Annotated in this window: 47 protein-coding genes and 1 pseudogene (1 of these 48 only partly in view); 18 read left to right on the top strand and 30 right to left on the bottom strand. The window is 65.1% G+C overall.

Annotated features, from left to right (window positions below; translation table 11 throughout):
• Window positions 1–98 precede the first annotated feature (98 nt).
• Both CFB82_RS36080 and CFB82_RS36075 read left to right on the top strand, forming a co-directional pair.
• The gene (locus CFB82_RS36080) at window positions 99–1,316 is read left to right on the top strand and encodes an acyl-CoA dehydrogenase family protein (protein WP_089487150.1); all 1,218 of its coding nucleotides are present in this window, start codon (window positions 99–101) and stop codon (window positions 1,314–1,316) included.
• Between the two features lie 40 nt (window positions 1,317–1,356).
• Entirely contained in the window at window positions 1,357–2,718 is a 1,362-nt protein-coding gene (locus CFB82_RS36075) for an LLM class flavin-dependent oxidoreductase (RefSeq protein WP_089487149.1), read from the top strand.
• A 2-nt stretch (window positions 2,719–2,720) separates the two neighbouring features.
• On the opposite strand, the gene CFB82_RS36070 is transcribed toward CFB82_RS36075, so the two are convergent.
• The 4 genes from CFB82_RS36070 to CFB82_RS36055 all read right to left on the bottom strand — a co-directional run bounded on the left by CFB82_RS36070 (window position 2,721) and on the right by CFB82_RS36055 (window position 7,127).
• Window positions 2,721–3,908 (bottom strand): LLM class flavin-dependent oxidoreductase, encoded by a 1,188-nt coding sequence (locus tag CFB82_RS36070; RefSeq protein WP_089487148.1) that lies wholly within the window; start codon window positions 3,906–3,908, stop codon window positions 2,721–2,723.
• Between the two features lie 109 nt (window positions 3,909–4,017).
• Window positions 4,018–4,542 carry a c-type cytochrome gene (locus CFB82_RS36065; RefSeq protein ID WP_089487147.1) on the bottom strand — a complete coding sequence of 175 codons (525 nt, stop codon included), beginning with the start codon at window positions 4,540–4,542 and terminating at the stop codon, window positions 4,018–4,020.
• A complete protein-coding gene (soxC, locus tag CFB82_RS36060; RefSeq protein ID WP_089487146.1) occupies window positions 4,535–5,809 on the bottom strand; it encodes a sulfite dehydrogenase in 1,275 nt (424 codons plus the stop codon). The genes CFB82_RS36065 and soxC overlap by 8 nt, the downstream gene beginning before the upstream one ends.
• A 133-nt stretch (window positions 5,810–5,942) precedes the next feature.
• Entirely contained in the window at window positions 5,943–7,127 is a 1,185-nt protein-coding gene (locus CFB82_RS36055; RefSeq protein WP_089487145.1) for a porin, read from the bottom strand.
• Here CFB82_RS36055 and CFB82_RS36050 point away from each other — a divergent pair.
• From CFB82_RS36050 to CFB82_RS36035, 4 genes are all read left to right on the top strand, one after another.
• A complete protein-coding gene (locus CFB82_RS36050) occupies window positions 7,126–7,491 on the top strand; it encodes a hypothetical protein (protein WP_174944087.1) in 366 nt (121 codons plus the stop codon). The two genes, CFB82_RS36055 and CFB82_RS36050, sit on opposite strands and share 2 nt — an antisense overlap.
• 120 nt (window positions 7,492–7,611) lie before the next feature.
• Window positions 7,612–7,956, top strand: a complete 345-nt coding sequence (locus CFB82_RS36045) for a DUF3088 domain-containing protein (protein WP_089487143.1) — start codon at window positions 7,612–7,614, stop codon at window positions 7,954–7,956.
• 46 nt (window positions 7,957–8,002) lie between these two features.
• Window positions 8,003–9,001: an ABC transporter substrate-binding protein gene (locus CFB82_RS36040; protein WP_089487142.1), complete on the top strand. Its 999-nt coding sequence runs from the start codon at window positions 8,003–8,005 to the stop codon at window positions 8,999–9,001.
• A gap of 231 nt (window positions 9,002–9,232) precedes the next feature.
• Window positions 9,233–10,354: a DUF2827 domain-containing protein gene (locus CFB82_RS36035; protein WP_089487141.1), complete on the top strand. Its 1,122-nt coding sequence runs from the start codon at window positions 9,233–9,235 to the stop codon at window positions 10,352–10,354.
• Window positions 10,355–10,670: 316 nt separating this feature from the next.
• Here CFB82_RS36035 and CFB82_RS36030 read toward each other — a convergent pair.
• The 10 genes and pseudogenes from CFB82_RS36030 to CFB82_RS35985 form a co-directional block, all read right to left on the bottom strand.
• A pseudogene (locus CFB82_RS36030) lies at window positions 10,671–10,890 on the bottom strand (IS3 family transposase); the annotation flags it as partial.
• A 5-nt stretch (window positions 10,891–10,895) separates the two neighbouring features.
• A complete protein-coding gene (locus CFB82_RS36025; RefSeq protein WP_089487140.1) occupies window positions 10,896–12,305 on the bottom strand; it encodes a class II 3-deoxy-7-phosphoheptulonate synthase in 1,410 nt (469 codons plus the stop codon).
• An 81-nt stretch (window positions 12,306–12,386) separates the two neighbouring features.
• A complete protein-coding gene (locus CFB82_RS36020) occupies window positions 12,387–13,430 on the bottom strand; it encodes an MDR family NADP-dependent oxidoreductase (RefSeq protein ID WP_089487139.1) in 1,044 nt (347 codons plus the stop codon).
• Window positions 13,427–14,320 (bottom strand): SAM-dependent methyltransferase, encoded by an 894-nt coding sequence (locus tag CFB82_RS36015; protein ID WP_256990633.1) that lies wholly within the window; start codon window positions 14,318–14,320, stop codon window positions 13,427–13,429. The genes CFB82_RS36020 and CFB82_RS36015 overlap by 4 nt, the downstream gene beginning before the upstream one ends.
• Window positions 14,293–15,003 (bottom strand): phenazine biosynthesis FMN-dependent oxidase PhzG, encoded by a 711-nt coding sequence (gene phzG, locus CFB82_RS36010; protein WP_235986628.1) that lies wholly within the window; start codon window positions 15,001–15,003, stop codon window positions 14,293–14,295. The genes CFB82_RS36015 and phzG overlap by 28 nt, the downstream gene beginning before the upstream one ends.
• A complete protein-coding gene (locus CFB82_RS36005) occupies window positions 14,969–16,177 on the bottom strand; it encodes a PhzF family phenazine biosynthesis protein (RefSeq protein WP_089487136.1) in 1,209 nt (402 codons plus the stop codon). The genes phzG and CFB82_RS36005 overlap by 35 nt, the downstream gene beginning before the upstream one ends.
• 44 nt (window positions 16,178–16,221) lie before the next feature.
• Window positions 16,222–18,087 (bottom strand): anthranilate synthase family protein, encoded by a 1,866-nt coding sequence (locus CFB82_RS36000; protein WP_306426995.1) that lies wholly within the window; start codon window positions 18,085–18,087, stop codon window positions 16,222–16,224.
• Window positions 18,088–18,149: 62 nt separating this feature from the next.
• Window positions 18,150–18,677, bottom strand: coding sequence for an isochorismatase family protein (locus CFB82_RS35995; RefSeq protein ID WP_306426994.1), 528 nt, complete (start codon window positions 18,675–18,677; stop codon window positions 18,150–18,152).
• A 119-nt stretch (window positions 18,678–18,796) separates the two neighbouring features.
• A complete protein-coding gene (locus CFB82_RS35990; RefSeq protein WP_089487133.1) occupies window positions 18,797–19,294 on the bottom strand; it encodes a phenazine biosynthesis protein in 498 nt (165 codons plus the stop codon).
• A gap of 57 nt (window positions 19,295–19,351) precedes the next feature.
• Window positions 19,352–20,596, bottom strand: a complete 1,245-nt coding sequence (locus CFB82_RS35985; RefSeq protein WP_231937809.1) for an acyl-CoA dehydrogenase family protein — start codon at window positions 20,594–20,596, stop codon at window positions 19,352–19,354.
• Between the two features lie 1,515 nt (window positions 20,597–22,111).
• Here CFB82_RS35985 and CFB82_RS35980 point away from each other — a divergent pair.
• Both CFB82_RS35980 and CFB82_RS35975 read left to right on the top strand, forming a co-directional pair.
• The gene (locus CFB82_RS35980; RefSeq protein ID WP_089487132.1) at window positions 22,112–22,426 is read left to right on the top strand and encodes a helicase; all 315 of its coding nucleotides are present in this window, start codon (window positions 22,112–22,114) and stop codon (window positions 22,424–22,426) included.
• A gap of 466 nt (window positions 22,427–22,892) precedes the next feature.
• Window positions 22,893–24,263, top strand: a complete 1,371-nt coding sequence (locus CFB82_RS35975) for an MFS transporter (RefSeq protein ID WP_089487131.1) — start codon at window positions 22,893–22,895, stop codon at window positions 24,261–24,263.
• Window positions 24,264–24,580: 317 nt separating this feature from the next.
• Here CFB82_RS35975 and CFB82_RS35970 read toward each other — a convergent pair whose 3' ends face one another.
• The 4 genes from CFB82_RS35970 to CFB82_RS35960 all read right to left on the bottom strand — a co-directional run bounded on the left by CFB82_RS35970 (window position 24,581) and on the right by CFB82_RS35960 (window position 27,144).
• Window positions 24,581–24,769 carry a hypothetical protein gene (locus CFB82_RS35970; protein ID WP_089487130.1) on the bottom strand — a complete coding sequence of 63 codons (189 nt, stop codon included), beginning with the start codon at window positions 24,767–24,769 and terminating at the stop codon, window positions 24,581–24,583.
• Between the two features lie 54 nt (window positions 24,770–24,823).
• The gene (locus CFB82_RS42665) at window positions 24,824–25,027 is read right to left on the bottom strand and encodes a hypothetical protein (RefSeq protein ID WP_143751022.1); all 204 of its coding nucleotides are present in this window, start codon (window positions 25,025–25,027) and stop codon (window positions 24,824–24,826) included.
• Window positions 25,028–25,185: 158 nt separating this feature from the next.
• The gene (locus tag CFB82_RS35965) at window positions 25,186–26,478 is read right to left on the bottom strand and encodes an NRAMP family divalent metal transporter (RefSeq protein WP_089487153.1); all 1,293 of its coding nucleotides are present in this window, start codon (window positions 26,476–26,478) and stop codon (window positions 25,186–25,188) included.
• A 282-nt stretch (window positions 26,479–26,760) separates the two neighbouring features.
• Entirely contained in the window at window positions 26,761–27,144 is a 384-nt protein-coding gene (locus CFB82_RS35960) for a hypothetical protein (RefSeq protein WP_069249559.1), read from the bottom strand.
• A 255-nt stretch (window positions 27,145–27,399) separates the two neighbouring features.
• Here CFB82_RS35960 and CFB82_RS35955 point away from each other — a divergent pair, with 255 nt between their 5' ends.
• From CFB82_RS35955 to CFB82_RS35945, 3 genes are all read left to right on the top strand, one after another.
• A complete protein-coding gene (locus CFB82_RS35955; protein WP_089487129.1) occupies window positions 27,400–27,840 on the top strand; it encodes an Hsp20/alpha crystallin family protein in 441 nt (146 codons plus the stop codon).
• Window positions 27,841–27,855: 15 nt separating this feature from the next.
• Window positions 27,856–28,263 carry an Hsp20/alpha crystallin family protein gene (locus CFB82_RS35950; RefSeq protein WP_089487128.1) on the top strand — a complete coding sequence of 136 codons (408 nt, stop codon included), beginning with the start codon at window positions 27,856–27,858 and terminating at the stop codon, window positions 28,261–28,263.
• 208 nt (window positions 28,264–28,471) lie between these two features.
• Window positions 28,472–29,035: an Hsp20/alpha crystallin family protein gene (locus CFB82_RS35945; RefSeq protein WP_089487127.1), complete on the top strand. Its 564-nt coding sequence runs from the start codon at window positions 28,472–28,474 to the stop codon at window positions 29,033–29,035.
• A 214-nt stretch (window positions 29,036–29,249) separates the two neighbouring features.
• On the opposite strand, the gene CFB82_RS35940 is transcribed toward CFB82_RS35945, so the two are convergent.
• The 8 genes from CFB82_RS35940 to CFB82_RS35905 all read right to left on the bottom strand — a co-directional run bounded on the left by CFB82_RS35940 (window position 29,250) and on the right by CFB82_RS35905 (window position 40,865).
• The gene (locus tag CFB82_RS35940; protein WP_089487126.1) at window positions 29,250–29,591 is read right to left on the bottom strand and encodes a hypothetical protein; all 342 of its coding nucleotides are present in this window, start codon (window positions 29,589–29,591) and stop codon (window positions 29,250–29,252) included.
• Window positions 29,592–29,728: 137 nt separating this feature from the next.
• Window positions 29,729–29,983 carry a hypothetical protein gene (locus CFB82_RS35935; protein WP_069250263.1) on the bottom strand — a complete coding sequence of 85 codons (255 nt, stop codon included), beginning with the start codon at window positions 29,981–29,983 and terminating at the stop codon, window positions 29,729–29,731.
• A 110-nt stretch (window positions 29,984–30,093) separates the two neighbouring features.
• Window positions 30,094–31,716 (bottom strand): chaperonin GroEL, encoded by a 1,623-nt coding sequence (groL, locus tag CFB82_RS35930; protein WP_089487125.1) that lies wholly within the window; start codon window positions 31,714–31,716, stop codon window positions 30,094–30,096.
• Between the two features lie 76 nt (window positions 31,717–31,792).
• Window positions 31,793–32,110 carry a co-chaperone GroES gene (locus CFB82_RS35925; protein ID WP_089487124.1) on the bottom strand — a complete coding sequence of 106 codons (318 nt, stop codon included), beginning with the start codon at window positions 32,108–32,110 and terminating at the stop codon, window positions 31,793–31,795.
• A gap of 208 nt (window positions 32,111–32,318) precedes the next feature.
• A complete protein-coding gene (locus CFB82_RS35920; protein ID WP_089487123.1) occupies window positions 32,319–34,649 on the bottom strand; it encodes a putative bifunctional diguanylate cyclase/phosphodiesterase in 2,331 nt (776 codons plus the stop codon).
• A 54-nt stretch (window positions 34,650–34,703) separates the two neighbouring features.
• Window positions 34,704–36,803, bottom strand: a complete 2,100-nt coding sequence (locus CFB82_RS35915; RefSeq protein ID WP_235986627.1) for a putative bifunctional diguanylate cyclase/phosphodiesterase — start codon at window positions 36,801–36,803, stop codon at window positions 34,704–34,706.
• 511 nt (window positions 36,804–37,314) lie between these two features.
• Window positions 37,315–39,012 carry a M4 family metallopeptidase gene (locus tag CFB82_RS35910; RefSeq protein ID WP_089487121.1) on the bottom strand — a complete coding sequence of 566 codons (1,698 nt, stop codon included), beginning with the start codon at window positions 39,010–39,012 and terminating at the stop codon, window positions 37,315–37,317.
• A 638-nt stretch (window positions 39,013–39,650) separates the two neighbouring features.
• Window positions 39,651–40,865, bottom strand: coding sequence for an MFS transporter (locus tag CFB82_RS35905; protein WP_256990632.1), 1,215 nt, complete (start codon window positions 40,863–40,865; stop codon window positions 39,651–39,653).
• Between the two features lie 358 nt (window positions 40,866–41,223).
• Here CFB82_RS35905 and CFB82_RS35900 point away from each other — a divergent pair, with 358 nt between their 5' ends.
• Window positions 41,224–41,754, top strand: coding sequence for a toxin (locus CFB82_RS35900; RefSeq protein ID WP_089487119.1), 531 nt, complete (start codon window positions 41,224–41,226; stop codon window positions 41,752–41,754).
• Between the two features lie 23 nt (window positions 41,755–41,777).
• Here CFB82_RS35900 and CFB82_RS35895 read toward each other — a convergent pair whose 3' ends face one another.
• Together CFB82_RS35895 and CFB82_RS35890 are read right to left on the bottom strand one after the other, a co-directional pair.
• Complete coding sequence (locus CFB82_RS35895; protein ID WP_174946801.1) at window positions 41,778–42,185, bottom strand: VOC family protein; 408 nt, start codon at window positions 42,183–42,185, stop codon at window positions 41,778–41,780.
• 423 nt (window positions 42,186–42,608) lie between these two features.
• The gene (locus CFB82_RS35890) at window positions 42,609–46,964 is read right to left on the bottom strand and encodes a YadA family autotransporter adhesin (RefSeq protein ID WP_089487117.1); all 4,356 of its coding nucleotides are present in this window, start codon (window positions 46,962–46,964) and stop codon (window positions 42,609–42,611) included.
• A 1,136-nt stretch (window positions 46,965–48,100) separates the two neighbouring features.
• Here CFB82_RS35890 and CFB82_RS35885 point away from each other — a divergent pair.
• Entirely contained in the window at window positions 48,101–48,907 is an 807-nt protein-coding gene (locus CFB82_RS35885; RefSeq protein WP_089487116.1) for a response regulator transcription factor, read from the top strand.
• A 21-nt stretch (window positions 48,908–48,928) separates the two neighbouring features.
• Here CFB82_RS35885 and CFB82_RS35880 read toward each other — a convergent pair whose 3' ends face one another.
• Window positions 48,929–51,121: a TonB-dependent siderophore receptor gene (locus CFB82_RS35880; protein ID WP_089487115.1), complete on the bottom strand. Its 2,193-nt coding sequence runs from the start codon at window positions 51,119–51,121 to the stop codon at window positions 48,929–48,931.
• Window positions 51,122–51,565: 444 nt separating this feature from the next.
• Here CFB82_RS35880 and CFB82_RS35875 point away from each other — a divergent pair, with 444 nt between their 5' ends.
• Window positions 51,566–52,522 (top strand): mannuronate-specific alginate lyase, encoded by a 957-nt coding sequence (locus CFB82_RS35875; protein WP_089487114.1) that lies wholly within the window; start codon window positions 51,566–51,568, stop codon window positions 52,520–52,522.
• A 31-nt stretch (window positions 52,523–52,553) separates the two neighbouring features.
• Here CFB82_RS35875 and CFB82_RS35870 read toward each other — a convergent pair whose 3' ends face one another.
• Complete coding sequence (locus CFB82_RS35870; RefSeq protein ID WP_089487113.1) at window positions 52,554–53,579, bottom strand: AraC family transcriptional regulator; 1,026 nt, start codon at window positions 53,577–53,579, stop codon at window positions 52,554–52,556.
• 353 nt (window positions 53,580–53,932) lie between these two features.
• On the opposite strand from CFB82_RS35870, the gene CFB82_RS35865 reads away from it, so the two are divergent.
• The 4 genes from CFB82_RS35865 to CFB82_RS35850 form a co-directional block, all read left to right on the top strand.
• Window positions 53,933–55,180, top strand: coding sequence for a dienelactone hydrolase family protein (locus tag CFB82_RS35865; RefSeq protein ID WP_089487112.1), 1,248 nt, complete (start codon window positions 53,933–53,935; stop codon window positions 55,178–55,180).
• Window positions 55,181–55,220: 40 nt separating this feature from the next.
• On the top strand, window positions 55,221–56,009 hold the full coding sequence (locus CFB82_RS35860; RefSeq protein ID WP_089487111.1) for an SDR family oxidoreductase: 789 nt from the start codon (window positions 55,221–55,223) through the stop codon (window positions 56,007–56,009).
• Window positions 56,010–56,079: 70 nt separating this feature from the next.
• Window positions 56,080–57,318, top strand: coding sequence for a styrene monooxygenase/indole monooxygenase family protein (locus CFB82_RS35855; RefSeq protein ID WP_089487110.1), 1,239 nt, complete (start codon window positions 56,080–56,082; stop codon window positions 57,316–57,318).
• 5 nt (window positions 57,319–57,323) lie between these two features.
• Window positions 57,324–57,671: the 5' portion of a flavin reductase family protein gene (locus tag CFB82_RS35850; protein ID WP_089487109.1), read on the top strand. The gene runs 180 nt beyond the window's last position; 348 of the gene's 528 nt are visible here — the first part of the coding sequence; the start codon lies at window positions 57,324–57,326; its stop codon lies off the right edge, out of view.

Raw genomic sequence — 57,671 nt, 5'->3', positions numbered from 1 at the left:
TTGCGTCCCTATACTTTGCGATGCTGCGCAGGTAGCGGTTCGCGAAGGCCGCGATCGCGCTGCGCAGCGCCCGATCTTCCCGAACAAGGACTTGCCGAATGACTGCCCGTGATGCCGTCGATCCGCGCGACACGTTGCGCGACGCGCTTGCCGCGCTACCCGATCTCGCGAATGCGATTGGGCAGGATGCCGCGCAACGCGAGGCGCGTCGCGAACTGCCGTTCGATGGGTTTGCGATCTTCCGCCGCTCGGCGCTGGGCGTGCTGCGGATTCCGGTTGAACGCGGCGGCCTCGGCGGCACGCTGGTCGATCTGTTCGACACGATCACGACGCTGGCCGCCGCCGATTCGAATCTCGCGCACGCGCTGCGGATCCACTACGACCAGATCGAGACGCTGCGGCTATCGCCGCGCACGCCGTTCAACGACGTGCAGCTCGAGCGGGCGCTGGCCGGCGCGATCTTCGGCGGCGCGTCAACCGAGCGCGGCACGTCGCGGCCCGGCGAGAACACCACCGTGCTGCGCCGGGACGGCGATCACTATCGCGTGACGGGCCGCAAATACTATTCGACCGGCACCGCGTTTGCCGATTTCGCGCGCATCAACGTGGAGAACGAGCAGGGCGACGCGGTCGCCGTGATCATTCCCGTCGCGCGGGACGGCGTGCAGGTGCTCGACGACTGGGACGGCATGGGCCAACGCATGACCGCGAGCGGCAGCCTGCTGCTGAACGACGTGCAGGTGTTCGCGGATGAAGTCGCCGCGCGCGACGGCTCGACGCTCGTCGGCCGCCATTGCGGCGCGCTGCGGCAGCTGCATCTCGTCGCGACGGGTGCGGGCATCGTGCGCAACGTGGTTGCGGATGCGCGCCGTTACGTGCTCGCGCACGGCCGCCCGGTGCTGCACAGCCCGGCGCCGACCGCGCGCGACGATCATTTCATCCAGCAGGTCGTCGGCGAGCTGTCCGCGCACAGCCACGCGATCGACGGGCTCGTGCGCGAAAACGCGCGGACGCTCGACCGTTCCGCCGACGCGATCGAAGCCGGCGACGCCGATGCGCATGCCCTTGTGCTCGACAGCGCGCTCGCAACGGCACGCACGCAGCTCATCGTCAGCAAGCTTGCGCTGCATGCGGCGGAGCGGCTGTTCGAAGTCGGCGGCGCGTCGGCGACGGCGCGCGAACACAACCTCGACCGGCACTGGCGCAACCTGCGCACGATCTTCAGCCACAACCCGCTGCTGCACAAGGCGCGCGTGATCGGCGACTACGAGCTGAACGGCGTGACGACACACCTGACCGAAGGCCGCGTGTTCTGACCTGGCCGCGCGCGGCCCTCTTTTCTGGAAACCCGTCCCGATGACGACCCGCACCGGATACCTGCATCTCGGCGCATTCCTGTACCCGACCGGCCATCACATCGCCGCGTGGCGCCATCCCGGTTCGCAGGCCGACGCAGGCGTCGATTTTCGCCACTACGTACGGCTTGCCCAGGCGGCCGAGGCCGCGAAATTCGATCTCGTGTTTCTTGCCGACGGCGTGGGCACGCGCGGAGACGACGTCGAGTTCCTGAGTCGCACCGCGCACAGCTACATCGCACAATTCGAGCCGCTGACGCTGCTGTCGGCGCTCGCGGCCGTCACCGGGCGGATCGGCCTCGTCGGCACCGCGTCGACGAGTTTCAACGAGCCGTTCCACATCGCGCGCAAGTTCGCATCGCTCGACCACATCAGCGGCGGTCGAGCGGGCTGGAACCTCGTCACGTCGTCGAGTGAGCACGAGGCACGCAATTTCAATCGCGACGCGCATTTCGACCACGCCGAACGCTATGCGCGTGCGGAGGAGTTCGCGGATGTCGTGCGTGGCCTCTGGGATAGCTGGGGCGACGATGCGTTCGTGCGCGATCGCGCATCGGGCCGCTTCTTCGATCCGAACAAGCGCCACGTGCTCGACCATCGCGGCCGCTTCTTCCAGGTGCGCGGGCCCTTGAATGTCGCGCGGCCGCCGCAGGGACACCCGGTCGTCGTGCAGGCCGGTTCGTCGCCGGCGGGTACTCGGCTGGCCGCGCGCACGGCCGAGGTGATCTTCACCGCGCAGCAGACGCTCGACGACGCGGTCGCGTTTTATGCGGACGTGAAGGGCCAGCTCGCGGCGTTCGGCCGCGATCCCGATACGCTGAAGATCATGCCTGGCGTGTTTCCGGTGGTGGGCCGTACCGAAAGCGAAGCGAGGGAGAAATTCGACGCGTTGCAGTCGTTGATCGACCCGACGGTCGGGCTCGCGCTCGTATCGGGCCTCACCGGTGGCTTCGACCTGTCCGCGTATCCGCTCGACGGTCCGATTCCGCCGCTGCCGGAGACGAACGCCAGCAAGAGCCGGCAGGCACTGACGATCGAGCTCGCGCGCCGCGAAAACCTGACGATCCGCGAACTCTATTTGCGTGTCGCAGGCGCGGGCGGCCACTGGCAGCTCGTCGGCACGCCGGAACAGATCGTCGACCAGCTCGAAGAGCGCTTCGTGCGTTACGGCGCGGACGGCTACAACGTGATGGCGCCGACGTTGCCCGGTGGCCTCGACGATTTCATCGCGCTGGTGCTGCCCGAGTTGCGCCGCCGCGGGCTGTTTCGCAACGACTATGCGGGCCATACGCTGCGCGAGCATCTGGGGCTGCGGCGGCCCGTACGCGACGACACCACCGCCCGTACCGAAACGGCCGCTTGACGTCAGCGCCGCAAACCTGCGGCGCGCAGTAGCGGCAGCACGCGCTCACCAAAGAAGTCGAGATCGGGATTGAAGTCGTAGAAGCTCAGCTGGATGCCGTCGATGCCTGCGCGATGCAGCCGCACGATCGTATCGGCGACTTCCTCGGGCGAGCCCGTGATCGAGATATTGCCGCCGATCGCGCGCGCGGCCGCCTGGGAGCGCTGGTCGAAGCCGCCGCGCCACGCATGCGCATCGCTGTCGAAGCGATGAAAGCTGCCTTCATCCGCGTGCGCGACGATTGCATCGCGGTACGCGCGCGCTTCGGCTGCCGTTTCGCGGCAGATCACGAGCGGGTTGAGCAGCGTGCGGATTGTCCGGCCGCGCGCAGCAGCAGCGACCTTCACGCGTGCGGTATGCGCGGGCAGGGCGTCGAGCGCGCGTTCGGCATCCGGGCCAGCCGGGCTCGTGACGAATACGATGTCCGAATAGCGTGCCGCGAAATCGATGCCCGCATCGGAGCCCGTCGCGTTGATCAGCAGCGGGCGACCGTAGCGCGGCTTCGGCGTCACGAATGCGCCGCCCAGCCGCCAGCTCGACAGCGCCGGCGTGTAGCTGAAATTGTCCGGTTGCGCCCACAACTGCTGGACCGCCTCAAGAAATTCGGCGGCCATTTCGTAGCGCCGGTCGTGTTCGATCCGGTTCCAGCCGAACATCTCGTGCTCGATTGCGCGGTGGCCGGTCACGACGTTGATGCCCCAGCGCCCGCGCGAGATGTGATCGAGCGTCGCGGTGAACTTCGCGAAATGCAGCGGATGCCATGGCCCGTAGAGCACGTGGCTCGTCGCGACGAGGATGATCCGTTCGGTACGCGCGGTCAGCGCGGCCAGCGTCATGAACGAGTCGAGCGCCTGGCCGTCGAACACCCCGCCGTAACCGCCTTTCGGCAGCCACTGCGACAGCGCGAACACGAGATCGAAGCCGAGGGCCTCCGCGCGCGCGACCAGGTCGGCGTTGTAGTCGAAGGTCCAGTCGGTCGTGCGCGGCAGCGTCGACGCGCTCCAGCCGCCGGCCTGGATCGGCAGGAACAGCCCGAGCATCAGCGGCTGCGCGAGGACGCGCGACACCGGGCTGTCGGGGAAATCCGCCGGTGAGCGAACGTCGACGAACGGCGACGGCGCGACCGCAGCGGCGAGGGAAGTGTCGCTCATGAAGACTTCCTTGCGGGTTGGACAGGGTCCGGACGACAACGCGACGCACGTGCAGTGGCGAATCGCCCGGGTGTCATGCACGATGTGCCTGCGCGTGGTTCGAGCCGCGTCATAGCGTGCCGGGCCTAGGATCGGACACGAACCCGTCGCGGTTCGGCATCCGCACGCGTGGCAGCGTGCGCGCGTCGAACCGTGCATCGCCGGGCACGATGCCATTCAGATGGAGGACATACGCGGTGACCGCATAGACTTCGTCCGCGCTCAGCGATTGCGGCGCGTTGTACGGCATCGCGCGGCGGATGTAGTCGAACAGCGTCGTCGCGTACGGCCAGTAGCTGCCGACCGTCTTTTTCGGCTTGGCGCTCGTGAGCGAGCCGATGCCGCCGACGAGCGGATCGCCGACGCCGCCTTCGCCGCCGGCGCCGTGGCACATCGCGCATTTGTCCGCGAACACGTGAGCGCCGCGCGCGACCGTGCCCGAGCCGGGCGGCAGGCCGCTGCCGTCGGGCGCGACGTCGATGTCCCACGCCGCGAGCGCCGCACGGTCGACCGGCTGGCCTAGACCGTAGCCTGCGCCGAATGCGCTCGGGACGCCCAGGGACGCGACGAGCAGGCAGGCAAGCGGTTTACGCATTGCGCACCTCGCCGTCCGCGCCGACGCGCCAGTTCTGGATGCCGTTGTAGTGGTACTGCGAGTTGACGCCGCGGGCGACGACGAGCGCCTCGCGGGTTGGCTGCACATAGCCGGTGTCGTCGGTGGCGCGGCTTTGCAGGTCCGCCGGCTCGCCGCTCCAGATCCAGTCGGCTTCGAAGCGCGTCAGCGCGCGATCGCGCACGTCGCCAGCGAGTCGCGCGGGCCGCCATGTGCGGCCGCCGTCGGTCGAGACGTCGACCGCGCGAATCCGGCCGCGTCCCGACCACGCGCAGCCGCCGATCGGGTGATAGCCGTGCGCGGCGAGCCGATGGCCGGCCGACGGCCGTGTGATGACCGACTTCGCATCCATCTCGAACACGAACTGGCGGGCGCAGCCGTCAGGCAGCAGGTTCGTGTATTTCGACGTTTCCTCGCGCGTCATCTCCGGCGCGCGCACCAGCTTCAGCCGCCGCAGCCACTTGATATTCGTGTTGCCTTCGAAACCCGGCACGATCAGCCGTACCGGATAACCGTTCTCGGCGCGCAGCCGTTCGCCATTCTGCGCATAGACGACGAGCGCGCGCTCGAGGATCCGGTCAAGCGGCAGGCTGCGCGTCATTGCCGCACCGTCGGCGCCTTCGGCGAGCAGCCAGCGCGCGTCCGGATCGATGCCGGTTTCGTCGAGCAGCGTCGACAGCCGGACGCCCGTCCATTCGCAGCACGACAGCAGCCCATGCGTGAACTGAACGGGCAGCCCGCTCGGGCCGTTCCATTCGCTGCCGGTGTTGCCCGAACATTCGAGGAAGTGGATCCGCGACTCGGACGGAAAGCGCAGCAGGTCGTCGATCGTGAACACGCGCGGCTCGCGCACGAGGCCGTGCACGACGATGCGATGACGCTGCGCATCGATCTCCGGCACGCCCGCATGATGACGCTCGTAGACGAGGCCGTTCGGCGTGATGTCGCCGAACAGGTCGGCGAGCGGCGTCATCGACGAGCCAGAGCCGGGCAATGCCGGCGTGCGGGCACTGCGGCGGATCACGTCGCGTTCGTGCGGCCCCGGCACGCCGTAGGGTGGCGACAGTAGCGGCGCACCCGGTCCGCGTGTCCATGGCGGCACGTCGAGCGGAGAGAGCGGGGCGAGCGGCTGGCTCGCCAGCGCGCCGCGGGCAGGCAGCATCGCTGCCGCCCATCCGCCGGCGAGCCGGCGCAGTGCTGCGCGCCGGCTGCTGCGCGGTGGATGGGGCGGGAAACGGGAGTCGGTCATGGTCGAATGCGTATCGTGCGCCGGGGCAGCACGCGGGGAATCGCCCATTCTCGACAACCGGGCTCGGCGCGACAAACAACGATTCCCGCTTTGCTTATCACACCACGCCGCACCGCGCCCGATACACGCGCCGTCAGAACTTCACGCGCAGCCCCGTGACGAACGCGACCTGGCGGTTCGTCGACGACGCGCTGCCGATGTTCGAGATCGCCGCGATCTTGCGATAGCCGCCCGACGTTGCCGTGCTCGCGTCGCCGGCCGCGAGCTGGTAGATGCCGGACAGGTAGATATCGGTGCGTTTCGACAGCGCGTAGTCGAACCCGAGCGTGAACTGGTGCCAGCGCGGTTTCAGCGTCTGGCCGCTGGTGCCCGGCAGGCCGCTCGCGCGCCCGTCGGTGAACGTGTAGACGCCGATCAGCGTGGCCGCCGGCGTGAGCTGGTAACGCGCGTTCACGTCGTAGTTGTTGAACTTGCGCGACGAGCCGTCGAGGTAGTCAAGCTGCGTGTGGCTCCACGCGAAGCCCAGCGTCGCACGGCCGAGCGCGTAGTTCGCACCGGCCACGCCGATCTGCTGCTTGAGCACGCCGCCGTTCAGTCCGTAGAAGAATCCGCCGCTGTAATCGTTGCCGGTGGTGGAGGTCGCACCGCCCACCGCGCCGCTCGTATTCGACGTCGAATTCGGATGATTGATGCGGACATAGCCGGCGCCCACCGACAACGGTCCGTTCACGTAGTTCGCCGACGCCCCCCACGCGTTGTTGTTCGAGAATCCGGTGCCCGCGCCGCCGTTGGCCTGGTTGCTGAACGCATAGAGCAGGTCGGCCGTGAAGCCGGCGATCGTGTCGCTGCGGAACTTCACCGCGTTGTTCAGCCGGAAGCTCTGGTTCATGTTGTCGTTGTCGCCCACGTGCGTGGCCGGCGACCAGAAGCCGGACCCCGAGTACTGCGCAACGAGGTCGGTGATCGGCTCGTACTGACGGCCGAAGGTCAGCGTGCCGAGCCCCTTGCTGGCGAGTCCCACGTATGCGGAGCGGCCGAACAGGCGGCCGCCCTGGCCGAGCCCGCCGTCGCTCGGCCGGAATCCGCTTTCGAGCGTGAAGACCGCCTGCACGCCGCCGCCGAGATCTTCCACGCCTTTCAGGCCCCAGCGGCTGCCGCTCAGCTTGCCGCTCGTCTGCTGGATGTTGCTCGCGCCACCCTGATTGTTCGTGTAGGCGAAACCGGCATCGACGACGCCGTACAACGTGACCGAACTCTGCGCATGCGCGCTGACCGAACCGATCGAAACCAAACCCAGGACTACCGATTTTTTGATCATGACTATCCTCTGTTTTTATGGGTACCTCTGCGAGGATCACGATCCTATTGACGACGGCGGTGCCGGCGAACGGTCGATCCGTGGTTTGCAAATCGCCGCGCGGCCGATTTGCAATGTGTGTTGCCGCAAACCCGGCATGTGCGCCGTGATCGCGTCCGGTACCCATGCTGTGACGAACGCATCGCGCGAACGGCGAACGTCGAGCCCCGGATACACGCGGGCGCCGTCATATCGATCGATGAAATCGTTCGATGTGCGCAATACCTGCGGCCCGGCGCGCGATGTTTTTACGCAACGCCCACTGTGCGGCGCTTGCCCGATGCGCTACGTGCGGCCGCATATCGATTCCGCAAAACGTTGGTAGGGCCGTGCGACGCATGACGGTAGAGTCGGGCATCCGGCCTCGGGCCGGCATGCTCCGGGAACGGAAGGGCGCCCAAGCGCATTCATCCCGGCTGGACAACGAACACGGGAGCCGTCTGTCATGAGTCACGATGTGCTGTTTCTGCTGGAACCGGGCTTTGCCGATCCGAAGCATCCGGGCCAGCGCTTCGTCTGCCCGCATGGACTGTCGATCGAGGGGCTGCTGGCGAGCGCGCCCGATCACGCGGGTCGAATCGACGTGAAACGCGTCAGCTTCGAGCGGCCGCGGCACGCGGTGATCGACGCGCTCGACGATGCGCACCAGGGGCTGCCGGTCCTCGTGCTCGGCCGCGACCAGCCAGCGCCGGACGACGCGCGAACGCTCGGCGATGTGCGCTTCGTCACCGACGCGCGCCGCATCCTCGAACTGCTGGCCGAGCGCCACGGATTTCCGGTGCTGCATTGACGCGGCGTTTCTCACTTTCCGTTTGATCGACCGACAGGAGTATCCGATGTCGTCAATTTCGGCGGCACGTCGCCGTTTGCTGCTTGCCGGTGCCGCGGTGGCGGCGGCGCCATGGGCCGCGAAGGCCGCGTCCGCCACGCCCGCGATCAACACCGATCTCGCCGGCACCACGTTGCGCGTCGCAACCTACAAGGGCGGCTGGCGCGCGCTGTTGCAGGCGGCGGGGCTGGCCGACACACCGTACCGGATTGACTGGCGCGAGCTGAACAACGGCGTGCTGCACATCGAGGCGCTCAACGCGGATGCGCTCGACATCGGTTCGGGCAGCGAAATTCCGGCCGTGTTCGCCGCGCGACAGAAGGCCAACGTGCGGCTCATCACCCGCGTGCGCGAAGACCTGAACAACCAGGTCACGCTCGCGCGCAAGGACACGCCGATCCGCGGCATCGCGGACCTGAAGGGCAAGCGTGTCGGGTACGTGCGTGCGACGACGTCTCACTACTTCCTGTATCGCCAGCTCAAGGAGGCCGGCCTGAGCTTCGACGATATCCAGCCGATCAACCTGTCGCCGATCGATGGCTTGTCCGCCTACGATCGCGGCGACATCGACGCATGGGCGATCTACGGCTACAACGGCCAGCTCGCGCGCAATCGCTACGGTGCGCGCGTGCTGAAGACGGGGAAGGGCTATCTGTCGGGCAACTTTCCGGTCTATGCGAACCCGCGCACGCTCGACGATGCGCGCCGTCGCGCGGCGACGGGCGATCTGCTGCTGCGATTCCGGCGCGCGTATGCGTGGGCGAACGGGCATTTCCGCGACTATGCGCTCGTGCAGAACAGCGAGACGCGCGTGCCGGTTGCCGATCTCGTCGCGATGTTCGACCAGCGCAGCGAAGACTACGCGCTGCTGCCGGTGACACCCGACGTGGTGGCGCAGCATCAGCAGGTCGCGGATGTGTTCGCGCGGATCGGCGTGCTGGATGGGCCGGCCAATGTGGCGCCGCTGTGGGATACGTCGTTCAACGCGCTGGTCGCGGCGACGTGAGCGACGGCAATGAGAGGGCGCCCAATCATTCGCACGTTGGCAGGCATTCAAGCTATTTGACAAACGTCCCGGGTAGGAGCCCATTTTTGATGGCGCCAACCGTCGCGGCCCGAGGAAGCAGGGTCAACCATGCCGAGCCGCATGTCACATTTTGACAGTTCTTGACAGCTCGAGACCAGTGCAGCGCTATGATCTAACTCTTTATTGGATGGGCATCCTGGAGAACCCCCCATGAGTTTGGCGCGCTCACTCAGCATCGGTATCACAATTGGCCTTCACCACGCGGCAGAGAGTCTCTGGGTCAACGGCATCAAGCAGAACGCCTTGTATCTGATGAAGCTCTTTCAACATTCGCCTCTTGGCCACCAGGTAACCCTCGTCAACACCACGAACGTCAAGATCACGTCGGAACTTCCGTGGGATACCACGCAGTATCCGATACGCTCGTTCGACGATGCGAAAGACTCGCTCGATGTCCTGATCGAACTCGGGGGACAAATTGACCAGCAGCAAACCGCGTATCTGCAGGCACGCGGTACAAAAGTCGTGAGCTATTGCTGCGGCCCGGAATACGTGCACATGATGCAGGCCATGATTTTCGGCAGACGGCATGCGGAAACCGTATTCATCAACCAACGTTATGATCAAGTGTGGATCATCCCGCAAGTTGTCGATACCAGCGCGAGCTACTTCAGCGTATTACGGCGCCAGCCGGTTCGTGAAGTCCCGTTCGTCTGGGACCCGATGTGCATCGAAGAGCGGTCGGCAGCGCTCCCGCATCGCGGCGAGTATCGTCCAACGGGCCAACCGAAGCGCCTCTCCATCATGGAGCCGAATATCGACGTTACGAAGTTTTGCCTCTATCCACTCTTGATCGCAGAACTGGGCTATCGAAAATTTGGCGAAAGGATATCTTATGTGCACGCGACGAACACGGAGCATCTTGCAAAAAACAGCCCCGAATTTATTGGCATCGCGCACCACCTGGACCTTGTGCGCGATTCAAAGGTAAGCTTCGTCGGTTATTACAGCACCCCTCAGTTTCTTTCAGAATACACCGATATCGTAATATCCCATCAATCAGGGCTCGCGCTGAACTACTTCTATTTCGATGTTTGCTGGAACGGGTATGCGTTGATTCATAATGCATTTCTCTGTCGCGAGCTTGGTTATTTTTATAATGAACAGGATGTGGAGGAGGGTGCTCTGCAACTCGGGCAGGCAATGGATACGCACGATGAAAAATGGGTCGACTACAAGAATCGCCAGCGCGAATTTATCGGTGGATTCTTGTCGACAAATTCGAGGCAGATCGAATCATATGACCGACTGCTGATCGGTCTTTTTGAATAGATTCACGATATTTCATTGTGAGGTCGAATAAGTCGTTGACTGAGGCGAGTGAACGCTTGCCGATACAACTGCATGGACCTTGTACCACGGCGTGTCGCGATGGCTGTCGGACCAACGCTCATCGCGTGCAGCCGACAGCAATACCCATACGAGCCGCCCAAATGCTCCAGTGAGGTGGCCGGTCCTGTATCCATGGCAATCAGCGAATATCATTCATTTGACATAATATGTATGATCACATTTTTCCGTTGTAGTAGCTTTTTAGAAATGTCGTGTTCGGGGGTGCGGCGGAATTCTTGGACTGGTTTATGTCGTCCAGCCCGAGGCTCTCCCGGTATTCAATCGGACTGAGTGCGCCAAGCGAGATCTTGATCCGTTTCTCGTTGTACCAACGAATGTACGAGTCAACGACCTCAATGAACTGGTCGGTGCTGACGGTCTGCCAGTCCCGAGAGTAAAACAGTTCCGTTTTCAGCCGTCCAGAAGCCTTCTCACGCTGCGTTGTCGGGCAAGCAGCCCTTGCCAGCCTCACGCCGCCCCGCTACGCATACGCCAATTCCCACTTGGCGCCGATTTCGGCAACCCGCGTCATACCCAACTTGCGCACGATCAGCATCGCGATCTCCAGCGACTGCTCATAGTTCAACCTCGGATCGACCGTCGACTTGTAAGCGCGGGCCAAATCGGCCTCAGTCAGATTGCGCGCGCCGCCCAGGCATTCGGTCACGTCCTCCCCGGTCAGCTCCAGATGCACGCCGCCCAGATGCGTGCCGCAGGCGGCATGAATGTCGAAGGCCGCCTCGAGCTCGGCATGGATGTTCTCGAAGCGCCGCGTCTTCACGCCGCCCGGGGTCGTTTCGCCGTTGCCGTGCATCGGATCGCAGCACCACAAGACACGCCGGCCCTCGGCCTTGACGGCATGCAGATGCTTCGGCAACTCCGCTTCGATCTTCGCCGCGCCCATGCGCGTGATGAGCGTCAACCGGCCGGCCTCGTTCGTGGCGTTCAGCGCGTTGATCGTGCGCAGCAACTGGTCGGTGCTCACCCCGGGCCCGACTTTCAGGCCGATAGGATTGCGGATACCGGAGCAGTATTCGATATGCGCGCCATCCAGCTGCGCGGTGCGCATGCCGATCCACGGAAAATGCGTCGACAGGTTGAACCAGCCCCAATGCCGCGACACTTGCCGTGCCATCGCCTCTTCGTAGTTCAACAGCAGAACCTCATGCGACGTATAGAAATCGACTCTCGCATCGCTGCCGGCGGGCTCGCCCGCGAGCGCCTCCATGAAGCGCAGCGATTCGCCGATCGAGTGCGTCATCTTGCGATACTCGTCATAAAGCGGCGAATGCGACGCCCAGGCCAGATCCCAATGTTCGGAGTGGCGCAGATCGGCAAAACCGGCATCGCTCAGCGCGCGCACGAAATTCATCGTCAGCGCCGATTTGGAATGCGCCTCGAGCAGGCGCTTCGGGTCGGGCTCGCGCGCGTCTTTCGTAAAAGCGCTGGCGTTGACGATGTCGCCGCGGTAGCAAGGCAGCGTCACACCGTCGCGCGTTTCGGTATTCGCCGAGCGCGGCTTCGCGTACTGGCCGGCAAAGCGGCCGACCCGAACTACCGGCAGCATCAAGCCATACACGAGCACCAGGCTCATCTGCATCAGCACTTTGAGCCGATTGGCGATGATCGGCGCCGTGCAATCGTCGAAGCTTTCCGCGCAGTCGCCGCCCTGCAGCAAGAAGCATCGTCCCGCCGCAGCGTCCGCGAGCTTGCGTTTGAGCGTCAGCACTTCCCATGCGGTGACGAGCGGCGGCAGTGCCTGCAACTGCGTCAGGGCGCGATCGAGCGCCGCCGCATCGCGATAAACCGGTTGCTGCAGCGCCGGCTTCGTCTTCCAGGAAGCGGGCGTCCAATTCGCGGCGACGCGCGCCGAAGAAGGATTGCATTCCACAGTTCCACTCCCATAACGAAATGCTGCCGATCGAGCGGGTGTCGTCGCCTGGCATGCAAGCGACGCCCACGCTCCGCACCGTTACAGCTTGACGAGCACCGTGCCCAGATAACGTCCGCTGGACGTGTCGCACAACGCGCTCGGCGCGTCATCGAGGCCGTCGATCACCGTATGCGGGAACGCGATCTCGCCGGCGCGCAGCCACTGCGCGAAACGCTCGAACCATTCGCCCTTCGCCTCCGGATTGTCGTCGGCGCTATAGCCCCGCATCGTGATCCTCTTGAGGAGAAATTGAACGGTATCGATTTCGGCGGGCGCGGTTCGACCCGTTCCCGTCGCGGCAAGCTGGCCCGACAGCGCGCCGAGGATCAGGAAGCGCGCCCGTTCGCGGGCGGCCGTGACGGCCGCCTGTAATTGCTCGCCGCCGACCGAATCGATCAGGACGTCGATGCCGCCCTGCGCCGCTTCGAGCAACTGCTCTGCGAACGGCGTGCTGTCGCCACGCATGACGGCGGCGTCATATCCAAGCTCGGAGATGAGGCGTCGTGCCTTGTCACGCGAACTCGTGCTGCCGATCACGCGCCCCGCTCCCAGCCGCCGCGCGATCTGTCCGGCCATCGCGCCGATCGCACCGGCCGCGCTCGTGACGAACACCGTGTCGCCCGGACGGATCGGCACGCCGCGCGTCAACGCCGCGTAGGCGGTCCAGCCGTGCCCCAGGTAGCCGAGGTAGCCGGCGGGCTCCGGCAGCGCCTCGCCGACGCGCTGGCAGCCCCATGCGGGCACCACCGCGTAGTCTCGCCAGCCGTGGAAGTGCGTGACGATGTCGCCGGACGACAAACCGCTGCCGGCGGGCGCGCTCACCACCTCGCCGAGCGCTTCGCCCATCAGCGCGTCACCCGCCGACAAGCACGGAAACGGCACACCGGGCACGTCTTCCGCGCCTTCGCTGATCATCGCGCGCAAGGAAGCCGAGACCAGGAAATAGCGATTGCGCACCAGCACGTCGCCCGAGCCGGCCGCCGGCGCGGCGGCGGTGACGATTTCGAAATCGTCCGGTGTCGGCAGGCCTTTCAGCTTCGCCTTCAAGCGCACCTCGCGCCGCATGGGAATCGACCGATTCATGATCCGCTCCCGCCGGGCGCCGAGCGTGTCGATGAGGCGAACCAGCCCGCCGGGATGCGCGCGACGCTGCGGCCGTGGGCGATCGTCGGGTCGTCCGAGGCATGCACGGTCGCTGTCCAGCCGTATCGGCCGAGCCAGTCGCGCACATCGTCGCGGGACGAGAGCCAACGAGCGCCCTGCGATTCGACGCGCGCCCGGGCTTCCTTGCCCTCGTCGCTCATCATACGCGCGGCGAGATGCTCGAGCATGAGCGCGCTGCCCGGCGCCGACAGGTCGGCCACCTGACGGATCAGCGCATCGCAGTCCGTGTCGCGCAGATACATCAACAGCCCTTCGATGAGCCAGATCGTGGGCTTGGCGGGATCGAAGCCGGCCGCGCGCAACGGGCTCGCCCAATCCGAGGTCAGATCGGCGACGAGCGGCCGCCAATCGCACTGCACCGGCAACCCGGACTGCTTCATGAGCTCACGCTTGAAGGCGATGATGTCGTCGAGATCGAGCTCGAACCAGCGCGTGCCGAACGGACACGCCAGGCGCGCCACGCGGCCGTCCATGCCGGCGGCCAGCGTGACGACCTGCCGTATTCCGCGGCTCAGGTTCGCGAGAATGGCATCGTCGAAGTAGCGTGTGCGGACGACGAAATATTGCGGAAAGTTCGCGCGCCGCGCGACTTCGCTGACGTGCTCATGCGTCGGCGTGCCGGCCAGGTGGTCGATCAGCGCTGCGGCGAACGGATCGTGAAACAAGGCATCCGGGCGCTGGCCTTCGGCATGACGTTGCCAGGCGATGAACAGTGCGGTTTGGCCGACGCCAACCGGAATATCGAAAGTAGACACAGGCAAGTTCCTTATCCGCAAGAGAATCAAGGTTGGAGTTGGGTGGTTTTCCAATCGTCGCCATCGCGTTCGTATCTGAGGCGCCGGTGAAGCCGGTCGGAGCTGGCGGCCCAGAATTCCATCTCGTGAGGCTCGAGCCGATAGCCGACGAAGCGCGGCGGCCGCGGCAACGCGACGCCGAGCGCGAGCAACTCGGCGGCGTGCGCGAGCAGCGCTTCGCGGTCGACGAGCTCGTCGCTCTGGTGCGAGGCGCTCGACATCGCGTGCATCGGCACCGAGCGTCCGAACCAGAGCTTGTCGTTCTCGCTTTCCTCGAGCGGAACCGCCTGGCCGGAAATCATGATCTGCTGCCCGGTTTCGCGCCAATACAGCAAGCCCGAGGCCCAGCCCGTCTCCATGAGTTCGCGTCCTTTGCGGCTCGTCGAATGCGTGCAGAAGATCACGCCGCGGTCGTCGATCGAGGAGAACGCGATGATGCGAGAAGAGATGCGTCCGTCGGACGTGGCGGTCGCGAGCGCGAGCGCCTTGGGCTCGCGGACGCCCGCTTCATCGGCCGTCGCGAGCCAGCGCTTGAGCAGCGTGATCGGCTCGGACGGCGGGTCGTCATATTCGGGGAACAGGACATCGACGCGTCCGGTGAGGCTTTCGAATCGACTGGTGTTCATGGCAATGTTTTCGTGATGGCAAAAGACGGGGGCGACGCTAGACGCCCAGGCGGCCGCGCGCGACGACGACACCGTGACCGCTGACCTCGACCGCCTCGATGCCGTGCGCCGAGCCGTTCACCAGCGCATGCATGTGCGAGGGGCGCTTGATCTCGACGCCTTGGAGAAGATGCAGCGGCTCGCCCCACGAAATCAGTCCGTGGCGGGCAAGATGAATGGCGATGGGACCGGCGGCGGAGCCCGTCGCCGCATCCTCCACGACGCCGTAGGCCGGCGAGAACATCCGGCAGCGCCAGTGGTCGCCCGCTGGGGCCAGGCACATGGCCGACATATCCTCGAACTCGGCCAACGCGCGATGGTCCGGATGCACGTCGGAAAGCGCGGAGGCGTCGGGTACCGTGACGAACACGTGGCGCGGGCCGTTTCGATAGGCCTCCACGGGCAACACGGACGCTTCGACGCCGAGCGCGTCGAGCAGACGCTCGGCCCGATCAAAGCGCGTCCACGTCGGGATCGGCTGCTGCATGGTGACGTAAGCCTCGCCGGGCGCATCGGATCGCACATCGAACGGCACGAGCCCCATGCCCGTCTCGAACACGAAGCGATCCTGCGCCTTGACGTGCCTGAGTGCCACGGCCGTGCCCAGCAGCGGATGGCCTGCGAACGGCAGCTCGTTGACCGGCGTAAAGATGCGCACGTGCACGTCGCCGCCCTGCTTCGGCGGCATCACGAACACCACTTCCGACAGGTTCATTTCACGGGCGATCCGCTGCATGCGCTCCGCCGGCAGCGGATCGTCGACCAGGAAGACGGCAACCGGATTGCCTTCGAGCGGTGTGCGCGTGAAGGCGTCAACGACGATGTAGTCGATTGGATGCGACGCATGGATCGGCGCCGCCGCGTGTGCATTCGCGTGCGATGCCGCCGGCTCGAGCGCGCGCATGCGCGCCGCGATCTCACCGCTCGCGGCGCTTGCCTCCACCGAGAAGCGCAAGCGCTCGGCAACCGGCAAGCCGATCAGCGTCTGAGCGTCGTTCGGTGGCAATAGATGCGCGGGCGGACGCTCGCCGTCCCAGAGCATGATCGCGCCCCAGCGATTCTTGTCGTCGTCGGCGATCCAATGTTTCTCGCGCAAGCCCGGCACGTTCGACCAGCGCGCGAGGGTGCTGTCGTCCACACGCGCCTTCAGCGATTCGATGCTCTGTTCGGAACCGTCGAGGTTCCACCAAACGATGTCGACAATCATGAAACGCGTGTCCTATAGGGTTCGATAAAAAGCGCAAAGCGTCGTCAGGCCGTCAACGCCGTCATGCGTTTTTCGCGGCGTATCGCGTGTGTGATGGCTTCGCCGAGAATGCGCGGCCCGTCGACGGTCAGGACCGATTCGGCGTGGAATTGCATCGAGCTGAACGTTGGACCGCGCAAAGCATGCACTTCGCCCGTGCGCGGATCGCGGCTGATGGCCAGCGTGCCGACGCCGTCGATTTCCATTTCGTCCCGGACGGTCCGTGCGACATACGTGTTGTAAAAGCCCACGCGCTCACGCTGGCCGAACAGATCGATCTCGACCTGGATGCCCTGATTGGGCACCTCGCGCCGCACGAGCGGAATGCCGAGGATGGCGTTCAGGATCTGATGGCTCAGGCAGACGGCCATGAACGGCTTGCCCTCGTCGATGAGTTGCCGCAGCCACGCGTAGAGGCGAGCGATGCGCGGATCGCCGGCGTCGCTCGGGTCTCCCGGGCCCGGCCCCATGACGACGACGTCGTAACGCGCAAGGTCCACTGCGTCGTGAACGCCGCACACTTCGGTGACAATGCCGAGCGACGACAGTTGCTGGGCGATCATCGCCGTGAAGTGATCTTCGGCGTCGACGATGAGCGCGCGGCAGCCGCTCAACTCAGCCAACTCATCGGCCATCTCGCCTTGTCGCTCGCCATAGGGCCGAAACCAGAAGTCCGCGATGCCTTCGTTGCGCTCGCGCAGCGCCGCCTGCACCGATGGATGCTGTCCGAGCGCCGGGCCGGCTTCCGGCGGATCGAATGCGTTCGACAGCGCGGCCACTTTGGCATGCGTCTCCATGACTTCCGATACCGCGTCCGAATGCCGGACGAGCGTCGAACCGACGCCGATGCGAACGTGGCCGGCACGGTCGATCTCCGCGGTGCGGATCAGGATGGCGGAGTCGAGCGTGCGCCCGCCGCACGCATCGCGGCCGATCAGCGCGGCAATGCCGCTGTAGTAGCCGCGGCCGGCCTGCTCGTGCCGCGCGATCACGCGGGTCGCGCTTTCGATCGGACTGCCGGTGACCGTCGGCGCAAACATCGTCTCGCGCAGCAAGTCGCGGACATCGGCCTCGGTGTGCCCGACGATGAAATATTCGGTGTGGGCGAGCCGCGCCATCTCGCGCAAGTGCGGCCCCGTGACCTGGCCGCCGGTCGGGCAGATGCGCGCCATCATCTTGAGCTCTTCGTCGAGCACCATGTACAGCTCGTCGGACTCCTTGCGATCGCCGAGAAAGGCGTTGATCCCATCGATCGTCGGCCCGCTTTGCGGATATCGATAAGTTCCGCTGATCGGGTTCATCGTCGCGCAGCCTTCATGCAGCGTCAGGTGGCGCTCCGGCGTGGCGCCGACGAACGTGCGCTCCCCGGTATGAATCACGAAGATCCAATACGCGCCGACTTCCCGGCGCATCAGACGCTTGAAGACCGCCAGCGCCTTGGCGGGCGAATAGTCGTCGAGATCGCCCTCGAGCGTGCGCTTGATGACGAAGTTCGAGCCCGCGCCGGTACCGATCTCGTCGGTGATGACGCGCTCGACGATCTCGGCGTAGGCCTCGTCGTCGATGTCGAAGTGACGCGCGCCGAGCGCGGTATCGGCATCGGGAATGGCGGCGAGCGCAAGCTGCGCGGACACCGTTTCGTGCTCGTCGCAGGTGATGGCGACGAGCGGAGCGCCGTCGTCGTGTGCTCTGAAGCCGCGCTCGTGCAGCTGCCGGTATGGCACGAGCACAAGCAGCTCCTGACGGTCCGCGCCCGCCGCCGTCGGCGCGGCCAACGGAAGCTCGGCCAGGGAGGACGGATAGGACACCGCGCCGGCGAAGACATCGATCGTCGCGCGCTCCCCGGCGCTACCCGTCGAACGCGCGATCAACGCGAAGCACGGTGCTTGTCCGTGGAGGATGCGATCGAAAAGGTTGCGGTTCGGAGCGGCGTTCATGCCAGCGCCTCCTCGGTGCTCACCACCTTGCCGCAACGCTGGGCCACGTATTCCAGGGCCTGGTGATGATGGTCTTCGGAAAAATCCGCCACGCCATCGGCGACGAAGAACGGTTGAATGTCGTTCGTGAACGCATCGACGGCCGACATCATGACGCCGATGTGCGCGTAGACGCCACACAGCATCAGCTGATCGCGACCGCTCTCCCGCATGCGCTCGCGCAGGTCGGTGCGGAAAAATGCGCTGTAGCGCCACTTCGTGAGCATCCAGTCGTCCGGGGACGGGCCGACGGCCTCGGCGACGTCCCGATCGGCGGGCGTCGTCTCCATGCCCGGCCCCCAAAAATCGCGCAGCAAACCGCGTTCCGTTTCGGTCATGCGCCCGGGATGGGCCGTGTACGCGACGGGAATACCGGCCTGCTTGCACCGTTTGCGCAGCGACGCGACATTGGTCGTCAACGTCTCGCGCAGCGTCGGCGGCAACGGCGAAAGGAAATAGTTCTGCATGTCGTGAATGAGCAGCAACGCGCGCGACGGATCGACACGCCATGACACGACGTTCTCGGGCAGGCTGCTCGAATCGGGCAGCGTGTACGGTTGAATCGACGGGATACCAGCCATTCGTCTCCTCCATTGGGTATGCGTTAGCTCGGTAGACCATCCCGGCGCACTTCGGGAACCGCGATACCCAACGCACGGAATTGCTCGCAAGGGTTCATGAATTCGCGCTGCTCCTTGATCAATCCGTTTTCGAAGCGGAACGAGTGAAGGAAGTGATTGCGGTAATGGCCTTGGGGGTAGCCGGGGAAAATAATCGCGCCTTCGCCGCGGCACTCGACCCAGAACCAGTTCGGGTCTTGCGTCTCGAAGATCTGGATGTCGGTCCAGACCCAATCGGGAAAGCATTGCAGCGACCACACGGCGTGCTCGCCGAGCTTCTCGCGGCCGCGAATCGCGATCGGCTGGCCGCTGTCGGTCGTCCACAGACCGCCGACGCCATCTTCCGTGAACAGCAGGTGGCGCTTGAGCCTCGCTTCGCCACGCGTGTGCATGTACTGCTCGACGATCTTGCGGTTGTGCTGCCGGGCCGCGACGTGCGCGTGATTTTCCGGCTTGTTTTCGAGGGATTCGACGTCTGACATGCAAGCTCCTGTCGTCAAAGAGGGCCGCCCCGCCGGGAACCGGGAGGCCGCGTGGGATTACACGAGGTAGCTGATTTCGCGCGGATCGAGGCCGACGAGCGCGCGGCCGTAGACAAGCTGCGGAATGCCCATCCCGAAGCCCGCGTGGCGGCTCGCCACGTTCAGATCGCGCCAGATCAACTGCAGGGGATTGGATTCCATGAAGGCGGCGCTGCCGTAGGCCGTCATGAGGCGATCGATGGCCTCGCGGCACAGGCGCGTGACGCGCGTCGATTCCATCCGAAAGCGCGAACGCGTCACTTCGTCGGGCAGAACGCCGGCCGTTGCGTGGTGCTCGACCGTTTCGACGATGCGGCGGGCGTGCAGCTGCGCGCCGTCGATCATCATCGAAGCTTCGGCGAGATCGGTCTGGAACGCCGGCGAAACAGCCTGGCTCTTGAACGTGGACGAGGCGACGCGGCGCTCGTGGGCCTGATCGCGCACGAGCTCCAGCGCGGTGACGATCGCCCCGAGTTGCGGTCCGAGCAGACCGATCGACAGCAAGCCCGAGAACGCGCCGCTATATAAACGGTGGCGTTCCGACGGCAGGCGCGACCGGCCCTGCACGATCGGCGCGTAAGGCGTCACGCGATGGCGCGGAATGAACAGCCGGTTCGCCACGACCGTGTTGCTGCCGGTGCCGCGCATGCCCGTGATATGCCAGGTGTCGCGGACTTCGAGCTCGCTCATCGGCATGAGGACCAGGTTGATCGTCTCGTCGTCGGCGTCGACGCCTTTCGGGATCAGCGCGCCGATCCATTCGGCGTGCAGGCTGCCCGACGCATAACCCCACTCTCCCGTCACCACGACACCGCCGTCGACGCGTTCCACCTGGGCGCGCGAAGGCGCAATGATGAGCGCGGTGCGCGTGTCGCGGTTGCCGCCCCATACGTCGTCCTGCGTACTCTCGGGGAAGTGAGCGATCATGTAATTGCCCATGTTGAGCACGCTCGTGACCCACGACGCCGAGCAGCAGCCGCGCCCCAGCTCGTAGCAGACGTCGAACAGCGTGGCGGGACGCGCTTCGTAGCCGCCGAGCCGGCGCGGCGTGAAGAGCCGCATCAGCCCCGCCTCGGTCAGCGCGGCGACGGCACGCTCGGTCAGGCGGCGCCCGGTATCGGCAGCGTGCGATTCTTCCGCGAGCACGCGGGCGACTTCTGCCGCCTTCGCGATCAATTGCTCATGCTCGACCACCGATTCATCAAGCCCAATGGCGTCATGTCCGGGCGAATTCCCTTCCTGCAACGTGCGTTCATTTGTCATTTCACGAGTCATGCACTGCGAGGTCTGTATCGTGCTCACGGCGTCTCCAGAATGAACTTGCAATCTTTTTTGTTGAAAAATTTAAAACAATAAGGGTTGCAAGGAATTCAACCATCAATTAATCAGGAAACCGAAGAAAACAAGCGCCACCGCCTTTAATGGGTGCATTCGGAATTCGGAAAATATTGGCGCAACAACAGCCATGAGATCCGCACCCAGTTTTGCCTTACCACTCAAAAAGGCATTTTTATTTCAATGCCCTTATAGCTTTCTTACGTTTTTCATTTAAAGCGGCTGGGCATGCCAGTCCTTCGCGAGACAAGCTGTCTCGTCGAGTTCCAGTTCAAAGCCTGAGTGATGGAGCCTATGGGCGCCTCTTTACACAATGGAGCGCCGCACGAGTTATTCAGCTTCGCCAGCACTTCCTACTCTTGATGCTATTCAGCGGGCGCCGAACAATATCCGGCAAATCGAGACAAGCCTTCGGCGCAAACCGGGGTCATCAGGTTTCCCACCCCATTTAATGGCATAAATATAAATCCCACCCCATTATGCCGCGCATCCCCATCCATACATGACGGTTAAGCGTAGGATAATCCCAAGAAATTACCACCTGTTAAATTTGACGGGTGATACCCCGCCAAGCTGAATGAGACTGCGACGAAAATAAATTTGGCGATCGTTTTAAAAATCTAATGATGCCCGATATCGGGTCCGAGCGAAGACCGTTCGTGGCTCTAAGCGGTCGGGTGTGATGAACTGCGGATAGCAGAAACTTCGAACACCAACAGCATCAATAAGTGCAAGACACGAGAGCTGAGTTGCGTTTGTTAAAACAGTGAGTTAATCGGCCTGCTTGGACTGAATTATTGAATATCGAGTCGTCTTGTCGAACGGGCTGGCGTTGATTCTGAACTTTGATAAATGGATCGCACGATAGTTAGGCTTTCGACAATCGGATTGTTGGCAACAGCCGGAGTGAAACGATCGGTTGGATTGCGCAGGATTATCATCAAGCGATTCGTTTCGAATGACTGGAATGAAGAAATTTACGGGTTGCGTGATCAATGAGGCAGCGAATAATCGGGCATGCATTTAAATAAATGTGTTGCACAAATACATCTCGAATTAGTTTCTGGCTGATCTACTCTCCTCCTCGCGCGTGTGGAATTCAGCTTAAATTTCCGATTCTGGAAATTGAACTTCAGGCGCGCAAAGAGCAATTCCGAAGTGTGTCGATGACCTTTCTTCTTCAATTGATGATCGGGGCGGCATGATTTTGTTCTTTATTCTCATGCCTGAAGCCACGCTCCCGAGACTGAGCGCGCCAAGCGAGAGCTTGACCGACTCAAGGTGATCCAGGCCGTGGTGGACACGGGCTTGAAGCCTGGACGTCCGGAGAACTCGCCCCTGCCGGACTGCCTCGAGCAACCGCGGCCGCCGCACAACGTGTGCCGACTCCCGGTGAAGCCTCGCGCAGCGTTAAAATAGCGCCCCTTCTCACAGGAGACGAAAATGTCCTGGTTCGTTTACGAAGTGCCCGAATACCACGAAGACGCTGCGCGCATCGAGCCCTTCAGTGACCTGCGCAGCCGTGTGCTGCAAATCAGTGGCGTGGCCATGGCCGACGAACTGGAAAGCGTTCGCGAGAACGCCGCGGCGACGGCCGACAGCCCCGAGCGCCCGCTGCGTACGCCGGAAAATCCGCATGTCTTTCCGATTCCTTACGCCGACTCCATGATCCTGGTCGGGTTCATCTTCGATCTGAAACGCGAATTCCGGCAACTGGTCGTGTCACCCGTGGAAATGCCCTGGCTGAAAGACGAATGAATGGTGAGCAGGCCTGGTTGGTCCACCGCCGATCACTACGGATCGCTTAGCCGCTTGCCCGTGTTTTCCGACTTGCCTTTGCAGGACTGCGACGGCTTCACGCACGCTATCGGCCATTGTCCGAATGTTTGCAGCCGTCACCTTCGCGCGCGTATTGCGCATGCCTATCCGCCGGATCGACATCGCGCACTGACGCTCGCACAGTGCGCGCCGTAACGGCATCAGGTGCGGTCGTCGAATGCTCCGTGACATGCCATTCGGCGTCTCTGCGTGCGTACGGCTCGAACATCACACCCACCTCGTCGTTGCCAAGGCGAATGATGGTCAACCGTCATATCATGATATTTAAGGATGGCTGAACGAAGGACCCGGGCGACGAAGCGGCCATTCGTCGCTCGCGCTTGCCGGAACCTGTCGCGGGGCGTATGGTTAATTTCTCTATCGCCCTGTTCCGGGAGATATCAAAATGGCTGCCATGCAATCCGCGGCCACGCCCCTCTCCGACGAGGAAGCCCGGCGCCAGTTACGCCGCGCCGTCATCGCCAGCACGATTGGCACCACGATCGAATGGTATGACTTCTTCCTCTACAGCACGGTCACCGGCCTGGTCTTCGCAAAGCTGTACTTCCCGCAATCCCACCCACTCGTCGGTACGCTACAGGCGTTCCTGATCTATGCCGTCGGCTTTGTCGCACGTCCGGTCGGCGCCGCGATCTTCGGCCATTACGGCGACCGCATCGGACGCAAGGCCACACTGATCGTGACCCTGTTGCTGATGGGGCTTGCCACGTTCGCCGTGGCTTTCGTTCCGACCTACGCCGCGATCGGCATCTGGGGCGCCGTCATCCTCACGGTATTGCGTTTCATCCAGGGCGTCGGCGTGGGCGGCGAATGGGGCGGCTCGGTCCTGATGTCGATGGAGTGGGCGCGCACCAATGCGCATCGCGGTTTCGTCGCGTCGTGGCCGCAGTTCGGCGTGCCGGCGGGCTTGTTTCTCGCCAACCTTGCCGTGCTGGCCATGAGCTGGTTTTCCGGCAACGCCTTCCTGACGTGGGGCTGGCGCGTGCCGTTTATCCTCAGCGTCGTGCTGGTCGCGATCGGGCTCTATATCCGCCTGAATATTCTCGAGACGCCGATCTTCGCGAAGCTGCTGGCCGAGCGTCGTATCGAGAAGACGCCGATGCTCGAAGTGCTGCGCAAGCAGCCGAGGGATATCGTGCTGTCGGCGTTTGCGCGGATGGCCGAACAGGCGCCCTTCTACATCTATACGGCGTTCGTGTTCACTTACGGGATCACGGCGCTGGGCGTCACGCGCGAACTGCTGCTGGCGGCGGTACTGGCCGCATCCGTGGTCGAGTTCTTCACCATTCCGTTGTTCGGGCACGTGTCGGATCTGATCGGACGGCGGCGGATGTACATGATCGGTGCGGCTGCCGTCGGCGTGTTCGGATTCGTCTACTTCGCGATGGTCGATAGCCGGAATCCGGTGTGGATCTTCACGGCGATCGTGTTGTCGCTGGTCCCGCATTCGATGATGTACGGGCCACAGGCCGCATTGATTGCCGAATCGTTCACAGGGCGGTTGCGGTATAGCGGCGCGTCGATGGGTTATCAGCTCGCGTCGGTCATTGCCGGTGGCCCGGCACCGCTGATCGCGACCGCGCTGTTTGCCTACTACCACTCGGGGTATGCGATCGCGGCGTACGTGCTGGTGTGTGCGGTGCTGAGCGTGGTCGCCGCATCGAAGCTCGGGGACTATACGAACAAGGATATTTCGCGCGAATACGACGATGCTCGGGGATTGGGGGATCACGGGCACGCGCCGCCGCTAACTTGACGAATGGGCCCGCTCAGGCCGGCGATGACGACCGCAGCCGTGATCGCAAGGCGTCACGGACGCGAGACGGACGTTGCTTGCGGGCGCATCGAGCCTGCCCTGGCGGCCGACATGCCGCGAGACGGCGCCGGGCGCCGCGGAACGCCTACCCGCCCCGTCCGGAGCGGGTCCGACGACAGGGCGCGATACGCGAGACGAGATGGTCGTGATCCGGTGCTCGCCGTCCGGCGAACGCGTTCCACCTCGATCGAAATGGGGAGAGCCGCCGGACGGCGAGATCGGTGCTGTCGCGCAGTGCCTCGCCCGGCGTTACCGGGTTATCGCTCGCTGACCTTCACGCGCGGCAGCCATTCTGCCTCGGCGCCCTGCGTGCCTTTCAGATGGGCGGGAATCGCGTCCTGTGCGTGCGTGCCGAGGCGACGTGCCGCCTCGGTGTCGAGATGCCGGCCATCGAACGTCGACTGGCGACGGGTAATCATGTTGATGCGAAGGCGTTTTGCCGCCATGGTCGGTATTCCTTGAGAAAACGGTACCTCGCCGACTGGCGAAGTGCCATAGATTTACGCGAGAAAGATGTCGCTGCGATGACGCGGCGCGCGATGCAAATCCACCGCCATCGCATCGCTTGTCGCATGCACCGCAGCGGTCGGCGCCATGCCGGGCCGCCCGCTCCATCGCCTCAAGGTAGCGATGGATGCAAGCAACTCACGATGGACAAGAAACCGCGCTTCGAGTTCAGTTTGCTCGACGGCCGTCAAGGTCACGCGTCACCGCTCCCCGCCCCTTCGTCCTTTCGTCCTTTTGCCGTTCCAGGTGAACACCGGTGCCTGTCGTTTCACGAATGAATCGGCTGGTGTCGAATACCGAAACCGAACGGCACCGGCGAGGAACGCGTCGTCTCGACGAGTCGGACCGGCGGACTTCATCCCGGCACAAAAATCCCCGCGGCTGCAATCGCCATTGCAAGCGTTGCAAGCCACCCTCCCCACGCAAGCGGTCCCGCAATGGCGAACTCACCCATGACCCGCTTGCTCCGAGCCATCAGCATCATGATGACCATGATGGGGACCGCCGTTACCCCGTTGATCACGGCGCTCCAATACAACGCACGGATCGGATCGAAATGCATGAACGTGATGGCCACGCCACCCACGGTTGCCAATGCGATGACCGCGTAGAACTGTCGCGCGAGCGTCAACTTCAGGGCGAGGCTATTGCGCCAGCGGAATGTGCCGGCCGCCGCGTATGCGGTCGATCCGGCGAGAACCGGCAGCGCCAGCAGACCGGTGCCGACGATCCCGAGCGCGAACAGCATATAAGCGAAGTGACCCGCGATCGGGGCAAGGGCCCGCGCGGCGTCAGCCGACGTCTTGACCTCGATGTGGTGCGCATGCAGCGTAGCCGCCGCGGTGAGCACGATGAAGAAGGCAATGACATTCGATACACCCATCCCCAGCCAGGTGTCGAAACTGATTCGGCGCAACTGCGCCGGGGCCTGGCGGGGAACTCGGCGAAGCGGCCCTTCACGCGGCGCGGATTCCAGTTCCTCGACTTCCTGCGAGGCCTGCCAGAAGAACAGGTACGGGCTGATGGTCGTGCCAAGGACCGCGACGACCGTCGTGAGGTAGTCCGGCGCCAGCACGATATGCGGCCATACGATCGCACGGCCCACCTCGGTCCACCGGATCGGGACGATCAGGGCAACCGCCACGTAAGCGAGCAGGATCAGCGCCGTCCACTTGAGAAGGCGCGCGTACCGTTCATAGGGAACGAACACCTGAAGCACGACCGACAGGCCACCCAGCCCAACGACGTAGAGCTGGTGCGGCCCGGGGAGCAGCAAGCCGGCTGCGGCGCCCATCGCCGACAGGTCGGCGGCGATGTTGATGACGTTGGCGATCATCAGCAGCACGACCGCGCTATAGAGCAGCCACATCGGGTAATGAGTCCGCATGTTCGATGCAAGCCCCTTGCCGGTCACTCGCCCGATCCGCGCGCTCACCAGTTGTATGGCCGTCATGAGCGGGTATGTCAGGAAGAGGGTCCATAGCAATTCGAATCCGAACTGCGCGCCGGCTTGCGAATACGTCCCGATACCCGACGGATCGTCGTCAGCCGCACCGGTAATCAAGCCGGGGCCAAGGCGACGCACCCAGTTCGGGCCGGTCGGCTTAGGCGTCGTTTTCTCGATTTCGAGCGGTTCAGGATTGTCCATGATGGTGGCCTCCCGATACGGCCCCAGCAATTCACGTACCCGTTCGATGCAGGTCGCCATCCGGTACGCGCTGAGGTTCGATCCTCGTGGATCACGCGAGGCCACCCTCTCATGCATTTTCCGCGTGCTGCTCCGAATCACGCTGGTCCGGCGGAATGGCCGCCTGATGCGAGGTCCGCCTGCCCTCCATCGGGATATCGATCACGACCTCGCCGCTGCGCGGTAACGCGACGGGGCGATCCGGCTGGAGGCCGCCGCACCGCCCCGTGCCGGGCCGGCCGATCATCGGATTGGCGACGTCGTACCCAGTTTCTCCGACAGCATCCGCTCATACACGCCGAAGTGCAGATCGACCTCCTTTTGCGTGACGGGCGTGACCGTGATGTTGATCTGGTCAGGCAACAGGCCCAGCACAACCGCCACGGCCGCTTCGAGTTGCGGCGCACAAAACTTGTCCTCCGCCATCGTGGTGCCAACGACGACGTCGTAAGTCTTTTCCTGCCGGCACACGACCTCGACGAGTCGAGCCCGCGCACTCATGTTGTTGTCGATCGCAAGCCGGACGACCTCCGCCACGGTGCGCATCGACTCGGTCGGAAACCCCCTCGTCGAACGCAGCCGGATACGATGTCTGCCGAGCGTCAGCCAATCAGTGTCGAACTCCATGGCGTCCTCCGTAACGTAGTACCGATTCGCCGCGATGATAGGGTCCAGCGCACCGATTTCAAGTGCAAAAAAATGACGGGCGCCCCTTGAATTTCTCCGCAGAATTCCTATCTTAAGTTTCGCTCAGGCAGACGCGCGGGTCGCTTCATTCCGCGCGCTGCGTGTTTCGATTTGTTTGCCACGCAGTCTGGCAGGCGAACTGGAGCGCGTAGGCCCGTTCGCCTCCATGCTGCAACAGGCCAGGAGGATAAGATCATGAGCGATCTCTATTTCGGAACCGATCTCTTCAGCGAGTTCGACCGCCTGCAGCAACAGATGGCGCAACGCTTCGGCGGTTTCCCGTCCAGCATTCGCGCGAGCCGTTTCGGCACTTTCCCTCAGATCAATATCGGCGCGACAGACGATTCAATCGAGATCGTCGCGTTCGCGCCCGGCGTCGACGCCGCCGCGCTCGATGTGTCGATCGACAAGGGGCTGCTGACCATTGGCGGCGAACGCAAATCGGCACAACGCGACACCGGGGGTGAGCGGCGCACCTATGCGCAAGAGCGCTTTGCCGGAACGTTCCGGCGGGTCATCGAGCTGCCCGAGGCCGCCGATCCCGACAAGGTCCAGGCGCACTACAAAAACGGGTGTCTATCCATCAGCATTGGCAAGCGTGAATCGTCCAAGCCACGTGCCATCGCTATCCAGTAAGAGAAGGAGCCGATCATGAAAGACACTACCCAACTGGCGGAACGCGACGCGTCCGCCGTTGCGCGTCGCGAAACCGAACAGGCCGTGCGCCGGGTGACACTCGTGCCGGCCGTCGACGTATACGAGGACAGTCACGGCGTCACGCTGTGGGCCGATTTGCCCGGCGTGACGAAGGACAAGCTGGACGTGAAGGTTCACGACAGCAGCCTCCTGATCGAGGCCGAGGCCGTGGTGCCGACGCCGGCAAACCTGCGGCTTCAGCATGCCGAGGTTCGGGAGCCGCATTTCGCCCGCACGTTTACGCTGTCGGCGGATCTCGACTCGTCGAGGATCGAGGCGAGCCTTCAGGACGGGGTGCTGAAGCTGACCATCCCGCGCCGCGACGAAGCGCGTCCACGACGCATCGAAATCAAGACCGGCTGACGCGTCGTGAGCCAAGGCGCAGCACGAGCCCCTCCGTCAACGCAGAACAGGATCAGCGAGGCTTCGCTGCCTGAGTTGACGCAGGCGTATCGGTGAGGACACGCGATCCGGATCCGCACGATCCTCGTGAAACGGATCATGGCGCGCGTGTCCGCACCGGACGGCTACGCCAGGCTCAAAACAGACTGGAGATCAATCGGAGGACGCCATGAATGTCGATCCGAAAAAGTGGAACCCCTTCAAGTTCCTTCGCGGGGCCACCCGCAAGTCCGATGCGGAAGGCTCGGACAGTCCGCCGACAGGCGAGCCGTGGCGTACGTCGTGGCCCGACATTTCGCGACTGTTTTCACGAGAACCATTGCGCGCCATGGAGGAATTCCTTCATGACCCGTTCGCTGGCCACGGCGCGCTCGAACGGTGGTTTGGCGACTTCAGTTCATCGCGCTTCCAGCCGCGCATCGACGTCGTCGATGAAGGCCCGGTGCTGCGCGTGACCGTCGAACTGCCCGGCATGGAGCGCGAAGATCTGAAGGTGAGCGTCGAGGATGGGGCCATCGTGCTGCGCGGAGAGAAAAAGCAAGACGTGAGCAGTGAAGAAAACGGTTGCTACCGGCTGGAGCGCGCCCATGGAAGCTTCGTGCGCACGATCCCGATGCCGGAAAATGCCGACCCTGACCACACCTTGGCGAAGTTTGACAACGGTGTCCTCACGTTGACCGTACCGAAATCGGAGCCGGCCAGGTCCACCAGTCGCACGATCGATATCGGCTGATCGGGCTTCCGCTGCCCGCCGGTTTCGGCTTCCGGGTGCATGCGTTTCTCATGCGAAGTCTTGATGCGGATGGCCCGAATACCTGGCCACGCCGCTCTCGGGAAACGCTTCGTTGAGGTGCTGCCGCACGCGGAATCACGCAGGACGCGCCTGGTATCAGGACGGGTCATGTTGCGCCGACGGGCGGCGAACGAAACGAATCCACGGATGGCGGTCAGCCAGCCGATGTGGACGGGTCGTCACGGAAACGCTCGAGGCCGGAAACGCTCGACGCATATCGCACTGCGTCGTGCTTCGAGCCTGACTCGATCTCGCACCAGAATTCCTGATGACGGGCACCGAGACGGCGGGCCGCCTCATGACGGTGAAAGTGACTGGCGAGCCAGAACCGACAGCCGTCAAAGAAGACCTTCATTGCCGGTCGTGCCGCGCGCATTGAGCCACATCGGACAGCGACCATCGCCTCCTCCAGCGCTTCGCTGCTGAATTGGCCGAGGCCGGCAAGCCCTGCGTCAATCGACAGCTGCAAGAACTTCAGGGTGTCCAGACCGAGCACGCCGGCGGGAATCCTCGGTGGCGAAGCGACGGGCGTGCGGCGATTGCCTGGCATCGACGCGACCAAATCAGAAGGATAACTTATTGATGCAAACGCGCATCATGCCCCGCCTGCCGATTGAAACCGGCCAGGCCGATTCAGTCGCCCGCCATCAGATAGCGAATCACCAGTGCCGGATCGGCGATATCCAGGATCAGTCGGCGAAGAATACGTCGGCGCATGTGGTCCGCGTCGAGGCTCCAGGGCGCCCCCTTCTCGTTGAGATAACGGGTGATGGCGTCCCGGTGATCGGCGTTTTCCGGCAAATCGAGCCGAACGGCCAGCAGTCCTGCCACGACGTCGTCAAGCTCGATGTCGAGCGGTTTCGAGTCAATGCAAAGTTCGAGTTTCATGTCGATCATCGGCAAAAAGGGGCGCCGCATGATGAGGGGCAGCCTGCGGCGCCAAACGACTCGCACCGGCCGCGACTGTTGGCCGGCGCGTACACGACCCGCTGCCGGGGTCAGTGCTCGAACTCAGGTGCGGCCGACTGCACCGGTTTGGGGTCTTTCGGCGCTTCGGCTACCGTTGCGTCTGTCGTCAGGATGAGCCCGGCAATCGATGCGGCGTTCTGCAATGCCGTGCGCGTGACCTTGGTCGGATCGACCACACCTGCCTCGACAAGATCGCCGTATTCACCGGTGGCCGCGTTGTAGCCAAAGTTGCCCTTGCCTTCGAGCACTTTCGCAACGACGACCGAAGGTTCATCCCCGGCATTCGCGGCGATCACGCGCAGCGGTGCTTCGAGCGCGCGCAGCACGATACGAATGCCCGCGTCCTGGTCGCCGTTGGCGCCTTTCAGGCTCATCGCCGTGGAACGCGCGCGCAGAAGCGCCACGCCGCCACCCGGTACGATGCCCTCCTCGACCGCCGCGCGTGTCGCATGCAGCGCATCGTCGACGCGATCCTTTTTCTCCTTCATTTCGACTTCGGTAGCCGCCCCGACCTTGATGACGGCCACCCCTCCGGCCAGCTTCGCCACGCGTTCCTGAAGCTTCTCGCGATCGTAGTCGCTCGTGGCTTCCTCGATCTGCGCACGGATGGACTTCACGCGCGCCGCGATGTGCTGCTCGTCGCCCGCGCCGTCGATGATGATCGTGTCGTCCTTTCGAACCTCGACGCGCTTCGCGCCGCCGAGATCCTCGAGCGTGGCCTTCTGCAGTTGCTTGCCGGTTTCTTCCGAGATGACGGTTGCGCCAGTGAGGGTGGCGATGTCTTCCAGCATGGCCTTGCGCCGGTCACCAAAGCCGGGCGCCTTGACGGCCACGACCTTGAGGATGCCTCGCATCGCGTTGACCACGAGCGTGGCCAGCGCTTCGCCATCGACGTCCTCGGCAACGATCAGCAGCGGCTTGCCTGCCTTGGAGGCCGCCTCGAGGATCGGCAGCAGATCCCGGACGTTCGAAATCTTCTTGTCGTGCAACAGGATCAGCGCGTCGTCCAGATACGCCGCCTGCTTTTCCGGATCGTTGATGAAGTAGGGGCTGACGTAGCCGCGATCGAACTGCATCCCTTCGACGACATCCAGCTCGTTCTCGAGGGACTTGCCATCCTCGACCGTGATGACCCCTTCCTTGCCGACCTTCTCCATGGCATCCGCGATGATTTTGCCGATCGCGTCGTCGGAGTTGGCCGAGATCGAACCCACCTGCGCGATTTCCCGGTTCGTGGAAATCGGCTTGGACAGTTTGCGCAGTTCATCGAGCACCGCGGCCACGGCCTTGTCGATGCCGCGCTTGAGGTCCATCGGATTCATGCCGGCGGCAACGTGCTTCATGCCTTCCTGCACGATCGCCTGCGCGAGCACGGTGGCCGTGGTGGTGCCGTCGCCGGCCACGTCGGCGGTCTTCGATGCGACCTGCTTGACGATCTGCGCGCCCATGTTTTCGAAGCGGTCCTTCAGCTCGATTTCCTTCGCGACCGACACGCCGTCCTTCGTGATGGTGGGTGCGCCGAAGCTGCGCTCGATCACCACGTTGCGACCTTTCGGCCCAAGCGTGACCTTCACGGCATCGGCAAGCACGTTCATGCCCTCGACGACACGGGCGCGGGCGCTGTCGTGGAATTTGACGTCTTTTGCACTCATCTTGTTACTCTGGATAGAAGTCGTTGATTCGATGTGTCGCGAACGCCCGGTGGGGGTTCGCGATCTGCCAGGGATCTCAGGCGGCCTTGCGGGATGCGCTGGTATCGGCCTCGAGGACGCCCATGACGTCTTCTTCGCGCATGACGAGGAGTTCCTCGCCATCGACCTTGACGGTCTGGCCCGCGTATTTGCCGAAGAGAACCTGGTCACCGACTTTCAACTGGAGCGCGCGAAGCGTTCCATCCTGCAGCAGCCGGCCATTGCCGACCGCGACGACTTCACCCTGCTCGGGCTTTTCCGCGGCCGAATCGGGAATCACGATGCCCGAGGCCGTCGTCCGCTGCGTTTCGATTCGCTTGACGATAACCCGGTCGTAGAGGGGACGAATCTGCATTCTCATCTCCTGAGCGATTGAAGGTTCGAAAAAGGAATCCGCCTGCCGGGCATTGCGACGGAAGCGTCGCTGCCGGGCAGCCGTACCACTGTCTGGCGGAAAGCGAAATAGAGGTGCTCGTCGCTCACTTCAAGAGGGGCGAAATGGGCTCTATGTAACAAATTGTTTCAGGCTGCCAAGACGATGGCCTTGGCCGCCTCGCCGCCGCTCACGCCTGCCTGGCCGTGGCCTGCGCCGCCAGCGCGGCCCGCTCGATCCAGCGGATGGCCGGCGCATCCTGCTCGCCCGGCGCGGGCTTGCCGATCAGGAAGCCCTGCACCTCGCGGCAGCCGGCATCCGTGATGCACGCCAGCTGCTCCTCCGTCTCGACGCCTTCCGCAACGGTCGTCACGCCGAGACGCTTGCCGAGATCGGCCACCGTGCGCACGACGGCCGCGCAGTCCGGACGCGTGACCGCATCGCGCACGAAGCTGCCGTCGATCTTGATCTTGTCGAACGGGAACGCGCGCAGATGCGCGAGCGACGAGAAGCCCGTGCCGAAGTCGTCGAGGGCGACGCGCACGCCCATCGAACGCAGCGCGCGCAGGTCCGCGATGGCCTTGCCCTCGTCGTGCAGCAGCGCGGTTTCCGTCACTTCGATTTCCAGCCGGTCGGGTGCGAGTCCCGCGCCGGCCAGCGCCGCCGCGAAGGTCGGCGCGATCGTGCCGTGGCCGAGCTGCCCCGCCGACACGTTGACGGCGACGCGTGCGCCGTCGGGCCAGCGCGCCGCCTCCCGGCAGGCCTGCTCGAGCACGAAGCGGCCGAGCCGGTCGATCAGGCCGCCGCGCTCGGCCACCGGAATGAAGTGGCCCGGCGAAATCCAGCCGGTGCGCGGGTGATGCCAGCGCAGCAGCGCCTCGCGCGTCGTGATCTGGCGAGTGAGGACATCGACGATCGGCTGGTAGAACACGTACAGCCCCTGGTTCTCGTCCAGCGCGACGCGCAGCTTCGATTCGAGCGCGACCCGCTCCTGCGCGCTCGTTTCCATGTCCGGCGAGAACATCCGGTAGGTGCCCTTCCCGGCTTTCTTGGCCGCATAGAGCGCCATATCCGCGCGTGACAGCAGCGCGCCGGCGTCGTTGCCGTGATGCGGCGCCAGCACGCAGCCGATCGACGCACCGATGCGGAACGGCCGGTCGGGCGACGGCGCATAGGGCGCGACGAGCGTGTCGACGAGCCGCGCGGCCGCGCCCATCGCGCGGTCCGCGTCGGTGTCGCGCAGCAGCACCGCGAATTCGTCGCCGCCGATGCGCCCGAGCATCATCCCCGGCTCGGGACACTGCCCGCGCAGGCGTTCCGCGACCTGGCGCAGCACCGCGTCGCCGGCCGAATGCCCGCACGCGTCGTTGATCAGCTTGAAACCGTCGAGGTCGATGAAGAGCAGCGCGAGCACCTTGTCCGAGCGGCGCAGGCTCGCGTCGAATTCGGCCAGGAAGGTTGCGCGGTTCGGCAGGCCGGTGAGCGAATCGTGATGCGCGAGCTGGTGAATGCGCGCCTCCGCCTCGACCTGCTGCGTGACGATCGACCACGACAGCATCGGGCCGATGTAGCGCCCCTGGGCGTCGCGCACGGCCGAGACCTGGAAGTCGAGCACTTCCGGCCCGAGCGGAATGCGGGCGCGATGCGGCAGGTTCGCCGGATCGGCGAGCAGGCGGCGCTGGTGCTGCGGGTGCGGATGGAAGAAGTCGATCGACGCGCCGAGCGCGTCGTCCGCGCGGATCGGCAGCAGGTGCTCGATCGAGCGCAGCAGGTTGCGCGACGTCGCGTTCAGGTAGTTGATGCGGAACGTCTCCGGGTCGGCCGTCATCACGGCCACCGGCATGTCGTCGATCATCCGCATCAGCCGCGTCTGCGCCTGCTCGCGCAGACGCGATTCGGCCTGCGCATCGACGGTGCGCAGGAAGCCCCGGTAGTTGACGGAGATGACGGCGATCAGCGCCGCCGACACGAAGGCCATGTTGACCGCGGTGGCGACGAGTGTCGGCTGGCGCGTCGAGAGGAAGAACGCGATGAACGCGACGTTGACGATCAAGGCCACGCTCAGCGCGGCCGTACGCAGGTACATCAGGCTGAAGACGCAGCCGATCACCGTGATCGCCATGTAGAACGCGACCTGGGCCTTTTGCCACGCATCGCCGTACGGGAACAGCAGCAGCGCCCAGGTGGTGAACGTCACCGCGACCGGGATCACCAGCCAGTTCGTGACCGTGAGCGCGCGCATCACGGTATCCGGCGTCGGCTCCAGCAGCCGGGTGCGGTGCCAGTGCAGCAGCCGCGCGAGCGCCGCGAGCGTCATCGCGGCCGGCATCGCGACCGACAGCCACCACGGCGTGCTGCCGAGGTGCGTGACGGCGAGGCTCCAGGTGCTCGAGATGAGGATCAGGTACGACACCGGGATCTGGCCGGCGAATACCCGGTATTGCGCCGCGAGCAGGTCCGGGTTCCGGGCCGGCGCCGCGATGCTTGCCAGTCTTGCCATCCGTGCGTAGAGGATTTTCATGTGAGCGTGCCGGCGGCAACCCGGGGACGGGCTGCCGTGTCCGGCGTCGAAGGGTTACCCGCGCGGGCCCGGGTCGAGATCGGCCTCGACGGCCGATTCGGACGCAGGAGCCGCCGTGCGGACGCGGTTGCCGCCGGTCAGCGCAATCTGCCCGCTGCCGACGATCTCGTTGAGGGGGGCGGGCCTGCCGAGCAGGAAGCCCTGCGCTTCGTCGCAGCCTTCGTCGGCCAGCAGCGCAAGCTGGTCGTGCGTCTCGATGCCTTCGGCCAGGATCGGAATGCCCAGGCTCTTGCCGAGCGCGAGCACGGCGCGGATGATCGCGCGATCCTGCGGTTTCGCTTCCGCGTCCGCGACGAACGACTGGTCGAGCTTGATGCGGTCGAACGGGAACGAGCGCAGCGTGTCGAGCGACGAATAGCCGGTACCGAAATCGTCGAGCGCGATGCTCACGCCCAGCGCCTTGATCTGCCGCAGCGTGTCCAGCGCGCGCTCGCGGCTGGCGAAGATCGTCGATTCGGTCAGCTCCAGCTGCAGGCGCGACGCCGGCAGGCGCGTTTCTTCGAGCACGTCCGCCACGAGCGCCGTCAGGTCCGCGTGCATGAACTGCACGGCCGATACGTTCACCGCGACCGCGTAGGGCGGCTCCCACGTGGCCGCCCGCGCGCAGGCCTCGCGCAGCACCCATGCGCCGATGTCCAGGATCACGCCGTTTTCCTCCGCGAGCGGAATGAACTCGGCGGGCGGAATCGTGCCGAGCGTCGCATGCTGCCAGCGCAGCAGCGCCTCGTAGCCGCGGATCTCGCCGGTCGCGAGCGACGTCTGCACCTGGTAGTGGATGCTCAGCTGGTTGTCGGCCACCGCGCGGCGCAGGTCGGCCGCGAGGCTGCGGCGCGCGCGGACGATCAGGTCCATCGCCGGCTCGTAGAAGCAGATCGATTGCGCGATGCTGCCCTTGGCGCGGTACATCGCGAGGTCCGCGTTGTTGATGAGGACGGCCTTGGTGGCGGCGTCGTCCGGGTAGATGGCGACGCCGAAGCTCGCGCCCGGCACGACCTCGTAGTCGTCCAACCTGACCGGCTTGTAGAGCGCCGGCTCGAGCCGTTCGAGCAGATCCATCAGGCGCGTGTCGTCATCCATCCGGCAGAGCGCCGCGAATTCGTCGCCGCCGATGCGGGCGACGAACTCGCCTTCGCGCAGCAGGTTCGTCATGCGGCGCGCGAGGATGCGCAGCACCTCGTCGCCGGCATGGTGGCCGCGCAGGTCGTTGATTTCCTTGAAGCGGTTCAGGTCGATGCCGATCAGCGCGAGCTTCGTGCGCTGTTCTTGCGCAAGCGCGATTTCGAGGTCGAGCCGCTCGTTGAAGCTGGCCCGGTTGGGCAGGCCGGTCAGCATGTCGCTCAGCGCCAGCCGGCGCAGGTGTTCGAGCGATTCGGCCCGGACGTTGCTGTCGATCACGTAGCTCACGAGCCCCGTGCAGACGATCACGAGCGACGTGCCCGCGACCGCCAGCGCCAACGGACGCAGCTCGCCCACGTCGGTCCAGTTGCCGTCGAGCATCAGCGGCGTGATGCGCAGCGCGGACATCCCGGTGAAATGCAACGCGAGGATCGCGAGCGACAGCACGCCGGCCATCTGGTTGACGGCGTGCGCCGACGGCCGCATCGCGAGGTGCAGCGCGAGCGCGGCGAGCGTCATCGCCAGGACCACCGACGCGATCAGGTAGCCGACGTCCCACGACACGATCCCCTCGACCCGCCACGCGAGCATGCCGGTGTAGTGCATCAGCACGATCGCCACGCCGACGATCGCGCCGCCGAGCGCGGGCGCGATCTTGACGATGCGACAGGTCGTCAGCGCGAAGCCGATCGTGCTGCCGCCGACCGCGATGAACAGCGACACGAGCGTGAGCGGCAGGTTGAAGTGCACGGGCGCGCCGGCGTCGAAGCCGAGCATCGCGATGAAGTGCGTGCACCAGATCGCCACGCCGGCCGAAATGGCCGTCAGCACCTGCCAGCCGAGCCGCTGCGTGCCGGAGGTGTTCACCGTGCGCTGGAACAGGCGCGCGGTGACCCACGAGCCGCCTCCGCACAACAGTGCGGCAAGCAACACCAGCCAGTGATTGTGCCGATGAACGATGCACCCGAAAACTGTCACCAAACCTTTCTTCCCCTATCCGTCGCATGGGCCGATGCCATTCCTGATCGACGCGGCGGGGCCATGCCGCTTCGATCAGGCGCGCCTTCAAGATATCGGCATGCGATGAATAAACTGAACGCCACGCGGCCGGCCGCAAACGATTGCCCGGCAGATACTTTTTTGGGAAAAAGTGCCGGAGCGAGGCGGGATGGCGGAGCGGAGGTTTGGACGAGGGCTGGCCGGTCCAACGCGTGACGAAGGCAACGAGAAATGCGGCGGGAATCCGCTGAGGTTCACCGTCAAGTGAATGGCGCGACAGGAGGCGAGTCGAGGCGAGATCCGGCGAGACAAGTTGCGGGTGGAACGAAAACGGGAATCTGGAATTCGACCGCCTGCAATCGCAGGCGGTCGATCAACCTCTGCCCTTTATTCGCCCGGACATCGCGTGGCTTCGATCGGTTCGCCCTTCTCCGAAGCGAAGGGTCCACCAGGCGATTTTCGGGCATTCAACGCACTCACACAGGCGCCATCAATTCACGCCGACCGCACTCCACGCGCGAGCGACCGCTGCGCTTTCGGCCGAGTTCGTGCCATACAGGTCGTTCGCCGCCTGGATCGATGCACGACGCGCGTTCGGGTAGCTGGAGTTGGCGTTCAGATACACGGTCAGCGTCCGGTACCAGATCTTGCCGGCCTTCTCGCGGCCCACGCCGCTGAAGGTCGTGTCACCGTTGCAGACCAGCTGCGCCTTTGTCAGGCCGGTATCGGTCGACGGCACCGTCGGGCCTTCCGCGAGCAGGTAGAACAGGCGGTTGCCGACGCCCGACGTGAAATGCGGATCGTGGCGCGGATTCGACCACGAGAATCCGCCGGACGGGTAACAGCTGAACGACCGGCCGTCGAGATCCTGCTTGTACATCTTGCGCAGGCCGCCGCTCACCACGCGCGCACCGATCACGTAGTTGCCGGGATCGTTCGGGTTGTTGGCGTAGTACTTCACGAGCGTGCCGAAGATGTCGGACGTCGACTCGTTCAGGCCGCCCGCGTCGCCCGAGTAGTTCAGGTTGGCCGTGGCCTCGGTCACGCCGTGACTCATCTCGTGTCCGGCGACGTCCACCGAAACGACCGGTTTCGGCAGGCTGGTGCCGGGTTGGCCGTCTCCATACACCATCACGTGCGAATCCAGCCATGCCGCGTTCGCACCGGTCGTGCCGCTGCCCGTGTTGAACACCACGTGTGCATAGCTCTTCACGCCGCGGCCGTCATTGAAGATGCCGTTGCGGTTGTGCGTCGTCTTGTAGTAGTCCCAAGTCAGCGCGAGACCATAGTCGATGTCGGCGGCGACCGTCTGCCGGTCGGTGGTCGTATTGTTGCCCCACACGTTCGTGCTGCTCGTGAAGATCGGCAGGTCGGTCGCCTGCTCGACGTCGTCCGAGGTCAGCCCGCGGCCGTCGTAGACCGAGCCTGAGCCGCGGCTCGGATCGAGCATCCGGTACGCGTTCGTGCCCGTCTGGTCCGTGGTGAGCGTCAGGTTGCCGTAGTACAACGAACGGCCGGTGCCGGTCGCGGCGGCCGTCTTGATCAGGTCCTGTGCGTCGAGCACGGTGCCGGTGCGCGCATCGACGTAGTACAGCACCGCGTCGCCATGCACATCGGTCGCCTTGCCGTAGACGCGCACCGCGTAGGCCAGCGTCGGCGTGACGTCGCGTGCGAACACGACGAGTTCCGCGTCATCGACGCGGCGCACGTCCGAGTTGAAACGCGCGGCTGCGATGCGCTTGACTCGGGCAGCGCCGATATCGGGTGCGTTGCGTACGACCGCGCGGTCGCCCACCTTGCCGATCGTGCCGGCGAGATTGATCGGCGCGAGCTGGGTCACGCTCGCCTGCTTCAACTGCCCCTTGCTCGAATGGACGACCACGTCGCCGCCGATCACGGGCAGGCCCGCATAGAAGCGGTCGAAACGCACGTGTTCGGTGCCGTCTGGGTCGACGATCACGTCGCGCACCTGGAACTGATCGCCGTCCGCCGGCGCGCTCGCCTGCGGCCCTGCGAACTTCAACGTGCGTGCTGCGCCGCCGGCTGCGAGACTGAAGGCGGACGGGTTCTGCTGGATCAGTTGCAGTGCCTTGTCGACCGTAGCCGACTGGTCGCCGGCCTGGGCAAAAGCACTGAGACTCGCGACGGTAATCGCGGAGATGGACAGCAGACGAGACAGTTTCTTCATGTAATCCCCCGGCTTATAAGTGGGTGATGTTCGAGGAATGCATCAAGTACAGACTTTGATGTAAGACATGTCACGAACCGCAGAGGGATGCTAGAAGGTCATTTTTATAATTACAAGATATTTTCTAACAGTTTAAATTTTTCTGTCATCGATGTTAATCGAGTCATGGTTTGGTGAGAAATTTGAAATGATCTCGTCGGCCGCGATGGCGGGATCGACAAGGTTGCATCGGTGGAATGTGCCCGAGAGCCCGGTTCTGTCTGGGAAAGGCCGCACGTGGCGCGGGTCGAGGAGGACGGATGAGGTGAGGCCGGGGATAACGCGCCAGACACTAGTTGCTTTATTAAATATTTATTTTGATTGTTGCCATTGCCGGCGCGCCAATGAAACCTTTAATGGCTCTTCGATTCTCATTTTTGGCGGAAATGCATTTGAATTCGTAGTGAAAGGCTGCCGAGCGACGCACGAGATAATGCTTTCTACGAATCCTTCGCTTGAGCAGCGCGGCGCGATCTATCGCATGTGCATGTCACACTTTCTCTTGCATCGGAAGGCTCACGCTCAGCCTGCGGTTGCGCACGGGGTTGTTTCCAGCGGAGACGCAGGTGGCCGATGAACCCTCCGTCGACGTCCGCTGCCTAGCCGGCCCTCACCTTGAACCGCACCACCAGCCACGTCAGCGCGCCCAGCACGAACACGGCGAGCGTCCACGTGCCGCCATGGTGCTGCAGCACCGCGGCCGTCGCCGCGATGCCCGCCAATCCTTGCTGCAGGAAGCCGCACAAGGCCATCGCATGCGCGCCATGTTCGTGCGCATCGCTGACGGCGGTCGCCATGCTGTTCGGAAACAGCACCGCCTGGCCGAAAATCGCGAGGCAATACAGCGCGATGAAGATCCACAGGCCGCTGAAATGAGCCAGCAGGCCGCCGAGCCACGACGCCAGCATCAACGTGGTTGCGAGCGCAACCAGCGCGGCGCCGGCATGCATGAGCCGCACGCCGCCGAGCCGCTTCACGAGGCGATTGACCAGCATCGCGCCGCTGAAATAGGCGACACCGAGCAACAGGCCGATACCGCCGAAGCTCGTCACGGCCAGCCTGAAATGTTCCTGGAACACGAACGGACTCACTTCCTGCAAGGTCACGGTCGTCGCGAACCCCAACCCGCCCGCGCAAGCCGGCCAAAGGAAGCCCGGGCGCCGCAACAGGATCCGGTAGGTGCTGGCCATGCCCGACGTGACCGCGGTGCGGCTTCCCGCCTTCAACGGTAACGCAACCGACAGGCCGATCGCCAGCGCGGCGATGACGGCCATCAGCACGAAACCCGTTTGCCAATGACTGTATCGGCCGATCAGCCCGCCGACGAACTGGCCGCCGCCCAGTGCGGTGATGAAGGCGATCGACAACACCGACAGCCGTCGCGCCAGTTCGTCGCCGCGCCAGTTGTCGCGGACGATGATTCTGGCGATGATCGCCGCGCCGCCGCCCCCGATGCCCTGGAGGGCGCGCAACGCGAGCAGCGCCGGTGCGACCGTGCAGATGGCGAGCAGCAGGCTGCTGGCGACGAACAGCAGCAGCGAGATCAGCAACGGGCCGCGCCTGCCCCAGCGTTCCGCGGCCGCGCCCCAGAACGGTACCGGCAACGCTGCGCCGATCACGTACGCGGAAATGGAGAATTCGGCGCCCCCTTGCGTCATCGTCAATTCGCGCATGACGACAGGCAGTGACGGCAGGTAGACCGTCGTCGCCATTTGCACCATGAATACGACCAGGCATGCGAGCGCCATCAGGGGCGCAGTCGACGCGGCAGGTTCACACGGCGCGCCGGCGGCAAGAACGGGTTTGTCGCTCATGCGCGGTCCCGATCCGATCGACACACGCGCCCGGCCTTTCCCCGTCCGCGCACCCATCGCGGGATCCCGTTGCAAGCGCCGCCCGCGTGCATGCGCTCCCGCCACCCGAGTTCGGTCGCCATCGTTTCTCTCTTTCGATCGTGTTGACGTTCGTCGCGGCCGTAAGCTGTCCGACCCTCGCGCGAGATTGTACAAAAGGCGCGACGTGCGTGCATGAGGCGCCCCGCCTGTCGTGACCGTTGCACGGGCGAGCATGGGGGAACGGTGTGCCGGCGGCTTCGAACCGATCGACGATGCAGCACCGTTTCGGGGTGTGAGGCACAATACGCGGCTTCAAAATTCAACCGCGGTCAAACCCATGCGCGTCGTCGTCGTTGGAACCAGCGGAGCGGGGAAATCCACTTTTGCCAGTGCACTGTCGGCAGCAGCCGGCTGCCCATACATCGAGCTGGATCGACTCTACTGGGGCCCCGGCTGGACAGCCGTGCCGCCGGCACAGTTCGAGAGCGCCGTGCAGGCCGCGACCGCCGGCGACCGCTGGGTCGCCGACGGAAACTACAGCGCCGTGCGCAACGTGCTCTGGTCGAGAGCCACGCACGTGGTCTGGCTCAACTTCGGGCGCCGGACGGTATTCTCCCGGGTGCTCTGGCGCACGTTGAGCCGCGGGCTCATGCGCACCGAGCTTTCGCACGGCAACCGCGAATCGCTGCGGATGGCGTTCTCCCGGGAATCGGTGCTGCTGTGGTCGTACACCACGTTCGCCCGGAATCGTGTCAAGTTCGCCGGCCTGCGTGACGACCCGACATTCGCGCATCTGCACTGGACGGAAATCACGCGGCCTTCGCACACTCGCGCGGTCATCGACAGGCTGATCCGCGCCGGCGGCTGAGCGCGGCGCGACGCCCACCCGCGTCAGTTGTCGAACGTGCCTTGATATGCCGGCGCGGCATCCGCGCGCGTGTTCAGTTCGAACATCACGCCGCCCGGTGCGCGGCAGAAGAAACGCGAACCGCGCCCGTTGTTGAAGACCTCCGTCACCATCTCGACGCCCTCTTCCGTAAAGCGCTCGAACAACGTGCGAACGTCATCGAGGCTCGGCAGTTCGAACCCGACGTGGAAATTCGTCGGCCATGCCGGCGTGTCGTCGCTGACGTGATCGATCACCACGTCGAAGCCCGGGCGCTTGAGGATCCAGGATTGTTCCCAGCTTCCCGCGATCGTGAAACCGAGGTACCGCTCGAAGAATCGGGCCGTCGCCCGTGTGTCGGCCGACGGAAAGCTCAGGTGGTTGAGCTTCATGGTTTGCGTAATGGCAGTCATTGCGAGTCCCTGTCATGCGTGGATCGGCGGAGGCCCCATGCCGTTCCGCCCGACGCATTCAGAATACGAGCCGGCGCTCACGTTCGGCAATTCGCATGAGTCGCACGTCCGGACAGCCCGCGAACCCGCGTGAAACCGTGGGCCGGGGCGCCGTTGCGATCGCCGTGGATCGCGCTATTCGCATTCGGCCGGGATGGGCCTGAGCCCCCTCTTTTCGCTGTGCTTGCCGCGTGAGACCCGGGCGCAAGGCAAGCGGCATGGACTGCCGGACGCGCTCGGCGCAGCACTGTCGCGCTGCGTGACGCATCAAGCATCGATGGCCCGAAGGTGGCAAACCCACCCCGGGCCACGGATTTCCCGCCAGTGCCGGACATCACAACCGCTGCCCGACACCGCCGGTCAATCGATGCTGCGCGGACGACGTCAGAACTGGTAACCCGCGCCCACCACCGCGCCGAAGTCCGAACGCGCGTTGCCCGTCACCGACGCCTTGACGACCCACCGGTTGCTTTCCGTCACGTACGAGTACCCGGCGGCGAAACCCTGCTGGCCGTGATAGTTCGACGTCGCCGCCGAGACCATCGAGCGGCCCGCGCCCGTCGGTTGCGGCAGGCCGGCCACGGCCATTGCCGATGCCACGCCGCCGTACATGTCCTTCTTCAGGTCGTTGAACGAGTTGTACACCTGGCCGATGCGCTGGTCGGTATAGCCCTTCGCCTGATTCGACGCGGCCGACAGGTTGTCGTTCAGCTGCTGCACGTTCACCGCGTCGGTCGGCGCCGTGCCGGCCGCGACGTTCGTGACCTGGCGCTCGCTGCCCTTCGCGCCGACCGAGAACGAATTGTCGCGATCGGCGACGGAGCCCTGGCCGACCGCCACCGCGTTCTTGCCGGTTGCGGTTGCCGTCGACCCGATCGAACCCGCATCGGCACGCGCGATCCACGTGGTGTTCGCATCGGTTGCCAACGCACGGATCTGGTCGTTGGCCGCCACGTTCTTCAATGCATTATTGAACTGGCCCATGTTGACCGCGTCGTTGTCCTTCACGCCCGCCGCGACACCGGTCAGCACACGGTCGCCCGACGTGCCGGAGAAGTTCACGCTGGACCCGCCGGTGTCCTTCCCGACCGTGATCGCGCCGTTCGGATCCTGCTGCTGCACGAGGCCGGCCTTGCCGTTCGCGATGTTGGTCACGTTCCCCTGCAGGTTCGTGATGTCGGTCGTGTTCTTCGCGACCTGCTGGTTGGTCGCGTAGAGCTGCGAACCGTTCACCGCGTCCGTGCTGGTTGCGCTGAGCGTCCCGGCCTGCACGTTGGTGATACGCGTGCCGCCGGCGCCGCCGAGGGTGATCGAGCTCTTCGAGCTGTCGTCGTACTGCACCGCAAGCGCGCCGAGCTGGTTGAGACTCGACTGCACGCCCTTCAGCTGCTTCACGTTCACTGCGTCCGTATCGTCGGTGCCCGCGGCGACGTTCTTCAGCACGACGGCCGCATTCGTATCGCCGCCGATCAGCGATACCGAATTCAGCCGGTTGCCGTTCGTGTCGACATCGTACTTGACGACGTTCTTCACGGCCTCGCCCGCCTGGTTGGACACCTGCGTGATCTGCTGTTCGAGCGACGACTTCACGCCCGACAACTGGCCGCCGTTCACCGCGTCCGTGCTGCCCGCGGCGATGTTGCCGTCGGCCACGTTCGTCAGCTTCGTCGGTGCACCGCCGCGCGCCGCGTTGTAGGCGCCGGCCTTCGGGTCGAACTGGAGCGCGTCCTGCTGCAGCCCGGCGATCGCGGCCGTGTTGCCGGCGATGTTCGTTTCGGCGTTGCCGATGCGCGTTTCGTGATTCTCGAGCGTCGTCGTGTTGCTGCCGACACGGCCGTCGAGGTTCGTGAGCGCGTCGCCGACGTTGTTGAACGAACCGCCGCCGACTTTATAGGCCGGCGCACTGATCGAACCGTCCGGATTCGCCGTTGCACCGCCGCCCAGCGCGGCTGCCGTGCCGTCGGTCGCGCGGCGCAGTTGCGCGCCGTTCACCGCATCCGTGCTGCCGGCCGCGACGTTGCCTTCCGCGACGTTGGTCAAGCGCACCGGGCTCCCGCCGTTACCCGCGCCGAGCGAAACCTGCTTCTTGCTCGCATCGTCGTACTTCACCGCGAGCGCATCGAGCTGGCTCGTGCCGTCCTGAATCGCCGCGTTCAACTGGTCGACGTTGACCGCGTCCGTTCCGTTCTTGCCGGCCGCGACGTTGCCGATGCGTTGCGCGCCGTTGCCGCCGTGGCTCGCGTCGTAGGTGCCGAGGGTCGCGTTCCACTGGAGTGCGTCCTGCTGGAGCGCGGCGATGTTGCCCGTATTCGTCGTCACCTGGTTGCCGAGCGTCGTCACGTTGTTGCTGACGGTCGTGATCGACTGGTTCAGCGTGTCGGTGGCCTTGCCGAGCTGGCCGACGTTCACGGCGTCGCTCGCGGCAATGCCGTCCGCCACGTTGTGCAGGCCGACCGGCGCCTGCGCGCCCTTGCCGCCGAGCGTCACGCCGCTGTGCGCGTCATCGTCGTACTGCACGGCGTTCTTTGTCGCGTTGCCGATCTGGTTGTTGACCGATGTGCTCAGGTTGCCGAGCGTCGTGTTGATGTTGTTCGTCACGCTCGTGCTGAGCGACGACAGGCCACCGTTCAGTTGTCCCACGTTCACTGCATCGGTGTTCGCGACACCGGCCGCGACGTTGTGCAGCGTCGTACCGTTCGTGCCGGCGAACGTCACCGAGTCGAAGCCGCTCTGGCCGTCGTACTTCACGTTGCGTGCGTCGGCCGCCTGCAGGTTGCTGATGTTCGTGGTCGCCGTGCTCAGCGACGCATTGATGCTCGTGACGTTGCCCTGCAGGTTCGTGATGTTCGACGCCGCCGTCGAGATGGACGTCTGCAGCGGCGCGAGGCTGCCCGTCAGTTGACCGACGTTGACCGCGTCGGTGTTGGCGACACCGGCCGCGACGTTGCCGATGCGTTGCGGACCGTTGCCGCCGTGGCTCGCATCGTACGCGCCGAGGTTCGTGTTCCACAGAAGCGCGTCCTGCTGGAGCGCCGCGATGTTACCCGTATTCGCGGTCACCTGGTTACCGAGCGTCGTCACGCTGTTACCGACATTCGTAATCGACTGATTCAGCGTGTCGGTAGCCTTGCCGAGCTGGCCGACGTTCACGGCGTCGCTCGCGGCAATGCCGTCCGCCACGTTGTGCAGGCCGACCGGCGACTGCGCGCTCTTGCCGCCGAGCGTCACGCCGCTATGCGCGTCATCGTCATACTGCACGGCGTTCTTCGTCGCGTTGCCGATCTGGTTGGTGACCGATGTGCTCAGGTTGCCGAGCGTCGTGCTGAGGTTGTTCGTCACGCTCGTGCTGAGCGACGACAGGCCACCGTTGAGCTGACCGACGTTCACTGCGTCCGTATTCGCGACACCGGCTGCGACGTTGTGCAGCGTCGTGCCGTTCGTGCCGGCGAACGTCACCGAGTCGAAGCCGCTCTGGCCGTCATACTTCACGTTGCGTGCATCGGCCGCCTGCAGGTTGCTGATATTGGTCGTCGCCGTGCTCAGCGACGTGTTGATGCCGGTGACGCTGGTTTGCAGGTTCGTGATGTTCGACGCCGCCGTCGAAATGGACGTCTGCAGCGGCGCGACGCTGCCCTTCAGCTGGCCGACGTTGACCGCATCGGTGTCGGCGACGCCCGCCGCGACGCCGTTGATCGTCGTGCCATTGCTTCCGTCGAGCGCAATCGCCGCATGCGAATCGTCGGTGTATTTCACGACATTCTTCGTCGCCGTCACGATGCTGGTGCTGAGGCTGTTGCCCACGCTGGTCACGCGCTGGTCGACGTTCGAGATCGTGGTCGACAGCGAATTGCCGACCGACGTCACGCGTGCGTCGACCGTGGCGATGCTCGTGCTGAGCGTGCCGTTCACGTTCTTCAGCTGCTGGACGTTGACGGCGTCCGTATCGGCCGCGCCTGCCGCGACGTTCTTGAGCTGGCGCTCGTTGCCGATTGCGCCGAACGACACCGCGCCGCCAACCGGCGCGGCCGTGCCGCCGAACACCGGTGTGCCGCCATTGTTCGCACCGGTGCTGCCCGAACCGATCGCCACCTGGTTGTTGTCGTTCGTCTGCGCGCCTGCGCCGATCGCCACGGATTGCGTGCCGCCGGCGCGCGTCTGGGTGGCCGCGTCATACGACGCGCCGGCCGACACGCCGTCGCTCGACGTCGGGTTGGCGCCGCCGATCGCAACCGAGCGATCGCCGCTGGCGAGCGCCGAGTGGCCCAGCGCGATCGAGCTCGTGCCGTGCGCATCGGCGACGTTGCCGAGCGCCATCGAGAAATCGCCGACCGCGGCCGACTGGCGGCCGATGGCGAGCGCCGTGTTGCCTTGCGCGACGGCTACCGTGCCGATGGCCGTGGCAGAGTTCGCCAGCGCCTGCGCGCCGACGCCGATCGCGATCGCGCCGCCGCTGCTGGTGCCGCCATTGCTGCTCGCATTCGACTGGTCGCCGATCGCGATCCCGCTGGTGCCTGCCTTGGCATTCGTGCCCATCTTGACGTTTGCCGTGCTCACTGCCACGTAGCTCCCGCTCTTGGTCGCGACGCACAGCGGGTTCGTCCCGTCGATGCACTGACCGGTCAGTGCGTTGTCCGGGTTACCGCGGTCGACGAAATTGTCCGCATGCGCGGCGCCCGAGATCAGGACACCTGCACCCGTGAACATGGCGGCGGCAAGCGCCGAAATCTGCTTCCTCTTCATGGTCTTCTGCTCCGTTTTGTAGCGTTTGGTTTGAGTACGGACTACTTACTTTCTGTTGAAGACTTCAGCTGCGATTGCGATTACGACTTCAGTGCGGAACCCGCTTCCCGTGCCCGGTCCGAGCGTGCCGAGGGCGACACGCATCGTCCGCCCGTGGCGACGGGACGTTCGAAAGCGCGGGCACGCCGTTCGTGTGACGGCCCGTTCCGTTAATCCAGGTAATGCATTAGGAATGCATATCGTTTTATATGGGCGAATTCGCCCCGCGACTGAATCCGGAGATTCAACCCGCCGTTATGGACACCCCTGATTTGATGTCGCGCTGACCGCGACCAACCCCGCTTCTTTTATTTCATCCACGGCAACCGGATTTGCGCTTGCGCGCAACGGACCTGCGCCCGGAGTCACATCAATTGATGCCTCGGACCCGAATCGCACAACGTCCGTCACAACCCGCCGTGTCTTGCGTTGCTCGGTGCGACCCTGCATTCAAAGTCCGGACGAATTATGAGACACGATTTAAAATAATTGAAGACGACATTCTTTATAGATTGTAAAATTCAATATATTCAATGAGTTGCGATAAAAACACGCATCTCGCAAACGATTTCTCGCCACCAGAATTAATTGAGATGTTTTGTCGAGCGGACAGAATCTTTGCTGAGGCGGATTAAAGAAAAATTCGTCAAAAAGTTTTTCAAAAAAATCACGGAACTGCGCGATCGCAGGTGGCGGCGCAAATAAAAATGGCGGAAATGGACAGGCATCAGCGTGCCGTACCGCAAACACGAATCAAAAAATTCACGATGAAGCATCCGAAAAGCGGAATGAAGCAGATAGAGTCAATGCATCTGGCAAGGATTGAAATATGCCCCTACAATTCGGCTCGCATCGAGACCGGCGGGCGCGCACTTTTCAGCGCGCGACGACGGCAACGCTCCGCGCCTTTACCGAATCAGTGATCAAAACCGGCCATGCCGGGCATTACGCCGACCGGTTGTCCGTCGTGTCGTGGGGCGAGATCCGCATATCGATGCGCTTGTACGTCGCCAACAGAGCAGCTTCCGACGATTGGTCCGAACCGGGCCGGCCACCCGGAGGAACGCAGCCAGCAGCCATTCCAGAACAGGTGCACGATGCATCCATCGATCTCCGCATTGGGCGACGCCCATATCCTGATCGTCGACGATCAGCCCGACCAGCTTCGCTTGCTGATCGACATCCTGCGCGGCACGGGGTGCCGGATCAGCATTGCATCCGATGGGCTGCAGGCGTGCCAGCGCGCGCAGGCGCTCATGCCCGACCTGATCCTGATGGATGTCCGCATGCCGCGCATGGACGGCTTCACCGCGTGCCGGCTGCTTGCCGCCGATCCGCTGACGTCCACGATTCCGGTGATCTTCCTGACCGTGGCCGGCGCCCTGCACGAACGCCTCGAGGGGTTCGAAATCGGCTGCGTCGACTATGTGGTGAAGCCGTTCGAGCCCGCTGAAGTGCTCGCGCGAATTCGCGTGCAGCTCGCGCGGGAGAAGCGCGAGCAGCCCGTCGACGTGGAAAGCCCGTTCGTGGCCGGCAAGGACGACGACATCATCGTGCGCGCGGCCATCCGCCACCTGGCGCGGACGCTGAACGATCCGCCGACGGTGGAGCAGCTGGCCCGCGCGGTCGGCACGCACGAAAAGCGGCTGTCACGTGCGTTTCGCGACAATCTCGGCCAGACGGTGTTCGAGTATCTGCGGCACGAGCGGCTGCGGATCGCGCAGGATCTGCTGGATTCGACGTCGCTCAGCATTGCCAGCATTGCGAAGGAAATCGGCTTTTCCACGCCGGCGAATTTTGCGACCGCATTCCGCGAACGTTTCGGCCTCACGCCGACCGAGTGGCGGCGCCAGCGCGACGCCGGCGAACGCGCCGCGCGCCGGGAGCCGCAACGCGACGCGTAGGCCCGTTCGGCGCGTTCGCGACTACCAGTTGTATTTTGCGGTGGCCAGCATGGTCCGCTCGTTGCCGAACACGCAGACGGTATACGACGTGCAGCCGCTGACATAACGCCGGTCGAACAGGTTCGCGACGTTCAGCGCGAATCGCCAGTGCGGCATCTCGTAGTGCAGCGCCAGGTCATACAGCGTCACGCTCGGCACGGTCAGCGAGTTGTCGGGCGCGCCGGCCGACGCGCTCTGGTAGCGCACGCCGCCGCCGAGCCCGAGGCCCGACAGCGCACCCGTGCGCCAGGTCCAGTCGGCCCACATCGACGCCATCTGCCGCGGCAGCGGCACGGCCACCGGCCAGTGGTTCAGCGACGCGTCGTTCGCCTGCACGTTCTTGACGTCCTGATACACATACGACGCGACGACCGACAGCTCGCGGGTGACCTTGCCGACCGCGCTCAGCTCGATCCCGCGCGAGCGCACCTTGCCGGTCTGCACCGACGTCGTGCCGGTCGGGTCGAGACTCACCGGTGTTGGCGTCGCGACGTTGGTCTGGTCGATCTGGTAGACGGCCGCACTCAGCAGCAGGTTCTTGCCGGGCGGCTGCCAGCGCAGCCCGGCTTCCGTCTGCTTGCCCCGCGTCGGTGCAGGCAACCCGCCGCCATACATCCTGACGCCGATGACGGGATCGAACGACGTCGAATAGCTCACGTACGGCGACAGCCCGGCGTCGCCCTGATAGGTGAGCCCGACGCGCCCGGAGAACGCACTGACGTCCTGCTGCGCCTGCGTACCGGCCGTCCGGTCGTCGAACCGCGCATTGACGAAATCCTCGCGGCCGCCGAGCGTCAGCGTCCAGCGCTGCCAGCGGATCTGGTCCTGCGCATACATACCGAACGTGTTCATCGCCGTGTACTGGTCGACGTGGCCGAGCGACGTCGGGCCGGAGAAGATCGCGGCTGTGACGGGCCGGTAGACGGGGTGATACAGGTTGAGCGACGGCGCGAGCGCCAGCCACACGCTGTTGGTCGTCGTCTGCCTGTCAAATTGCGCGCCGAGCAGCAGCGTATGTTCGAGCGGCCCCGTGCCGAAGCGCGCCTGCGCGTGGTTGTCGATGTCGAGCCGGCTGTAGTTGAGCTGGAACAGCCCCGCGAAACGCATCATGTTGGTGGTGCTGCGCGGCACGAAGCCGTTGCCGAACACCGTCGCATCGTCGAGCGACAGGTGCGACCAGCGCACGTCCTGGTGCAGCGACCAGATCGCGTTCACGCGGTGCTCCAACGCGTAGCCGAGCGACCACTGCTTCTTCCGGTAGTCGTTGAACCCGGGGGCTCCCATGTAGGTGTCCTGCGACAGCCGGCCGTTTGGGTTCGGCAACACCGTGCCCGACGCGGGCAGGAAATTCGACGAAATGTCGCTGCTGTCCTGCAGGAACGTCGCCGAGAGCGTCAGTGACGTATCGGCGGTCGGCCGCCATCGGAACGACGGCGCCAGCGCGACGCGCCGGTCGCCGTTCGGGCCGGTGACCGCATTGCCGTCGCGCGCCACGCCGACGAAGCGGTACGCATAGCGGCCGTCCGGATCGAGCGCATCGCCGACATCGAGCATGAATTGCTTGCGCGCGTCGTTGCCGATCTGCACGCCGGCTTCGCGGACGCGCTCGCCGTCGGCGAGCTTCGTGTGCGCATCGACGATCGCGCCGGGCTCGCCCGCGCCGTACAGCACCGAGGTCGGCCCGCGCAGCACGGCGATCGAGTCGATCATGTACGGGTCGACGCGCCAGTTCGCGATCACGGCCGTATTCGGCGCGGCCACGCCGTCGACGTACAGCGTCGGCGTGAAGCCGCGCAGCGCCGCATACCAGTCGGTGCGGCTGTCGGCGCCGAACGTCGCGAATCCCGGCACGTAGCGCAGCGCCTGGTTCAGGTCGGTCGCGCCGGTCATCTCGATCTGCTGCGCGGTCACGAGATTGACCGTTTGCGGGATCTCGGCCACCGGCGTGTCGGTCTTCGTGCCGGCCGTGGTGCGCAGCCCGACGAGCCCGCTCGACGCGCCGTCGGCCTTCCCGGTCACGTCGATCGTCGGCAGCACGGCCGCCGCCGTGCCGGCCGGCGCCGTGGCTGCCGCACCCGATGCCTGCGCGTGTGCGCCGCCCGCGGCCGCCACATACAACGCGCTCCCGGCCGCGATCGCCCTCGCGCGTCGCGCCGCACCCGTCCCCGTTACCATCGTTCCTTGCTCCGTCGTGCTGGTGGCCGATTCGGCCTGATCGCGGCGCGACGCACCGTCGGCGTCCGCCCTGCGTTGTCTTCTTTGCGATGCGGTTTGCGCGCGAGTCGGCATGCACTGGCCCATGGCGTCGGTCGCGAGCGCAGCGATGATACCGGGGGAACATGGCGCAGTCTCAAAAAAAAATGCGCCGTCGGCCGGCGCGTGGAAGACAGGGGCGGCCCGGCGTCGATCCAGCCGGCTGCCGCCGGGCAAGGCGGATGAAAGACGGGGACGCTAGACTGCGTGCGCCACCGGAAGCGTACGCGGGCTGCACGGCCCGCGCGCGTCACCGGCGTTCGTCGTGCCTCGGCGGCCACGCACGTCCGGCGTCGCGAAGTTGTCCGCCCCCGGGTTCGGCTTCCGTGTTTGCCACGCCACCGTCACGTCACCACCGAGGACCGTATGCCCCGCCTGTCGGCCCGCCCCCTGTTCGCCGCGTGGCTCGCGGTGAGCGCACTCTTCTGCGCCGTGCCGCCGGCCCGCGCCTGTGACGTCCCGGCGGCCGTCACGACGATCGATCCGCCCGGCTACTATGACGACGCCGCCGGCTATGCGCGCGCGGTCAAGCCGATGCGCGATTTCATTTCACGGCTCAATGCGTCGGCGGACCATGGCGACTGGTCGTGCGTGACGAGCCTGCTGGAAAGCTGGGCGCGGGCCGACGCGCTGATGGGCCGGATCACCGGTTATCAGGGCGACTACGAGCGTTCGTGGGCCGGCACCGACTTCGCGATGGTGATCCTGCGCATGCCGCGCGACGTGCGCGACGCGAACCGTGCGCGGTTCGACGCGATCGATCCGTGGCTCGAACGCATCGCGATCGCCACCCGCGATGCGGAAGCGATCAACCATCTGCACAACAACCTCGTGTACTGGGCCGGACTCGACCTGATCGCCATCGGTACCGTGACCGGCAACGCGAGCCTCGTCGACTCGGGGCTGCTGCGGGTTCGCGAAGGCATCCGCGACATCGGCCCCGACGGTTCGCTTGCACGGGAAGTCAAACGCGGCAACCGCGCGCTGCACTATCACACGTTCGCGCTGCTCCCGCTCGTGTTCGCGGCGGAACTCGTGCAGCGGCGCCATCTCGATCTCTATCGGGAAAACGACGGCGCGATCGGCCGCCTGGCGAACCTCGTCATCAATGCGGTCGACAATCCCGCCAGCTTCACGGCGATCACGCCGGTCGGGCAGGACCTGTTTCCGTGGACGCTCCGCGATGAACTGAGCTGGGTCGAGCCGTACTACGCGCGCTTTCACGACGCGCGCCTGCCGGCGATCATCGCACCGCGCCGCCCGTTCACCGAATGGCGGCTCGGCGGGGAGGTGACGGCGGTCTGGGGCGTGCCGCTGCCGTAGCGGATCGGCGCGCGGGCTGCCGCGCGAGCCGCTACGCGCGCCCGCGCAGCATCCTGAGCGTCGCCGACGGCGACTCGCCGAACGCCCGCTTGTACTCGATCGCGAACCGTCCGAGGTGCGCGAAACCCCATTTCAGCGCGATGTCCGTCACCGACGCGAGCCCCGGCGACGCGTCGGCCAGCAGTTCCTCGCGCACATGTTGCAGCCGCAACTGCCGCACGAAGCCCATCGGCGTGATGCCGTGGCGATGGCGGAAGCCGGCGAACAGCGTGCTCGGGCTGACGCCGGCGAGTTCGGCGAGCCGTTCGATCGTCAGCGGCTCGTCGAGATGCGCGCGGATGTAGTCCTCGACGCGCCGCACGTAGAACGGCGCAAGCGCCACCGGCAGGTGCCGCGTGCCGTTGCGCGCGCTGTTCGGGTGGCCGTGCAGCAGCAGGTTGAGTAGCGTCGATTCGAGCGGCTCGAACGCAAGCGGGTGACGCAGCGGATGCGCCTCCGTCGCGATCGCGCCGGCGAGGATCGGCAGCATCTGCATCAGACACGTCCCCTGCGACGACGACAGGCTGAATTCCGGCTCGAATTCGACCGGCGCGCGCCGGTCGTCGCCGAAATGCCGCTGCGCGTGGCGCTCCATCACTTCGCGCTCGATGCGCAGGATGACTTGCGGACACGCGTCGCCCCAGCGCATCTTCAGCGGCAGCGTCGGCGAGATCAACGACGCCGTGCCCGGCGACGACACGAAACGCGCCGATCCGCACTCGATCTCCGCGTCGCCGCGCAGCGGGATCTGCAACAGGAAGAAGTGCTCGAGCGGCCCGGGCTCGATGCTGACGCCACCGCCATAATCGAGCAGGTTCAACGACAGGTTGCCCCAGCGCGCGTGATGCATGCAGCTGTGCAGCGCGCGCGATTCGCCGGTCGGCGTGAGCCGGTGCGGCTTGAAGACGTCGGCGACGCGTGCGCGAACCTCGTCGACATCGTTCGACTGCAGCAGCAGGTTGTCGTGATTGAAACAGGCCGTATCCGGCAGCCAGCCCGTTTCGGAAAATTGCGCCATCGCTGTTCTCCCGTCATGCCCGATTGCACTCGCGCCGTGCATGCGTTCCCGGTATGGGGGCATCCGCCGCACGATCCGGATAGCGCCCGGAGTATCCGGACAGTCCGGCCGCCCAAGCACGCACGTCCCGCGCAAACGATGCAAGAAGCGGACCGTTCGCGCATCGTAGAAAACTGTGCGGGCCTTCCGCATCCGCACATACCCGCAGTCAGCCGCGCGCCTGCCCATGCGCGGCGGCCGGCTCCTCAGGTTTCCGGAATTCGCGGATACCGGCCGAAGAAAGCGGATAGAAGTGCCCATTTCGTCCGCCAATACTGGGCCCGTCGCAGCAAAAAACTGGAATGGAGGGACACATGCAAGGACGTCACATCGAGATTCCGTCGCCGGACGGCGGCACGTTTCGCGCATACCTGAGCACGCCGGCCGCCGGCAAGGGGCCCGGCATCGTGCTGTGCCACGAGATCTTCGGCGCGAACGCGACGATGCGGGAAGCGGCCGACTACTACGCGGAGGAAGGCTATACGGTGCTCGTGCCCGACCTGTTCTGGCGCCAGGCGCCGGGGATCGAACTCGGTTACACAGCCACCGACGTCGAGCGCGCGATGGCCCTTTACCGCGAATACGACGAGAACAAGGGCGTCGAGGACGTGGGCGCCGCGCTCGGGGTGCTCAGGCAGTTGCCGGAATGCACGGGCGCAGCCGGCGTGCTCGGCTACTGCCTCGGCGGCAAGCTCGCCTATCTCGCCGCGTGCCGGCTGCCGGACGTGGCCGCGGCGGTCAGCTACTACGGGGTGGGCATCGAGCAGGCGCTCGACGAGGCGTCGCACCTGCACGGCCGGCTCGTGCTGCAGATCGCGGGGCAGGATCGCTTCTGCCCGCCGGACGCGCAGCAGCGCATTACCGACGCGCTGGCCGGGCGCGACGGTGTCGAAGTGGTTGTGTATCCGGGTGTCGATCACGCGTTCGCGCGCGTCGGCGGCGATCATTTCGACAAGGCCGCCGCGATCATGGCCCATCAGCGCGCGATCGCCGCCTTCCGTGCCGCGCTCGGCCCGCACTACGACCTGTCCACACTGTGGGAAGCGCATCTGAAACACGAATTCGACACGCGCAACGTCGATGCAACGATGGCGACGATGGTTGCCGAGCCGTACGTCAACCATATTCCGACGCTGACGGGGGGCGTCGGCTACGACGAGCTCAAGCGCTTCTACACGCATCATTTCGTGCATGCGAATCCGCCCGACACGACGATCACGCCGATCTCGCGCACGATCGGCGCGAGCCAGATCGTCGACGAGCTGCTGTTCTGCTTCACGCACACCACCGAGATCGACTGGATGCTGCCGGGCGTCGCGCCGACCGGCAAGCGCGTCGAGATTCCGCTCGTCGCGATCGTCAAGTTTCGCGGCGACAAGCTCTATCACGAGCACATCTACTGGGACCAGGCGAGCGTGCTCGTGCAGATCGGCCTGCTCGATCCGGCCGGCCTGCCGGTCGCTGGCGTCGAAACGGCCCGCAAGCTGCTCGACGAAACCGTGCCGTCGAACGGCCTGATGCGCCGCTGGCAGGACAGCGAACCGGCCGCGGGTGCGCGTTGACGCGGCCCTTCCCTCACCCAACGATTTCCGGAGACACCCCATGACTGCCCTTGCTGGCAAAGTCGCGATCGTCACCGGCGGCGCCACGCTGATCGGCGCCGCGGTCGCGCAGGACCTGAGCCGCGCCGGTGCGTGCGTCGCGATCCTCGATCTCGATGCGGAGAACGGCGCGCGCGTGGCCGATTCGCTCGGCGAACGGGCGATGTTCGTCGCGCTCGACATCACCGACGATCGCGCGATCGAGCATGCGGTCGCGGGCATCGTCGAGCGGTTCGGCGCGATCGACGTGCTCGTCAACCTCGCATGCAGCTACGTCGACAACGGCCTCCAGGCCACCCGCAACGACTGGCTCGCCGCGATGGACGTCAACGTCGTGTCGGCGGCGATGCTCGCCAAGGCCGTGCATCCTCAGATGGTCCGGCGCGGCGGCGGCGCGATCGTGAACTTCAGCTCGATCTCGGCCCAGTGCGCGCAAACCGGCCGCTGGCTGTACCCGACGTCCAAGGCGGCGATCCGCCAGCTCACGCGCAGCATGGCGATGGATCTCGCGCCCGACCGCATCCGCGTCAACTCGGTGTCGCCGGGCTGGACGTGGTCGCGCGTGATGGACGAGATGACGCACGGCGATCGCGCGAAGACCGATCGCGTCGCCGCGCCGTTCCACCTGCTCGGCCGGGTCGGCGATCCGTCCGAGGTCGCGCAGGTCGTGACGTTCCTGTGCAGCGACGCCGCGAGCTTCGTGACGGGCGCCGACTACGCGGTGGATGGCGGCTATTCCGCGATGGGTCCCGAACAGGCGGTGCCGGCCATTCCGCGTCTCGCGGAGTGACCGTTCCTCGCCGCCGCTTCCCGCCATCATTTCGATTCCGGCCGGCATCCGGCCAACCAAGGACACATCCATGAGACGCATCGCCATCGTCGGCGCCGGCCAGTCCGGCCTGCAACTCGCCTTCGCCCTGCTCGACCAGGGCTATCACGTCACGCTCGCGACCAATCGCGACGCCGAACAGATCCGCACCGGCAAGGTCATGTCGAGCCAGTGCATGTTCCACACGTCATTGCAGATCGAGCGCGACCTCGGTCTGAACGCATGGGAAGAAGCGTGCCCGTCCGTCGAAGGGATCGGCATCGCGGTGCCGCATCCGGACGGCAACGGCCGCAAGGTGATCGACTGGTCGTCGCGGCTCACCCGCTATGCGCAGTCGGTCGACCAGCGCGTGAAGATGGCCGACTGGCTCGACGGCGTGAAGCGCCGGGGCGCGGACGTGCGCATCGGCGACGTCGGCGTGCCCGAACTCGAGGAGCTGGCGCGCAGCCACGACCTCGTGCTGCTCGCGGCCGGCAAGGGCGAGATCGTCAACCTGCTCGGCCGCGACGACGCACGCAGCGCGTTCGACCGCCCGCAACGCGCGCTGGCCCTCACCTACGTGAAAGGGATGACGCCGAGCCAGCCGTATTCGCGCGTGCGCTTCAACCTGCTGCCGGGCATCGGCGAGTACTTCGTGTTCCCCGCGCTGACCACGACGGGCCCGTGCGAAATCATGGTGTTCGAAGGCATTCCGGGCGGCCCGCTCGACTGCTGGGCCGACGTGAAGACGCCCGAGCAGCATCTGGACCGGAGCCTGTCGTTCCTGCAGCAGTACGTGCCGTGGGAATTCGAACGCTGCCGCGACGTCGAGCTCACCGATCCGAACGGCACGCTGGCCGGGCGCTTCGCGCCGACGGTGCGCAAGCCGTTCTTCCGGCTTCCGTCGGGCCGTACGGTGTTCGGGATGGCCGATGCGGTCGTCGTCAACGACCCGATCACCGGCCAGGGATCGAACAACGCCGCGAAATGCGCGAACGCGTATTTCGATGCGATCGTCGCACGCGATGCCGCACCGTTCGGCGAAGACTGGATGCAGCAGACGTTCGAAGGCTACTGGACGTATGCGCAGCACGTCGTGCGCTGGACCAACTCGCTGCTCACGCCGCCGCCGCCGCACATCCTCGAACTGCTCGGCGCGGCCGGCCAGTTGCCGTCCCTCGCCGCGGCGATCGTCGACGGCTTCGACGATCCGCGCCGGTTCTCGCCGTGGTGGTTCGACCCGTCGGCCTGCGCGGCGATGATCCGCGAACACAGCGTGCGTGCGGAGTGACCGACATGGAAACGACCGCTACCGATCGCCCGGCCCTCGACCCGCTGCAGTTGCGCGCCGCGTTCGGGCAGTTCCCGACCGGCGTGACCGTGATCACCACGTGCGCGTCCGACGGACGCAAGGTGGGCCTCACCGCCAATTCGTTCTCGTCGCTGTCGCTCGATCCGCCGCTCGTGCTGTGGAGCCTGCGCAAGGTCGCGCCGAGCCGCCCGGATTTCGTCGCGGCCACCCATTTCGCGATCAACATCCTCGCGCACGACCAGATCGAGCTGTCGCGCCGCTTCGCGACGCCCAGCGCCGACAAGTTCGACGGCGTGCTTCACGTCGATTCGGAAACCGGCGGCGTGCCCTGC

Source organism: Burkholderia sp. HI2714 (assembly GCF_002223085.1).
GTDB lineage: Bacteria > Pseudomonadota > Gammaproteobacteria > Burkholderiales > Burkholderiaceae > Burkholderia > Burkholderia lata_D.
The sequence above is the reverse complement of the archived record's forward strand: the minus strand, read 5'-3'. Positions and strand labels throughout refer to the sequence as shown.

Coding starts and splice junctions, on each gene's coding strand:
- CFB82_RS36055 (WP_089487145.1), bottom strand. CDS start 7,127: ATGATCAAAAAATCGGTAGTCCTGGGTTTGGTTTCGATCGGTTCGGTC.
- CFB82_RS35975 (WP_089487131.1), top strand. CDS start 22,893: ATGGCTGCCATGCAATCCGCGGCCACGCCCCTCTCCGACGAGGAAGCC.
- CFB82_RS36035 (WP_089487141.1), top strand. CDS start 9,233: ATGAGTTTGGCGCGCTCACTCAGCATCGGTATCACAATTGGCCTTCAC.
- CFB82_RS35860 (WP_089487111.1), top strand. CDS start 55,221: ATGACTGCCCTTGCTGGCAAAGTCGCGATCGTCACCGGCGGCGCCACG.
- CFB82_RS36050 (WP_174944087.1), top strand. CDS start 7,126: ATGACTATCCTCTGTTTTTATGGGTACCTCTGCGAGGATCACGATCCT.
- CFB82_RS35880 (WP_089487115.1), bottom strand. CDS start 51,121: ATGGTAACGGGGACGGGTGCGGCGCGACGCGCGAGGGCGATCGCGGCC.
- CFB82_RS36040 (WP_089487142.1), top strand. CDS start 8,003: ATGTCGTCAATTTCGGCGGCACGTCGCCGTTTGCTGCTTGCCGGTGCC.
- CFB82_RS35935 (WP_069250263.1), bottom strand. CDS start 29,983: ATGAAACTCGAACTTTGCATTGACTCGAAACCGCTCGACATCGAGCTT.
- groL (WP_089487125.1), bottom strand. CDS start 31,716: ATGAGTGCAAAAGACGTCAAATTCCACGACAGCGCCCGCGCCCGTGTC.
- CFB82_RS35905 (WP_256990632.1), bottom strand. CDS start 40,865: ATGAGCGACAAACCCGTTCTTGCCGCCGGCGCGCCGTGTGAACCTGCC.
- CFB82_RS35970 (WP_089487130.1), bottom strand. CDS start 24,769: ATGGCGGCAAAACGCCTTCGCATCAACATGATTACCCGTCGCCAGTCG.
- soxC (WP_089487146.1), bottom strand. CDS start 5,809: ATGACCGACTCCCGTTTCCCGCCCCATCCACCGCGCAGCAGCCGGCGC.
- CFB82_RS36020 (WP_089487139.1), bottom strand. CDS start 13,430: ATGAATCGGTCGATTCCCATGCGGCGCGAGGTGCGCTTGAAGGCGAAG.
- CFB82_RS35870 (WP_089487113.1), bottom strand. CDS start 53,579: ATGGCGCAATTTTCCGAAACGGGCTGGCTGCCGGATACGGCCTGTTTC.
- CFB82_RS36005 (WP_089487136.1), bottom strand. CDS start 16,177: ATGATTGTCGACATCGTTTGGTGGAACCTCGACGGTTCCGAACAGAGC.
- CFB82_RS35960 (WP_069249559.1), bottom strand. CDS start 27,144: ATGGAGTTCGACACTGATTGGCTGACGCTCGGCAGACATCGTATCCGG.
- CFB82_RS35865 (WP_089487112.1), top strand. CDS start 53,933: ATGCAAGGACGTCACATCGAGATTCCGTCGCCGGACGGCGGCACGTTT.
- CFB82_RS35890 (WP_089487117.1), bottom strand. CDS start 46,964: ATGAAGAGGAAGCAGATTTCGGCGCTTGCCGCCGCCATGTTCACGGGT.
- CFB82_RS35985 (WP_231937809.1), bottom strand. CDS start 20,596: ATGACAAATGAACGCACGTTGCAGGAAGGGAATTCGCCCGGACATGAC.
- CFB82_RS36065 (WP_089487147.1), bottom strand. CDS start 4,542: ATGCGTAAACCGCTTGCCTGCCTGCTCGTCGCGTCCCTGGGCGTCCCG.
- CFB82_RS35980 (WP_089487132.1), top strand. CDS start 22,112: ATGTCCTGGTTCGTTTACGAAGTGCCCGAATACCACGAAGACGCTGCG.
- CFB82_RS35900 (WP_089487119.1), top strand. CDS start 41,224: ATGCGCGTCGTCGTCGTTGGAACCAGCGGAGCGGGGAAATCCACTTTT.
- CFB82_RS35895 (WP_174946801.1), bottom strand. CDS start 42,185: ATGACTGCCATTACGCAAACCATGAAGCTCAACCACCTGAGCTTTCCG.
- CFB82_RS35925 (WP_089487124.1), bottom strand. CDS start 32,110: ATGCAGATTCGTCCCCTCTACGACCGGGTTATCGTCAAGCGAATCGAA.
- CFB82_RS35910 (WP_089487121.1), bottom strand. CDS start 39,012: ATGAAGAAACTGTCTCGTCTGCTGTCCATCTCCGCGATTACCGTCGCG.
- CFB82_RS35920 (WP_089487123.1), bottom strand. CDS start 34,649: ATGAAAATCCTCTACGCACGGATGGCAAGACTGGCAAGCATCGCGGCG.
- CFB82_RS36075 (WP_089487149.1), top strand. CDS start 1,357: ATGACGACCCGCACCGGATACCTGCATCTCGGCGCATTCCTGTACCCG.
- CFB82_RS35950 (WP_089487128.1), top strand. CDS start 27,856: ATGAAAGACACTACCCAACTGGCGGAACGCGACGCGTCCGCCGTTGCG.
- CFB82_RS35875 (WP_089487114.1), top strand. CDS start 51,566: ATGCCCCGCCTGTCGGCCCGCCCCCTGTTCGCCGCGTGGCTCGCGGTG.
- CFB82_RS35855 (WP_089487110.1), top strand. CDS start 56,080: ATGAGACGCATCGCCATCGTCGGCGCCGGCCAGTCCGGCCTGCAACTC.
- CFB82_RS36045 (WP_089487143.1), top strand. CDS start 7,612: ATGAGTCACGATGTGCTGTTTCTGCTGGAACCGGGCTTTGCCGATCCG.
- CFB82_RS36080 (WP_089487150.1), top strand. CDS start 99: ATGACTGCCCGTGATGCCGTCGATCCGCGCGACACGTTGCGCGACGCG.
- CFB82_RS35955 (WP_089487129.1), top strand. CDS start 27,400: ATGAGCGATCTCTATTTCGGAACCGATCTCTTCAGCGAGTTCGACCGC.
- CFB82_RS35885 (WP_089487116.1), top strand. CDS start 48,101: ATGCATCCATCGATCTCCGCATTGGGCGACGCCCATATCCTGATCGTC.
- CFB82_RS36070 (WP_089487148.1), bottom strand. CDS start 3,908: ATGAGCGACACTTCCCTCGCCGCTGCGGTCGCGCCGTCGCCGTTCGTC.
- CFB82_RS35965 (WP_089487153.1), bottom strand. CDS start 26,478: ATGGACAATCCTGAACCGCTCGAAATCGAGAAAACGACGCCTAAGCCG.
- CFB82_RS35990 (WP_089487133.1), bottom strand. CDS start 19,294: ATGTCAGACGTCGAATCCCTCGAAAACAAGCCGGAAAATCACGCGCAC.
- CFB82_RS35945 (WP_089487127.1), top strand. CDS start 28,472: ATGAATGTCGATCCGAAAAAGTGGAACCCCTTCAAGTTCCTTCGCGGG.